Genomic DNA, 55,959 nt, shown 5'->3' on the forward strand with positions numbered 1-55,959 from the left:
CTGCATGTGGTCGAACTCGACCGCGACCTGGTTGCGCGACTGAAGAAAGATTTTGATCCCCGGCGGCTGACGGTGCACGAGGGCGATGCGCTGCAGTTCGATTTCGGCGCCATTCCCGTGCCGCCGCAGCAGAAACTGCGCGTCGTGGGCAACCTGCCGTACAACATCTCCAGCCCGCTGCTGTTTCACCTCGCGGAGATGGCGCCGCACGTACAGGACCAGCATTTCATGCTGCAGAAGGAAGTGGTGGAGCGCATGGCCGCGGAGCCGGGCAGCAAGGCCTTTGGCCGCCTGTCGGTGATGCTGCAATGGCGCTATCACATCGAGTTGCTGTTCGTCGTGCCGCCTGCCGCCTTCGACCCGCCGCCCGCGGTCGATTCCGCCATCGTCCGCATGATCCCGCTGGCACAGCCGATGGAGTGTGATGCGGCGAAGCTGGAGGCGGTGGTGGCCAAGGCGTTTTCACAGCGCCGCAAGGTAATCCGCAACTGCCTGGCCGGTATGTTCAGCGAACAGGAGCTTATCGACGCGGGGGTGGATCCGCAGGCACGCCCAGAGGCGGTAGCCGTTGCCGACTTTGTCGCCTTGAGCCGGTTGCGCTGAACTGGGAAGTGGACGTCGTGCCGTTGCCGCTCCCTGGATAGGGATGGGGCGCATGCGCTTGACCGGACTTTCCTGACCGTCCGCCTGCTGAGTCGGATGAGGACGAGCTGGATGAGGACGAGCTGGATGACGATGAACCGGATCGGGTGCGTCCAGGGGGGTGGGGCGGCTGAGCTGCAGCAGAATCGTGTTTCAGCACGTGATACTTATTCTGTCGTTGGATGGATCGCGCTAACGCCGATGGCGAGAGCGGGTGTCCGTTCAGCGGTGGCACGAAGCGTGGCCCATCGCTTTGAGATGTTCCGTCGGACGACGATCCGGCTGACGATGAGCCGGCTGACGATGAGCCGGGGCGAGCGTGCCCGTGGTGTTGCGCCGGCGGGACTCCCGCATGTAGATGTTTCGACAGATGATGCGCATTCTGTCGTTGAAGGGCCGATGATCCCGGTGCCTTCGTAACCCCCGGCGCCGTCAAGTACATGCGGTCCTCCAGCGGTGGCACGAAAGACGGCCGGTCGCTGCCCGAATGGAATTCAATCTGTCCATCACCGGCCGCACCGGCTCGTCCTATCGCTCCTGGGTCCTGGTGCCCCACATGGATTCGTTCGTGCGCGGAGTTGGACCTATAGCCGCTGCTGCTTCCTGTATCCCGAGGCAACGGATGCAAGTGTCCCGGTTTCGCTGAACCGGCAACGTGCATTCCTGAAGTCGTCGTGGTGACATACGATGAACTGGAAGTACGGCTGCCAGGCGAGCGCGAGCGCCCCGACGTTCGCGACAGCGAACGCAATGAATCGGGATGCTTCGGTTCCACCTTCGACGGGGTATCGCTGCCCGGTGATGCCGGGGAGTGATTTCCGTAGCTACCTGTGGTCGAATGCCCTGACCGATCCTGCCGTGCAGCAGGGGAAGAAGCCGCCGTCTTCCTCGGATACGCCGACATCAGCAGCTGATGCTCCCGTAGCACATTGCCGATGCTGGTCTTTTCAGCGAGCGCAACGATTTTCAGAACGTCGTACACGGTGCTGACGCTGCTGCCATCGACGTCCGCAACCTTCTTCAACCTGCCGTCAAACGCGCAATGCAACGCCTTGCGCATGTGGTTGCCCGCATTGAAAAAGCGGGGCGAATGGCCGCGGGTAATCTCGGGATCCCGCGGCTTTTCCTTGTCCGGAGCGCTGCCCTTGGCCCCTTTGTGGTGCAGTTCGTGGGCGACATACGCACCCAGCAGGAAGGATATGACGCCCATTTTGCCCCCATCAATTTGACCGTAACAGCCGCTGTTGATGGGTGGCGGAGGCGCCGGGACGGTTCCGTTCGCGCCGGCATCTCAAAGGGGACGCGGAATTGCGGTGATCATTCCCGCTGGATCAGTTCTATCTTGTAACCGTCCGGATCCTGGACGAATGCGATCACGGTGGTGCCGCCCTTCACAGGGCCGGCTTCCCGCGTGACCAGCCCGCCCTGCGCCTTGACGGCCTCACACGTCTTGTACGCATCCTCCACGGCCAGCGCGATGTGGCCGTAGGCGGTGCCAAGCTCGTACTTGTCGACGCCATAGTTGTAGGTCAGCTCGATCTCCGCCTGGTCCGGGTTGCTGCCGTAGCCGACGAAGGCCAGCGTGTATTTCTGTTCCGGGCGGTCTGTGGTGCGCAGCAGCTTCATGCCGAGCACGCGGGTGTAGAAGTCGATTGAACGCTGCAGGTCGCCGACGCGCAGCATGGTATGGAGGAGTCGCATGGTCAGTTCCGTTTCTCAGAAAACAGGCAGGGTCTCGGGACCGCTGTCGCGCAGAGCGCGGCGGGCGGCCTCGAACTCGGGAAAGATCGATTGCACGGTGGCCCAGAAGCGCGGGCTATGGTTCATCTCGCGCAGGTGGGACAGCTCATGGGCGACCACGTAGTCGATCATCGGCATGCCGAAATGGATCAGGCGCCAGTTCAGGCGGATGCGGCCTTCGGCGGTGCAGGAGCCCCACTGCGTCGTTGCCGACGACAGCGCGAACGATTGATAGGTGACGCCCAGCTTCTCCGCGTAGACAGGCAGCCGCTCGCCAAAGATCCGCTTGGCTTCCAGTTGCAGCCAGCCCTGCACCCGGTCCTTCAACTGCTGTTCGCCGGCATCCGGGGGCAGGCTCACGCACAGGCTCCGCGTCGCGTCGTCGTAGGCGATGCCGCTGGCCTGCGCATGGATGACGCGCAGCGTGATGTCGGCGCCGAGATAGGGCAGAGTGGCGCCGTCGCGCCATTGCATCTGCGGCTGCAGGCGGCGCGCCGAGCGCTCCCGGCGCTCGGTCAGCTTGCTGAATATCCAGCGCTGCTTTTCCCGGATCGCGCTTTCGATCTCGGCCACCGGCACCCAGCGCGGCGCCGTGATGCGCAGGCCTTCGTCGTCGATCAGGAAGCCGATGGTGCGCCGCTTGGAGCGCAGGAGGCGGTATTCCAGCAGGTGCGCGCCGACCTGCACCCGCCGCCGGCGGGTGGTCGCTCCATCCCCGGCGGGAGAGAGCGGCGCGGGAAACAGGGGAGCGGGGTCGGTGGGAGGGGAAGGCGCCCGGGCCGCCGGCGCGGGCTGGTCGACTGCCGGCTGCTGCGCCGGCGCGGGCGAGAAAAAATCGAGTTGCAGCGCGAGCTGCTGCGGGTCAGGCGGAGTCTGGCGTAACAGCTTCAATGGCATTCGGGGCAGGTTCGTTGGTGTAGACGCCGGGACTGGAAATGACCCGCATCTCGGATTCTATCCAATTCTCAACTTCCTGGATCAGGTCGGCGGGCGTGCGACCGGTCGACGGAATCGGCTTGCCGATGGAGACCGTGATCAGGCCCGGCTTCTTGATGAAGGAATTCTTTGGCCAGCACTCGCCGGCATTCATCGCGATCGGGATCACCGGCGTCCCGGTTTCCACCGCCAGGCGTGTCCCGCCGCTCTTGTACTTGCCCTTCGAGCCGACGTAGGAGCGGGTACCCTCGGGGAACATGATCACCCATTGACCGCTGGCGAGGCGCTTGCGACCCTGCTCGACGACCTGCGCGAACGCGTCCTTGGTCTTGCTGCGGTCGATCGGGATCATCCGCAGCAGCGCGATGCCCCAGCCGAAGAACGGGATGTAGGTCAGCTCCTTCTTGAACACGTAGACCAGCGGACGCGGGAACGCATAGAAAAAGAAGATGGTTTCCCAGGCCGACTGGTGCTTGGACAGCAGGATCGCCGGCGCATCGGGCAGGTTCTCCCGCCCCTTGACCTGGTAACGGATGCCGCAGACGGTTTTCGCGGCCCAGATCACGAACTTGTTCCAGTACGCGGTCATGTGATAACGCTGGTTGTACGGCAGCGGGGCGAACAGGAAGCAGAGCGGGGCCCAGATCACGGTGGCCACCAGCATGAGCAGCGCGAACACCAGTGAGCGCAGGAAAAGGACGGGCTTGGACATGGGATCTCCGAAGTGGAATGGGGTGGCGCGGGCGGCGTTCAGGCGGCGGAGGCGCCACCGGCGGCGCCGGGCTCGCGCCGGAGCAGGTGCTCGACAAGCGCGGCAAGGTCCGCGTGCACCGTGGTACCCGGCGGCAGGCCGCCTTTCTCCAGCGTCCTCTCTCCCTTGCCGGTACGGACAAGGTAGGGCGTGCAGCCGCAGACATAGCCGGCCTGCAGGTCGCGCAGGGAATCGCCGACGGTCGGCACGCCCTTCAGGCTGATGTCGAATCGCCGTCCGATTTCCTGCAACATGCCAGGCTTGGGCTTGCGGCAGTCGCAGTTGTCGTCGGCCGCATGCGGGCAGAAGAAGATGGCGTCGATCTCCGCGCCGACCCGTTGCGCCGCATCATGCAGTTTCTGGTGGATGGCGTTGAGCGTGACGATGTTGAACAGCCCGCGCGCGATGCCGGACTGGTTGCTCGCCACCACCACCCGGTAGCCAGCCTGGTTCAGGCGCGCGATCGCTTCAAGCGAACCGGGTATCGGGATCCACTCGGCGGGCGACTTGATGAAGGCGTCCGAGTCGTGGTTGATGACGCCGTCGCGGTCGAGGATGATGAACTTGCTGCTCACGTCGGTCGGTCCTAGGCAGCCAGCTTGGAAATGTCCGCCACCCGGTTCATCATCCCGTGCAGACCGGACAGCAGCGCCAGCCGGTTGTTGCGCAGCTGCGCGTCCTCGGCCATCACCATGACGTCGTTGAAGAAGGCGTCGACGTCGTTGCGCAGGGCGGCCAGGGATTTCAGCGTGCCGCTGAAGTCGCCTCGCGCGAACGCCGCATCGACCTGCGGCTGCAGGCGGGTCATCGCGGAGTACAGGCCCTGTTCGGCCTGTTCCTTCAGCAGCGACTGCTGCACGCCGGTCGTCACGGCTTCGGTCTTCTTCAGGATGTTGGTGATGCGCTTGTTGGCGGCGGCCAGCGACTCGGCTTCCGGCAATGCCGCGAAGGACTTCACTGCGTCAAGGCGCTCGATGATGTTGTCGAGGCAGTCCGGTTGCTGCGCAATCACCGCCTCGACCGCATTCTGCGCATAGCCGCGCTCGCGCAGCAGGCCGCGCAGGCGGTCGTAAATGAATTCGGTCAGTTCCGCGCTGCTTTGCTTGAAGTTGGGATTGTCGGCAAACAGCTGCGCGGCGTCGCCCAGCAGTGTGCGCAGCGACAGCGGCAGCCGCTTTTCGACAAGCATGCGCAGCACGCCCAGCGCATGGCGGCGCAGCGCGAACGGATCCTTGTCACCGGTCGGCTGCAGGCCGATGCCCCAGATGCCGACCAGCGTCTCGAGCTTGTCGGCCAGTGCGACGGCGGTGCCGGTCGCGGTTGACGGGAGGGCGTCGCCGGCAAAGCGCGGCTGATAATGCTCGGACGCCGCAAGCGCCACTTCTTCCGGTTCACCGTCATGGCGCGCGTAGTAGGTGCCCATGATGCCCTGCAGCTCGGGGAACTCGCCCACCATGTCGGTCAGCAGGTCGGCCTTGGCAAGCTGGGCGCCGCGGCGTGCAAGCGCGACGTCGCTGCCGAGCGCCGCGGCGATGCCGGCGGCCAGCGCCATCACGCGTTCGGTCCGCTGCGCCTGCGTGCCCAGCTTGTTGTGGTACACGACGCTGGCCAGCCCGGGCAGGCGGTCGGCAAGGCTGCGCTTCTTGTCCTGCTCGAAGAAGAACTTGGCGTCCGACAGCCGCGGACGCACGACGCGCTCGTTGCCGCCGATGATGTGCTGCGGGTCAGCGGTCTCGAGGTTGGACACGATGAGGAAGCGCGAGCGCAGGCGGCCGCCGGCATCGGTGAGCGCAAAATACTTCTGGTTGGTCTGCATCGTCAGGATCAGGCATTCCTGCGGCACGGCGAGGAAGGTCTCCTCGAAATTGCATGCGTACACGACCGGCCATTCGACCAGGGCCGCCACTTCGTCCAGCAGCGCCTCCGGCATCAGCACCTTGTCGTCGCCCGCCGTGTCGAGCAGGGCGGCGCGAATGCGCTCCTTGCGGTCCGACGCCGAGGCGACGACCTTGCCCTGCGCCTCCAGCGTGCGGGCATAGGCGGCGGGTTCGGCGATCGTGATCTCGCCCTGCGACAGGAAGCGGTGGCCGAGGGTGACGCGACCGGCCTGCAGGCCGAGAATCGCGACCGGCACGACATCGTCGCCATGCAATGCAATAAGCCGGTGCGCGGGACGCACGAACTGCACGGTGTCGCCGTCAGGGCGCTGGTAGCTCATCACCTTGGGGATCGGCAGCTTGCCGACCGTTTCCTCCAGCGCTGCCTGCAGGCCGTTCTGCAGGCCGGTGCCCGGTGCGGTGTAGGTGTAGAAGAAGCTTTCCGCCTTGCCGTCGACTGCCCGTTCGAGATCGGCCGGGGTCAGGTCGGGAAAGCCGAGTGCGGCGAGCTTCTTGGCCAGCGGGGCGGTCGGCCGGCCCTCCTTGTCGAGCGCAACCGACACCGGCAGCACTTTTTCACGGATCGACTTGTCGGGCGAAACGGCGCGTACGCCGGTAATGGTCACCGCGAGGCGGCGCGGCGTTGCATAGGCAGTGGCGGCGGCATCGCCCTCGAGGAAATCGCGCGCCTTCAGGCCATTGAAGATGCCGGCGGCAAATGCGTCGCCCAACCGTGCCAGCGCCTTCGGCGGCAGTTCTTCGGTAAGCAGTTCGACTAACAGTGTCTGGTTCATGTTTTTTTCATCCCGGCAGCGCCGGTTACGTGCATGGCTGTTGGATGGACGTTCAGGCGGCCTGACGGGGTGCCGCGTCACCGCACATCGGGAAGCCGAGCTTTTCGCGCGATTCGTAGTAGGCCTGGGCGACGGCGCGCGACAGGTTGCGGATGCGGCCGATATAGGCGGCGCGTTCGGTTACCGAGATGGCACCGCGGGCATCCAGCAGGTTGAAGGTATGCGCGGCCTTCAGGATCATTTCATAGGCGGGCAGCGCCAGCGGCACTTCCATCAGGCGCTTTGCTTCGGCTTCGTAATTGCCGAACAGGGAGAACAGGAATTCGGTGTTCGAGTGCTCGAAGTTGTAGGTCGATTGCTCTACCTCGTTCTGGTGGAACACGTCGCCGTAGGTCAGGCGGCGGCTCACGCCGTTTTCTTCCCATTCGGTCCAGACCAGGTCGTAGACGTTCTCGACGCCCTGCAGGTACATCGCCAGGCGCTCGATGCCGTAGGTGATCTCGCCCAGCACCGGCTTGCAATCGATGCCGCCGACCTGCTGGAAATACGTGAACTGGGTGACCTCCATGCCGTTCAGCCAGACTTCCCATCCAAGGCCCCAGGCGCCGAGCGTCGGGTTCTCCCAGTCGTCCTCGACGAAGCGCACGTCATTCTGCTTCAGGTCCAGGCCCAGCGCCTGCAGCGAGCCGAGGTAGAGGTCGAGGATGTTTTCCGGGGCCGGCTTCAGCACCACCTGATACTGGTAGTAGTGCTGCATGCGGTTCGGGTTCTCGCCGTAGCGGCCATCCTTGGGACGGCGCGAGGGCTGCACGTAGGCTGCGCGCCACGGCTCCGGTCCGATCGCGCGCAGGAAGGTGGCGGTATGCGAGGTGCCGGCGCCGACTTCCATGTCGTAGGGCTGGAGCAGTGCGCATCCTTGCGCGTCCCAATACTCCTGCAGCGTGAGTATGACTTGTTGAAATGTGAGCATCGTGTATGGACCGCCGGCGCGAACACGCCGCCGACTCTGGAGGGTTTGGCTGAAACAACAGATTTTAACGGCTTTTCGTTGCGCCCGGCGCGTTCCGGCGACCCGCAATCCAGGCCAGCGCAAGCAGCGCAAGCGCGGCGGCGACGGCCGCGGCGTTGCCGATGCGCGTGTAGGGCGTCAGGCCACCGTAGCCCTGGACGGTGGCGGCGAGCGTACCGCGGGTGAATGGCGCGAGCTGTGCCTGCACCCGGCCATCGGCCCCGACCACCGCGGTGGCGCCGGTGTTGGTCGCCCGCAGCATGGGGCGGCCGGTCTCCAGGGCGCGCATGCGCGAGATCTGCAGGTGCTGCGGCACGGCGATCGAGTCGCCGAACCAGGCGATGTTGGAGACGTTGAGCAGGATGGTTGCCTGCGGCATCCCACCCGCCGCCAGCTGCGCCGCGATCTCCTCCCCGAACAGGTCCTCGTAGCAGACGTTCGGCAGTATCCACTGGTCCCGCACCTGAAAAGGTGGCTGCAGCGCCGCGCCCCGGCGGAAGTCGCCGAGCGGTATGCGCATCATCTCGACGAACCAGCGCGCGCCCGGCGGAATGAACTCGCCGAAGGGTACCAGGTGATGCTTGTCGTAGCGGTAGGGGACGCCGCCCTGCGGGCCGAAGCCGAGCACGCTGTTGGCATACTGGCCGGGCCCGTCGCTGACCGGGATGCCGAGCGCAAGATGGCTGCCGGTGCGGCGCAACGCGTCCTGCAGCATCGGCAGATAGTCCGGAGGCAATTGCGTCGTCAGCAGGGGGATGGCGGTTTCCGGGGTGGCGATCAGGTCCGCCGGCTGCGCGGTCACCATCTCGAAATAGAGCGCCAGGCCTGCCTGGATCTGCTCGGGCGCGAATTTCATCTCCTGCGGCACGTTCCCCTGCAGCAGGCGCACCGATACCGGCGCGCCGTGCGGCTCGGTCCAGGCGACACCCTTGAGGGCGACGCCGCCGCCGAGCAGCAGCAGCGCCGCCAACGCCGGCATCCGTTGCCGCGGCAGCAGCGCGATGCTGCCTGCGACCAGCGCCGACAGGAGCGCCAGGCCATACACGCCGACCAGCGGCGCATAGCCGGCGAGCGGCCCATCGCTGTGTGCATAGCCGGAGCCGAGCCAGGGGAAGCCGGTGAGGAACCAGCCGCGCGACCATTCAGCGAGGGTCCAGCAGGCCGGCAGGATCAGCAGGGCGGCGACGGAGCGCGTCGCACCGAGCCGGCCCGCCAGGGCGCGCGCCGCGCCCAATCCGAGCGCGGCGAAGCTGCCGCCCATCAGGAGCGCGAGCAGGCCGACGGCAAGGACGGCCATCCAGGCGGGCAGTCCGCCGTGGAAATGCATGCTGATGTAGAGCCAGTGCACGCCGGCGGCGAGCCAGCCGAAGCCGTACGCCGCGCCGATCAGTGCCGCGCTGCGCCACCCGCTGCTGCCGAGGACCAGCAGGAAGACGAGTGCGAGCGTGGCGATCTGCAGCGGCCACCAGCCGAAGGGAGCGAAGGCAAACACGTTCAGCGCGCCCGCCGCCAGCCCCAGCAGCGGCGCGACGCGCGTCAGCGCCGCCGGCCCGGCAGCGGCAGCGGCCTGCGCGCTTGCGCCGGCGCGCGTGGGGCGTGATCCCGCGTCGCTTTCGCCCTGCATCAGGACACGGCGGCGAGCGGCTGACCGGGAAGCCGTTCCACGATCAGGACATGGATCTGGCGCGCGTCGGCGCGCAGGACTTCGAAGCGCATGCCGTCGATCTCGACCACGTCGCCCTTGCGCGGCACGCGGCCCATGCGATGCGCGACCAGGCCGCCAATGGTGTCGACGTCGTCGTCGGACAAGGCAGTGCCGAGCGTCTCGTTGAACTGGTCGATTTCGGTCAGCGCCTTGATGCGCCAGCGCATCGCCCCGGCGCCGTCCTGGATCGGCAGGATGTTGTTCGCTTCCTCGTCGTAATCGTATTCATCCTCGATCTCGCCGACGATCTGCTCCAGCACGTCCTCGATCGTGACCAGGCCGGACACCGCGCCATACTCGTCGACGACCAGGGCCATGTGGTTGCGGTTGGCGCGGAAGTCGCGCAGCAGCACGTTGAGGTGTTTCGACTCGGGGATGAAGACCGGCGGGCGCAGCATCTCGCGCACCGAGAAGCTTTCCTGCGCATAGTAGCGCAGGAGGTCCTTCGCGAGCAGGATGCCCACCACCTGGTCGCGGTCGCCGTCGACGGCCGGGAAGCGGGAGTGGGCGGTGGACAGCACCAGCGGCATCCACTCCTCGATGGGCTTGCTGATGTCGATCACATCCATTTGGGCGCGCGGCACCATGATGTCGCGCGCACTGAGGTCGGATACCTGGAACACGCCTTCGATCATCGACAGCGCATCCGCGTCCAGCAGCTTGCGCTCATGCGCGTCATGCAGGATATCGAGCAGTTGCGCGCGACTTTCTGGTTCAGGGGAGATGAGTGCGGTCAGGCGTTCAAGCAGGGACCGGTGGGGTTTGGTGTCAGGGAGTTTGGCACCACTAGGGTGATCTTGCATATGGCGGGGAGCCGTAATTGAACAGGAATATAGGATACAACAAATGCCGCGGCGGACTCAAAGCCGGCGGCCCGAATTGCAAAACGTCAAGTCGTGGCGTAGGGATTGGGCTCGCCGAGGCTCGCCAGGATGTCAATCTCCAGCTGTTCCATTTCGGCCGCCTCCTCGTCCGTCTCGTGGTCGTAGCCCTGCGCGTGCAGCACGCCATGCACCACCAGATGGGCCGCGTGCGCCTGCACCGGCTTGCCCTGCTCGGCGGCTTCGCGCTGCAGCACGTCGGTGCAGAGGATGATGTCGGCGCAGGTGACCTCGCTGTCCTCGTCCTCGGTATAGGCGAAGGTCAGCACGTTGGTCGCGTAATCCTTCTGCCGGTACTCGCGGTTGAGCATCCGGCCCTCCTCGGCGTCGACCAAGCGTATCGTCAGCTCCGCCGGTGCGAACAGCGCAGCTTGCACCCAGCGGCGCAGGCTGGCCCGGGACAGCACCTCCTTGAGGCGGGTATCCGGATACTGGATTGCCAGCGTCAGCTTATTTTTTTGCGACATTGCGGATGGCGGCGCTTTTCGGGGTGGCGGCGTCATAGGCGTCGACGATGCGGGCCACGAGCGGATGACGCACGACGTCGGCACTGGTGAAACGGGTGAACGCGATGCCGCGCACGTCCTTCAGGACGTTGACGGCATCGACGAGGCCGCTTTTCTGGGTGCGCTGGAGGTCGATCTGCGTCACGTCGCCGGTGACGACCGCCTTGCTGCCGAAGCCGATGCGCGTCAGGAACATCTTCATCTGTTCCGGCGTGGTGTTCTGCGCCTCGTCGAGAATGATGAACGCATGGTTGAGCGTCCGCCCGCGCATGTACGCCAGCGGCGCGATCTCGATCACCTGCTTCTCGAACATCTTCTGCGTACGGTCGAAACCGAGCAGGTCGTACAGCGCGTCGTAGAGCGGGCGCAGGTAGGGATCCACCTTCTGCGTGAGGTCGCCCGGCAGGAAGCCCAGCCGCTCGCCGGCCTCCACCGCCGGCCGGGTCAGCACGATGCGCTTGATCGCGTCGCGCTCCAGCGCATCCACCGCGCAGGCCACTGCAAGATAGGTCTTGCCGGTACCGGCCGGGCCGACGCCAAAGGTCACGTCATGTTCGAGGATGGCCTTGATGTAGTCGTTCTGGTGCGGCGTCCGTCCACGCAGGTCCGACCGCTTGGTCTTCAGTGCCGGCATCGTCGGCTGGGGCGGCGGCTCCTCGCCGGCGGCCGTGGTCGCCGGCTTGTCGCCTTCATCTGCCGCGCGCTGCTCGACGAGCGCCAGCTGCACGTCCTCGACCGAGATCGGGTTGTCCGCAGCCTGGTAGAAAGCCTCCAGCAATGCGATGGCACGCGAGGCGTTGCTGCCGCTGACGATGAATTTCTCGCCACGGCGGAAGATGGTGACGTCGAGGCCGGCCGAAATCTGGCGCAGGTTCTCGTCCATGGGACCGCACAGGTGCGCAAGGCGCTTGTTGTCGAGCGGCTCCGGAGTGAAATGTTGTGGCTGGGCGGGAATTTTATTTTTCAAGATGGCGTGGTCGATGTCGCTGAGATTCACCGGGTGATAACAAGTTCGCCACGCAGGGAGTTGGCATTGGCCTTGACAATACTTACGTCAATGAACTTGCCCACCAGGCTTGCGCCGTCCGGCCCGCCGTCGAAGTTGACCACCCGGTTGTTCTCGGTGCGGCCCTGCAGTTCGTCGGCATTCTTTTTCGAGGGGCCTTCCACCAGGATGCGCTGCACGCTGCCGACCATCGCCTCGCCGATCCGACGCGCGTTCGCCTCGATTGCCGCCTGAAAACGCTGCAGTCTTGCAAGCTTGACCTCGTGCGGCGTGTCGTCCTGCAGGCTGGCGGCAGGCGTGCCGGGCCTCGGGCTGAAGATGAAACTGAAACTGGCGTCGAAGCCGACGTCCTCGACCAGTTTCATCAGTGCCGCGAAGTCGGCGTCGGTCTCGCCGGGAAAGCCGATGATGAAGTCGCTCGACACGGAGATATCGGGGCGAACCTCGCGCAACCGGCGGATCACCGACTTGTATTCGAGCGCGGTGTAGCCGCGCTTCATCGCCATCAGGATGCGGTCCGAGCCGTGCTGCGCCGGCAGGTAGAGATGGTTGACCAGCTTCGGTACCTTGGCATAGGTATCGATCAGCCGCTGAGTGAATTCCTTGGGATGGCTGGTCACGAAACGGATGCGTTCGATGCCCGGGATTTCCGCGACATATTCGATCAGCAGCGCGAAGTCCGCGATCTCCCCGTCGGCCATCGCACCACGGTAGGCATTCACGTTCTGACCCAGCAGCGTGATTTCCTTCACGCCCTGATCGGCAAGGCCGGCGACTTCGGTCAGCACATCCTCGAAGCGGCGCGAGACTTCCTCGCCGCGCGTGTAAGGCACGACGCAGTAGCTGCAGTACTTGCTGCAACCTTCCATGATCGAGACGAAAGCGGTCGCACCCTCCACCCGCGCTGGCGGCAGGTGGTCGAACTTCTCGATCTCGGGAAAGGAGATGTCGACCTGGGCGCGCCCGGAGTTCCGGCGTTCGCGGATGAGTTCCGGCAGGCGGTGCAGCGTCTGCGGCCCGAACACCACGTCGACGTACGGTGCACGCTTGACGATCGCTTCGCCTTCCTGGGAGGCGACGCAGCCGCCGACCCCGATCACCAGGTCGGGACGGGCCTGCTTCAGCTCGCGCAGCCTGCCGAGGTCGGAAAACACCTTCTCCTGCGCCTTTTCGCGTACGGAGCAGGTGTTGAGCAGGATGACGTCCGCTTCTTCCGGCGTCTCTGCCTTTGTCAGTCCTTCGGCGGCATTGAGCACATCGGCCATCTTGTCCGAGTCGTACTCGTTCATCTGGCAGCCAAAGGTCTTGATGAAAACTTTCTTCTGCATGTTCAACGGAGGTTCGTGTTCGTCTGTTGCCGGAGCGGCTGCCGCGCTTCTTCGGGCGTCAACATCCAGACGCGGTCGATCGCGCCATCCGCATCCTCGGTGTAGTTCACCGGCACGCCGCGAACGTCGATCGACGCCGGCAGCTGGATCAGGTTGTCCTCGTTCCAGATCCGCGCGCCGGGGGCGAGTTGCCGCTGCCTTCCTTCGATCACGATCTGCGGGTGCGGCGCCGAACTCATGGTGCCGCGCTTTGCCACCGGTGGAAACGGGCGGTCCGCGGCGAGCGCGGGAAGCAGAAATTGTGCTGCGAGGAAAAGAAAAAGGAGGGGGCGGTGCCGCATCTGTAACCCCATTTCATCGTAAAAGTGCCGCATTTCCCATGAACGCGACTGGAAAAACCCACTACCGGGGTCCGGCCGAATTATAGCACCTGCCCCCTGGGCGCCCTTTCGTCAACGGCGTGGACAGCCGGTTCTTGAAGGGAATGGAACTGCCATTGTTCCTGAACCACACAAGCTGACTTCGCCGAAGCACGACAAAAAAGAAAATAAAAAGTTCAATTGGCTAATTGACAATTGTCATTTCAACCATCAAGATCGCCGTCATTGACTTATCAATTTTGTAACAAAAAGGACGACCGCATGACACCGAAGCGTCTGTCGGCAATGACATTTCTGATGACGATACTGGCCTGGCCAGCCATTCCGGCTATCGCCCAGGACGCCATTCCAGGCGTCGTCGTCAACCAGACGGTCACCGTCGCCGGCCAGGAATTCTTCCAGCACTTTGTCGCTGCCTGGCGCGAGCGCCCGCTTGCGGAGCGATTCGCGATTTCGGTGACCGAGCGACCGTCGGCCAGGTGGGGCAGCCAGGTCTGGGTTGAATTTGCCCAGCGCCGGGTGTTCCACACGCACTTGCCCGCCGGACGATCTGGCCTCCGGCCGCTGGGAGAACGCGCCGCGGAGATCGCTTTCCAGCGCGTCGCGGATACCGAAGTCGAGCGGTTGCTGTTCCGCGAGCCCGACCTCGGCGCGGACGAGCTCTGAAACCAGGGAGACAAGAAGACCATGTGCAAGACGATCCCGGCGGTTACGACCGCCTTCCTGTGCGGGCTGCTGGCGCAAGCCCTGGTTGCGGCTCCGGCGGCCTCCGCGACCGAACTGGTGTACGTCCCCGTCAATCCGTCCTTCGGCGGCAGTCCGTTGAACGGCGCCGTACTGCTGAACGCGGCGCAGGCCCAGAACAAGCACACCGAACCGAAATCCTCGCAGCCGGGTGGCCCCGGGCAGCAGACGCCGCTGCAGCAATTCAACGAGATCCTCGAGCGTGCGGTGCTCAACCGCCTGGTCTCGGCGGCGACCACCAGCGTGATGGGCGCGGATGGCAAGCTGAAGGAAGGCGTTGTCAATACGGGCAATTTCACGATCGAGATCACCGATCTCGGCGGCGGCATGCTGATGGTGAAGACGACCGACAAGGTCACCGGCGCCGCAACTTCTTTCCAGGTGGGGGCCCAGTGATGCGCGCACACCAGTTCATCCGACGTGGGATCCTGCTGCTGCTGCCCATGGTGCTCGGCGCCTGTGCCACGATGCAGGAGCCGGCCGGTCCGGCGGACAACGCGCAGCTCACGGCGCCAACCGGGATTACGCGCGACCTGCTGGCGATGCCGGCGCCGAAGGGGCGGGTAGTGGCCGCCGTCTACGGTTTCCGCGACCAGACGGGGCAGTACAAGCCCAGTCCGGACAGTTCGTTCTCCACGCTGGTCACCCAGGGCGCTGCGTCGATGCTGGTCAAGGCGCTGAAGGACTCGGGGTGGTTTATGCCGGTCGAGCGGGAAAACCTGCAGAACCTGCTCACCGAACGGAAGATCGTGCGCGCGCTGGAGACGCCACAGGACAAGGCGGTGGTGAACCTGCCCGCGCTGGTGCCTGCCACGATCCTGATCGAAGGCGGCATCGTCGCCTACGAGACCAATGTGAAGACCGGGGGCGCCGGCGCCCGATACCTGGGCATCGGCGTCAAGAACCAGTACCGGGTCGACCAGGTAACCGTCAGCCTGCGGACCGTGGACACCCGCAGCGGCCAGATCCTCAACAGCGTCTCCACCACCAAGACGATCTACTCCTACGAGCTGTCGACGGGCGTGTTCCGCTTCGTGAATTTCAAGGAACTGCTGGAACTGGAAGGCGGGTATACCCGCAACGAGCCGTCCCAGCTCTGCGTGCAAGAGGCCATCGAGGCCGCCGTGGCCCACCTGATCGTGCAGGGGCTGAAGGACAGGGTATGGGCGTTGCGGGACGAAGCCGACTGGCACTCGCCGGTCCTGCAGGCCTATCTTCGCCAGAGCGAGGCATACCTGGGCCAGGGCGGACAGGTCGCCGAGCCTGCCGCCCCTGCGCCCGCCCCGGGCAGCTGAATCCCCATCCATCCCAGAGGAACTCACCGTGAACCTTCCATCTCTGCCGCGCGCCGCAGTGCGCGTCGTCGCATCACTGCTGGCCGGCGCCTTCGTTCCGGCCGCCGCCGGAGACCTGGCACTGCAACCGGAGCTGGGCCCTTCCGAGCTGAGCGTGGCGACGCACGGCCACCGGGTGCGTGTCGGCCAGGCCGGCGACCTCAACACCGCATCCATCGGTCAGCACGGCGACCGCCACGCGCTGGCGCTCCGGCAGCAGGGCCATGCGAACCAGATCGACGCGGTCCAGCAGGGTACGCGCAATCTCGCCGCGATCCAGCAATCGGGGAGCGCCAACGAGATTTCGCTGAACCAGTCGGGCCGCGACAACCGCGCCGACATCGGCCAGGTCGGCACGGCGCTGCAGGCTTCGGTCGAGCAGGCCGGCAATTCCAATTCGGTCATCGTCAGGCAGGCGCCGCACAGCCCTGACCTGCAATTGCGCCAGCACGGCAATGGCCTTACCGCAAAGGTGATCCAGTACTAGGGGCGCTAGATCACGCCGGACTTTTTTGCCCCTGTCATCAAGGAGAATGAATTGAAAATCCGTTTGACCGCACTCGCGCTCGGCATCAGCCTTGCGTACTCCGCATCGCCCGTGTTCGCACAGGCGACCATCTCGTCCACCGGCACCGCCAATGACGCCTACATCGAGCAGGACGCGTCGTCCGGCGCCAGCGCCGGCATCACCCAGAACGGCAACGGCAATATCGCCGGCACACCGGCCGGCGGCCCCGGCGATCCCGCTGCCATCCCCGGCATCCTGCAGCGCGACAGCAGCGATGTGACCGCCACCATCAACCAGACCGGCAATGCCAACACAGCCGGACTGGCGCAGGTCGATGCGACCGACAGCGCCGCCGCCGTCGCGCAGACCGGCGCCGGCAACCAGGCCGGCGGTTTCCAGACCGGCGAAAACCAGAACGCCTCAGTGACGCAGACCGGTTCGGCCAACAAGGCGGTGTTCGCCCAGAGCGGCTCCAACCATACCGCGACCGTCAACACCCTCGGCTCCACCAATGGCAGCGTCAACATCCTGCAGGCCGGCGGCGGCGTCGCGGGCAACAGCGCCAACGTGCTGCAGAACACGGTCACCGACCAGCAGGCATCGGTGGTCCAGGTCGGCAATGCGCTGAACGCGTCGGTCACGCAGAATGACGGTGCCCGCAACGGCAACGCCGTGGTCGGTCAGGCCGGTACCGGCCATTCGGCCAACGTGACCCAGTCCAACACCTGGTTCAGCACCGCTATCGTCGGTCAGGCCGGCCTGTCCAACGCCGCCACGGTCACGCAAGGTCCGTTGGCCGACTCGAGCAGCGCCAACGTGCTCCAGACCGGTGAAAGCAATACCGCCACCGTCTCGCAAAGCGGCGCCAGCAACTACCCGGGCGGTAACGTTTCGCAGGGCAGCTTCGTCGCCAGCGTGAACCAGCTCTTCGGCAGCGGCAACACCGCCAGCGTGTCGCAGGCCAACGGCTACCAGAGCAGCGCCCTGGTCAACCAGAACGACACCCGCAACCAGCAGGCATCCGTGGTCCAGACCGGCGACCAGCACAGCGCCGTCGTCAATCAGGGCAACGGCAGCCGCGAAGGCAGCGCCAGCGTGCAGCAGGCGGGCAACGGCAGCACCGCCAATATCCTGCAGACCAATACCTGGTACACCACCGCCTCCGTGCAACAGGGCGGCTCGCTGCATCAGGCGAACATCACGCAGGGGCCGCTCGCCGATTACAGTGCGGCGAGCGTGAACCAGTCGGGCAGCAGCCAGCTGGCCAACATCCAGCAAAGCGGCGGCTCGGTGTCCAACGGCAGCCTGATCAAGGGGTTGTACCAGGCAAACGTGGTCCAGGCGGGCAACGACAACAACGCGGGCATCACCCAGGCCAACGGCTACGGCGACGCCGCGCTGATCAACCAGAACGGCAGCTTCCAGGTCGCGATGGTGAACCAGGAAACCGGCACCAGCAGCAGCGCCACCATCAACCAGGGCGGCAGCTGGAACCTGGCCACCATCGGTCAGACCAGCGCCGCCAATTCCGCCGCCACCATCAACCAGAACGGCGGCAACAACGAGGCGCTGATCACCCAGCATGACGGCAGCGCCCTGACGGCGACGATCGGCCAGTCCGGCAACTGGAACTACGCCGACGTGACCCAGACCGGCAGCGGCAGCCTGGCTACTGTCTCGCAGTTCGGCGACGGTGCGAGCCACGCGGCGCGCAACACCGCAGCCATTCTGCAGACGGGCAGCGATCATGTCGCTTCGATCACCCAGTCCGGGAACAGCAACCGTGCAGCGGTCTGGCAGCACTAAGCAGCAGGTGGTAGCGGCGTGACACGGGCGGACGCTGCGGCGTCCGCCCTGTTTACTTCAATGCGAAGGAATGGACATGGATGCGGTGCAAAGGCATGTGCATGTATGGCTGGAGACCGTGCGCGAAGCAGGGCACCTGGTGGTGGTGCCGTATGCGCAGAGCATGAGGGACAGCCTGCTTGGTTTCAGGCTCAATGCCGACTGCAAGGGCGCGGGCGGGGTCTCGCGCATCAGCCAGCAGGGCCAGCTTTCGCTCAGCGCCGGGCGTGCGGCGCGTCTGGCGCAGCTGTCGTTCGGCAGCGCGGAGCAGATGCAGTTCGGGATCGAGATCACGGTGCGCAGCGACGGACAGGATGCCGGCGTCTACCGCTTCGATTTCCCCGCCAGGTAGGCGTGGAGCAAAAGGTGCCACCGGGTCCCGGCGCGATGCTCAGGAGACAGCTGAATCCGGTCTGGCTGGCACGGCGGGATTGGTTGGATGCGAAGAATGCGCGGCTGACGCCAATGATGCAATGAAAAGGGCGGGCAGCAGGAATGCCATGCGGAAAAGGAAAAAGCCGCTGATTCATGCGAATCAGCGGCTTTCAAACCTTTGGTGGTGATAGGTGGACTTGAACCACCGACCCCAGCATTATGAGTGCTGTGCTCTAACCAGCTGAGCTATATCACCAGCGAAATAGCCCTAAATTATGCTGCCTCTCGTAAAGCCTGTCAAGTCTTCCGATCCAGTCTTTGTATCACCGCCTCGGCGACCCGCGCACTGCAGTCCGGCTCCAGGCAATCGATCACGACGCGCTCGGGCATGGCGCGCAGCCAGGTGAGTTGCCGTTTTGCCAGCTGGCGCGTTGCGGCGATGCCCTTTTCCCGGAGCGTCGCCCGGTCGTATTCCTGATCCAGGTATTCCCACGCCTGGCGATAGCCGACGCAGCGCATCGACGGCAGGCCGGGATGCAGATCGCCGCGCGCCCGCAAGCGCATGACTTCATCGAGCAGGGCGCCGCCGGCCAGCATGGCGTCGAAGCGCGCAGCGATGCGGTCGTGCAGCGCGCCGCGGTCGGACGGCTCGAGCGACAGGGCCAGGAGATCGAACGGCAGCGTCGTCCTCGGCGCCTGCGCCAGCAGCGCGGACATGGGCCGGCCGCACAGTTCATGCACTTCGAGCGCCCGCTGTATGCGCTGGCTGTCGTTCGGATTGAGGCGGGCTGCGCTATCGGGGTCGACCAGGGCGAGGCGCGCATGGAGCGCAGGAACGCCGAGCTGCCCGGCCTCGCGCTCGAGCCTGGCGCGCAAGCCGGGGTCCGCCTGGGGCAGGGCATCGAGCCCGTCGCGCAGGCCTTTGAAGTAGAGCATGGTGCCGCCGACGAGCAGCGGCAGGCGGCCGCGCCCTGCGATCTCCTCGACCAGGCGCAGTGCATCCTGGCGGAACTGCATCACCGAGTAGGCGTCGAGCGGGTCAAGGATGTCGATCAGATGATGGGGAACCGCGGCCCGTTCGGCCGCACTCGGTTTCGCGGTGCCGACATCCATCCCGCGGTACACCAGGGCGGAGTCGACGGAAATGACTTCGGAGGGGATGCGGCGCGCTAGCGCGAGCGCTGCGGCTGTCTTGCCGGAGGCAGTCGGGCCCATGATGGCGACCGCGAATGGAGGATGCGTAGCCACGCCTTACTGTCCGCGCAGGAACAGCCTGTCGAGGTCGGCCAGCGCCAGCTGGGCCCAGGTCGGCCTGCCATGGTTGCACTGGTCGGCGCGCTCGGTCGCTTCCATCTGGCGCAGCAAGGCATTCATTTCCGGCAGCGTCAGGGCGCGGTTGGCGCGCACCGCGGTGTGGCAGGCAAGCGTGGCGAGCATTTCATTGCGGCGCTCGACCAGCACCCGCGAACCGCCGAACTCGCGGACGTCGCGCAGCACATCGCGCGCCAGCGACTGCGCGTCGGCGTTCTTCAGCAGCGCGGGTATGGCCCGTACCGCCAGCGTGGTGGGCGACAGTGCCGTGATGTCGAAGCCAAGCGCCTGCAGCGCGCCGGCATTCTCCTCGACGGTGCCGACTTCGACCGGATCGGCGTAGAAGGTGACCGGGATCAGCAGCGGCTGCACCTGCATGGCGTCGGCGTCGAGTGCGTTCTTCAGCTGCTCGTAGAGGATGCGCTCGTGGGCGGCGTGCATGTCGACCAGCACCAGGCCGGCCCGGTTCTGCGCGAGCACGTAGATCCCGTGCAGTTGCGCGAGCGCGAAGCCGAGGGGGAACTCGTCATCCGGAAGCGATTGCGCAGCGGGCGGCAAGGGTGCCGCGGCAATCGCCGGCGTCGCGTCGCCCGCGGCGGGCAGGGGAACGCTCCCGAACAGCGCGCCGTAACTGGCCAGGTCCTGGGCGACGCCGGCGGGCGCTGAGCGGGCGGCGAACTGCGGCGCGAACGATGCCTGCTGCGGTTCCCGCATCCAGGGCAGCCGGCCGGGCGCCGGGAGGGCGGGCGCCGGTCCTTCTCCCTGCGCAGCCGCGGAAGTCTGGGCCAGGGCGCGGTTGACCGCGTGGAAGACAAACTGGTGCACCGCGCGGCTGTCACGGAAGCGGACTTCGATCTTCGAGGGATGAACGTTCACGTCGACCAGCGCGGGATCGAGGTCCAGGCAAAGCATGTAGCAGGGGTAGCGGTCGCCGTGCAGCACATCCTGGTAGGCGGCACGCACCGCATGCGTGAGCAGCTTGTCGCGGACGAAGCGGCCGTTCACATAGAAGTACTGGCCGTCGGCCCGCGACTTGGATGCCGTGGGCAGGCCGACGAATCCATGCAGGCGCAGCGGCCCGGCGGATTCGTCCAGCGGCAGGCGCGCTGCGGCGAATTCCTGGCCGAGGATATGCGCGCTGCGCTTGTCGACCTCGCTTGCATTCCAGTGATCGACGGTCTTGCCGTTGTGCGACAGCGAGAAGGTCACGTCGGGACGCGACAGCGCAATCCTGCGCACCACTTCCGCGCAGTGGCCGAATTCGGTTTGCTCCGACTTGAGGAACTTGCGCCGTGCCGGGGTGTTGAAATACAGGTCGCGCACATCAACGGTGGTGCCGATCGTGCCGGATGCAGGCGCTGCCTGCGCACCCGATACCCCCGCCAGTTCCCATGCGTGCGGCGCGCCGTCGGTGCGGGAAGTCAGGGTCAGCTGGGCGACCGACGCGATCGACGCCAGCGCCTCGCCGCGGAAGCCGAGCGTGCCGACGTTTTCCAGGTCGGCCAGGCTGGCGATCTTCGAGGTCGCGTGACGCGCCAGCGCCAGCGGCATCTGGTCGGGCGGAATGCCCCTGCCGTTGTCGATGATCGCAATACGCTTGACGCCGCCTTCCTCCAGCTTCACGGTGACCTGGGTTGCCCCCGCGTCCAGTGCGTTTTCGAGCAGCTCCTTCACCACCGCCGACGGACGATCGACCACTTCGCCGGCGGCGATCTGCGAAATCAGCTGGTCGGGCAGGGCCTGGATCGGCCGGAAGGGCGAGTGCGGAGCGTTCATGTCGGGATTATAGCGCCGGGGCGCGGCGCGTCTCGCCCGCCTGCCCGGGATTTGCCGTGCGCGTCAGGGCTTGCAACGCGGTATGGAATTCCGCCAGATCAATCGGCGCAGGCATGCAAGTTGTGCAATGCCTCGACGCGGTCCCGGTTGTCGTCGTGGCGATCGGCATGGGTGCGCCAGTCGTTCCGGCCGCACCGTCCGCCTGCGCAAGTTGACGCGCAGGATGCTCAGGAACCGAGCGTGTCGATCAGTCCCAGTTCACTGCCTGACATCAGCTTGTCGATATCGACCAGGATGACCATGCGCTGATCCAGCGTGCCGAGGCCGATCAGGTAATCAGTCTTTAGCGCCGTGCCCATTTCCGGCGCCGGCTTTACCTGTTCGGGCGACAGCATAATGACGTCGGATACGCTGTCGACCACCATTCCTATCGTTCGCCCCGCGACGTTGAGGATGATGACGACGGTGAACTGGTCGTAGGTCGGTGCGCCGAGATTGAGGCGGATCCGCATGTCGATGATCGGGACGATGATGCCGCGCAGGTTCACCACGCCCTTGATGTACTCGGGCGCGTTGGCGATGCGCGTCGGCGTCTCGTAGCCGCGCAGCTCCTGGACCTTCAGGATATGGATGCCGTATTCCTCCTGGCCGAGCGTGAAGGCGAGGAACTCGCTGGCGAGGGCAGCGGCAGTGGCGTCCGGTGCGACGAGGGCAGTGCTGGCTTGCATGGGCTGGTCCTTTCAGCGGCGAGATCGGATGCGGCATCCGGATGGTCCGGCCGCAGCATCCGGTGACGGGCCGGCCAGGACATCATTGCGGAGCCTAGAATTCTTCCCAGTCCCCATCGCCCGCAGTGGGGGCCGCCGCAGGCAGTTGCCTGGGCGCGCGCGCTGCCTTCACGACCGGCGGAGCGCTTGCCGCCCGTGCGGGAACGCGCGCCGGCGGCGGCGCTGCCACCCTTGCCGCCGCGCGGGCCGGCGATGCGCCGGACGACAGGGAGGAGGCGCTGTTCCCCGGCACCTTGAACACGCTCACCACTGCCGACAACTGGCGCGCCTGGTCCTGCATGGAAGCGGCCGCTGCTGCCGCTTCTTCCACCAGCGCCGCGTTCTGCTGCGTCACATTGTCCATCTGGCTGATCGCCTGGTTCACCTGCTCGATGCCGGCGGTCTGTTCCTGGCTGGCCGCGGTGATCTCGCTGATGATGTCGGTGACGCGCCGGACACTGGACACGACTTCCTCCATCGTGCTGCCCGCCTGGTCGACCAGGCGTGAACCGGTGCCGACCTTTTCCACCGAATCGCTGATCAGCGACTTGATCTCCTTTGCGGCGCCGGCCGAGCGCTGGGCCAGGCTGCGGACTTCCGCTGCAACGACGGCAAAGCCGCGGCCCTGCTCACCCGCGCGGGCGGCTTCGACGGCCGCGTTCAGTGCGAGGATGTTGGTCTGGAAGGCAATGCCATCGATGACGCCGATGATGTCGACGATCTTCTTTGCCGAATCATTGATCGAGCCCATCGTCTCCACGACCTGCGACACCACGGCGCCGCCCTTGAGCGCAACTTCGGACGCCGTCGCAGCGAGACGGTTGGCCTGGGAAGCGTTGTCGGCGTTGTGTTTCACGGTGGCAGTCAGCTCCTCCATCGAGGAAGCCGTGACCTGCAGCGACCCGGCCTGCTCCTCGGTGCGGGTCGACAGGTCGGCGTTGCCGGAAGCGATCTCCGCCGAGGCGATGGTGATGGTGTCGGTACCCGCGCGCACCTGGCTCACGATGCGCCCGAGGCTGTCGTTCATGTCGCGCAGGGCGGCGAGCAACTGCCCGGTCTCGTCGTTCGACTCGACTTTCACCGCCGCGGTCAGGTCGCCGTCGGCGACGCGACGCGCGACTTCCACCGCCCCGCGCAAGGGCGCAGTGATGCTGCGGGTGACGAACCACGCCGTAAACACGCCGATCAGCAACGCGAGGGCGGCTAGCGCGACCGTAAGCAGGCGCGCATTGTCGTAATCCGTGCCGGTCTCCGCGACGGTGCGCCTGGCCTCCTGCTCCTGGTGGCTGATCATCTCGTCCATCGCCGCCAGCCATTGCTTCTGCTGCGGCACCACGCTGGAAAGCAGGACCGGGATCACGTCGCCTTGCTTCTTCGCCAGCGCGGTCGCCTTTTCGACGCCTGGCGCGGTTGCCGCGCGGCCCTGGTCGACCTTCGCCAGCAGCGACTTGCCGGCATCGTCGCGGATCATCGCGCCAAGCGCGCCCGCGCTCTGCTGGTACTGCGCGTTGGCGGTCTCGATCTGCTTGACCTCGGCCAGCACGTCATCCTCGTTCGTCATCACCGACACGTTACGCACCGACACGGCGACCTGCATCACCGAACGCCGCATGTCGTTCAGGTGCTTGATGATCACGTCGTTTTCATTGATGACCTTGTCGAGGCTGCCGTGGATCATTGCCATGCCTGACAGGCTGGCCAGCGCGAGGCCGACGAGCAGAACCAGGACGAGCCCGAAGCCGAGCCCGAGGCGGGCGCCGATGTGAAGGTGACGGAATTTCATGACTCTCCCTTGATACTTGTATCAGTACATCCGGCCGGATGACGCGTGCGCCCGCCGGCGCGTTCCCCGGCAGGTCCTTGATGTCGGTATTAGAACGCACTTCCGCGGTGCGCTCACCTTGGTATTTCTACTTAGACACTTCCGTTCCAGCTGTCAAAGAGGCAAGCCGTGCAGGGGTGCTAGGTCATGCGGTTCTTGGCCAGCGGGGGATTTTTTGCGAAGTATTTGCGAATGCCCTTCAGCACCGCGTCCGCCATCCGGTCCTGGTAGGCGTCATCGGTCAGCTTGGCTTCTTCCTCGGGATTCGAGATGAAGGCCGTTTCGATCAGGATGCTGGGAATATCGGGCGCCTTGAGCACGGCGAAGCCGGCCTGTTCGACTGCCTGCTTGTGCAGGCGATTGATGCCGCTGATCTCCGCCAGCACCGCCTTGCCGACCTTCAGGCTGTCGTTGATCTGGGCCGTCGTGGACAGGTCCAGCAGGACGCTTGCCAACTGGCGGTCATGCGACTTGATGTTGACGCCGCCGATCAGGTCGGCGGCGTTCTCCTTGTTCGCCAGCCAGCGGGCGGCGGTGGAGGACGCGCCTTTCTCGGACAGGACGAATACCGAGGAACCGCGCGCCGTCGGCTCGATCCAGGCATCCGCATGGATGGACACGAAGAGGTCGGCCTGCACCTTGCGCGCCTTCTGCACGCGGACATGCAGCGGGACGAAATAGTCGCCGTCGCGCGTCAGCATTACGCGCATGTTGGGTAGCTGCTCGATGCGGTTCTTCAGCCGCTTGGCGATCGCCAGCACCACGTCCTTCTCGCGGCTGCCGCCGCGCCCGACGGCGCCGGGGTCCTCGCCGCCATGGCCGGGGTCGAGCGCAATCGTCACCATCCGCGTCAGCGACTGGGCCTTTTCCTCGGGCGGCTCGGTCTTTGCCGACGGGGTTTCCGCCGCCGGGCCGGCGGCCTGCTTCGGTTCGCGTTCGTTGTCGGCAGCGGCGTCGGGCGCCCGCTCGCGCGACCACTCGCCCTTCTCGATCAGCGCCGCGATCGGGTCGGGCGGCGCGACCGGGTAGAGGTCGAAGATCAGCCGGTGGCGGTATTCGCCGACCGGGGGCAGGGTGAAGACCTGCGGATTGATCTCTTCCTTCAGGTCGAACACGAGGCGCACCACGTTCGGCCGGTTCTGGCCCACGCGCACCTGCCGGATGTAAGGGTCATTGGACTGGATCTTGGCGACCAGCTGCTTGAGCGTCGTGCTGAGCTCCAGGCCTTCGATATCGACCACCAGGCGCTCCGGATCCTTGACGATGAAATGCGTCGCCTTCAGGTTGCTGTCGTTTTCCAGCGTGACGCGGGTATAGTCGTCGGCCGGCCAGACGCGCACCGCAAGGATTTGCGCGGCACGGGCCGGAAGGGATGCAAAAACGGAAAGGAGCAGGGTGCCGCCGGCTTTGATGATGGTGCGGCGCGATCTCGAGGTCGCCTTGGACTTTACAGGCTGGACGCGAATTTCAGACGATCGAGGCATTGAGAACCCTGGGCAGACAATGCCCGTAATTCTATATCACGACCCTCACCTTTGATGCCGAGGTGCATTTCAATGTCAGGCGGGGGCAACACCCCCTCGGCCTTTTCCGGCCACTCGACGACGCAGATGCTGCGCTTGCCAAAATACTCACGAAACCCGGCATCAAGGAATTCCTCGCCGCTTGCCAGGCGGTAGAGGTCGAAATGGACCAGTTCCACGGTCTCGCTGCCGATCCGCACGGAATAGGGTTCCGCCAGGGTGTAGGTCGGGCTCTTGACGTGGCCGTTGTGGCCGGCGGCGTGCAGCATGGCACGGGTCAGCGCGGTCTTGCCGGCGCCGAGGTCGCCGTGCAGGTAGATCGCAAGGCCGGGCGCCAGCGCGCGCGCCAGCGCGGCGCCAAGGGCGGCCGTGGCCGCTTCGTCGTGCAAATGGGTCTGATATCGCTGCATCTCGTAAAATGACTGTTTTGCGGCGCCGCTCCGGCGCCGGTTTGCCGCGGCGACTGCCGCGCGCGCTGCCCGCGATGAACCTCCCAGATGACAAACTGAACACGCTTGCACTGACCATCAAGGCATGGGGTCGGGAGCTGGGCTTCGCCGAGGTCGGCATCGCCGATGCCGACCTGTCGAATGCGGAACCGGGACTGCAGGCCTGGCTGGACGCGGGATTCCACGGCGAGATGGATTATATGGCAGCCCATGGAATGAAGCGCGCGCGCCCGGCGGAACTGGTGGCGGGCACGGTGCGCATCATCACTGCCCGCATGGACTACCTGCCGTCGTCGTCGGCGGCGGACTGGCGCGGCGCGGAAGAGCGGCACGCCGCCCGGCCCGCCAATGCCGTGGTTTCCGTGTATGCGCGCGGCCGCGACTATCACAAGGTGCTGCGCGCCCGCCTGCAGCAGCTGGCGGACCGGATCCGGCAGGAGATCGGCGATTTCGGCCACCGGGTGTTCACCGACTCCGCCCCGGTCATGGAGGTGGCGCTGGCGGAGAAGGCCGGCATCGGCTGGCGCGGCAAGCATACGCTGCTGCTGAACCGCAGCGCCGGCTCGATGTTCTTCCTTGGCGAGATCTATACCGACCTGCCGCTGCCCGTCGACGCCCCCGGTGGCAACCACTGCGGCCAGTGCACAGCCTGCATCGACGTCTGTCCGACGCAGGCGATCCTCGGGCCATACCGGCTGGATGCCCGGCGCTGCATCTCGTACCTGACGATCGAGCTGAAAGGCAGTATCCCGACCGAGCTGCGGCCGCTGATCGGCAACCGCGTGTACGGCTGCGACGAATGCCAGCTGGTCTGCCCCTGGAACAAGTTCGCCCGGCATGCCGATGTGCCGGATTTCGCGGTGCGCAACGGCCTGGACCGGCCGACGCTGGTTGCGCTGTTCGGCTGGAGCGGGGAGGAATTCAACCGTCGCCTGGAGGGCAGCCCGATCCGGCGCATCGGGCATGAGCGCTGGCTGCGCAATCTCGCTGTCGGGCTGGGCAATGCCTTGCGCGCCGGCGGCGATGCGGCGGAAATCGTCGATGCCCTGCGCGCCCGCGCGGATCATCCGTCAGCGCTGGTGCGCGAGCATGTGGCGTGGGGGCTCGCTCAGCTGGCGAGCGCCAGCCACAGCGGAAGCGTGAACAGCGAGGCGACCGTTCCGGCCGAGATCACGAAGGCAACATAGGGGCCGTTGCCGCCCATGCGCGCGGCCAGCACGTATGCGCTGGACGCGGTCGGCATCGCGCAGAAGAGAACCAGGATCTGCAGCTGCAGCGGCGGCAGGCCGGCATGGCGGCCGGCGAGGTAGCCGATCGCGGGCAGCGCCAGCAGCTTGACGGCGATGAAGTAGGCCGCCATGCCCTTTGCCTCCTTCAGGCCGGACAGCCGCAGGCCGGCGCCGACCGCGATCAGGCCAAGTGCAATGGAGGCATTCGCCATGCGCTGCAGCGTCGCGCCGATGATGTCCGGCAGATGGAGGCCGGCCAGGTTGAACAACAGCCCGCCGGCGGTGGCGACCAGCAGCGGATTCTTCGCCAGTTCCACCAGCAGACCGCCGCCCTTGTGCACCAAGGCATGCACCGCGGCCATGTTGCACAGGGGGACCGCGAAGCCGATGATGAGCGCCATCAGGGTGGTGCCCTTGTCGCCGGCCAGGCGGGAAGCAATCGCCAGGGCAATGTAGGAATTGAAGCGGAACGCCGTCTGTACGCCGGATTCGAACATCATCGGCCCCGCCCTGAATATCGGCTTTGCCAGCCAGCCGAGCGCGACCGCGGCGAGGGTCGCCGCCAGCGCCAGCTGGAGCATGCCGCCGCTGGCGGCGAAATCAAACGGCGTGCGGGCCGTGGAGTAGAACAGCAGCGCGGGGAACAGGTAGTAGTAGACCAGCTTCTCCAGGCCGCTCCAGAAGCTCGTTCCCCAGTCGGTGAAACGCATCAGCAGGAAGCCGAGCAGGATCAGCGAGAAATCCGGGAACAGCAGGGCGGCGATGGGCATGTTGACGAGCGATGCGGAGGGGTGAGGGCCAAGCCACGATGGTAGCGGTGTTTCAAGCGTCCCGCTGCCGGTGCAGGCGAATCTACTTCAGCAGGCGTGCCAGCTCCACCGCGGTCTTCACGTTCATCTTGTCGAAGATGTGCGCGCGGTGCACTTCCACTGTCCGCATGCTGATGCCGAGCTCGTCGGCGATCACCTTGTTCATCTTCCCGGCGAGGATCAGGTCGAGGACTTCGCGCTCACGGATGGACAGGGTCTGCAGGCGCGAGGTGATTTCGGCAACCGCGCCGGCTTCCTGCGACGACAGCAGGGCCTCCTGCACCCGATCCATCAGCTTGTTGTCGTTGAACGGCTTCTCGAAGAAATCGAAGGCGCCGCGCTTGAGGGTGTCGACCGCCATCGGGACGTCGCCATGGCCCGTGAGGAAAATCACCGGCAGACGTTTTGTCAGTCCGCGCGAGGCGAGGGTGTCGAACAGCGCGGCGCCGCTGATGTCCGGCATGCGCACGTCGAGCAGGATGCACTCGCCTTGTGGATCGAAGCTCCCGTCCGTATCCAGCCGCTGCAGGAAGGCGGCGCCGCTCTCGTAGGCGGCACTGGCGATGGCACGCGATTGCGCCAGCCAGGTCAGGGAATCCCGGATGGCTTCTTCATCGTCGACTATATGCAGCATTCCGTCTCCTCGGTGCACGCGATGTTGTCTGGTAGGCCCGTAGGCGGCCGGTTTTACACCCGGCCCGCGTCGCGGCTGTCGATTATCCTTGAATCCCGCCCGGGCGGCATCATGCTTTCGCCGTGCGCCGGCAACGTGAACCGGAAGATCGTGCCGCCGCCCGGATTGTCCTCGTGGACGAGGGTCCCGCCGTGGAATTCCACCGCGGTCCGGCAAATCTTCAGGCCCATGCCCATGCCTTCCGCCTTGGTCGAGAAGAATGGCGAGAACAGCCGCTCGGCCACGTCGGCGGGTATGCCGTGGCCGCGGTCGACGATGTCGATCACGACGTTTGCCCCGCCGCGGTCCGTGCGCGCCCCGATGCGCAGCACGCGCCGCTCCGGCGCGACGCGCTGCATCGCCTCGATGCCGTTGCGCGTCAGGTTGAGCAGGACCTGCTCCAGCATCACGCGGTCGGCCAGGATCATCGGCAGTCCGGGGGCGATGTCGGTATGGATCACGACAAAGAACTGGTTGGCCTGCAGCTCGACCAGGGGGGCGACGCTCTCGACGAGCGCATTGACGGTGACCGGCTCCCGGGTCGGCTCGCGGCGTTTCACGAAGGTGTGCACGCTGCGGATGATCTGTCCGGCCCGCTGGGCCTGCGTGCTGGCCTTTTCCAGTGCGGGTCGCAGCAGGTCCAGCTCGGGCACGGACGCCGAATCCGGCCGCCTCGCAAGCATGTTCAGCGCGCCGGTGGTGTAGCTGGATATCGCGGCCAGCGGCTGGTTCAGCTCGTGCGCAAGGGTCGAGGCGATCTCGCCCATGGTCGCCAGCCTCGCGCTGGCTTCCAGTTTCTCCTGTTGCCGGCGGTTCAGGTCTTCCACATGCTTGCGGTCCGAGATGTCGAGGATCGAACCCATCCAGCCGGTCTGCCGGCCGCTCTCGTCGACCAGCGCCGATTCGAAGATCAGCACCGGGAAGCGTTCGCCGTTCGTACGCACGAAGATGGTCTCGAACTGCGGCGTCACGGTGCCGGCGAGGACCTGGGTGAAGCGCTGCTGGTATTCGTCCATCGCTTCCGGTGCCCAGTAGGGCATCGGCGGCGACTTGCCGACCAGTTCCTCGGCCGGAATTCCGACCATTTCGCAGAACGCCGGATTGACGTAGGTGATGCGGCCATTCAGGTCGCGTGCGCGCAGGCCGGTCACCAGCGAGTTTTCCATGGCGCTGCGGAATGCCACCTGCTCCCGCAGTGCGCCTTCGGCTGCCAGCCGCCGGTTGATGTCGCGCCACAGGGCCCACAGGCTCCACAGCAGGCCGATCGACAGCGCGATCACCGAGCCGACCAGCAGGCTGGGCAGCAGCTTGGGCTCGCCCTTGACGCTGTCGGTGCGCAGCGCGAGGTTGGCGCCTGGCAGGTCGAGCGCGCGTCGGTGGGTATACACGCCGCGCCCGGGTCCGCCCGCCGCGCGACGCTCGATCACGGCGTCGTCCTGGTCCACGACCGTGATCTGGTTTTCCTGGGCAAACCACCAGGGAACCATCTCGGCAAGGATGCTGGCAACCGAATAGCTGGCAATCAGGGTGCCGAGGTATTGTTCGCCGGCGAACACCGGTACGTGATAGTCGATCATCATCGGGCCGGCGAGGCCGGGGGGCGGCGCGGGATGGCTGTATCGGGGGGTACGGGTTTCCCGTGCGAGCTGCCAGGCCGAGCGCGACTGGAAGGAATAGTCGGCGACGGTCAGCGCGCTGTCGTCGGTCGACAGCACGGCTTCGCCGCCGGCGTTGAAGTGGGCGATGCGGGTCAGTTCGCGGTTGTTCCGGGTGAGCGCCAGCAGGCGGTCCCGCAGGCGCCGCTCGGTGAGATAGTTGGAGGCGATCTCGCTCGCCAGCAGGCGCAGGTTCTCCTCGTTGCGGCCCAGCTGGAAACGGATCGTCTGCTCCACCCAGAGCGTGTCGGCGATCAGCTGCTCCTGGCGCTCGTTGGACTCCATGCGCTGCGTCTGCCAGGGCAGCCAGAGCAGGGTGGAAAGAAAGAGAAAGACCAGCAGGATGGGCAGCAGCCATCGCCAGGCCTGGCGGCGGCTGGGGACGGCGGACGCAAGCCTGCGCAGCACGGCGGTGCCGGTTTCAAGGGGCTTCATGGCGCGCAGCCGCGGCTGCCGGCGGGTCTTGTGGTTATCCACACTTGATCGGGGTCCGTGCGATTGTGACAATGGGGCACATAAGCATACGCTGGCGACATCGCCTGATTCACCGCCGACGCCGAGACAAGCATGAAATCAAGAATACCGCTGTTCCTGCTCGCAGCGGCCCTCGCGGCCACGAACGTGTATGCGCAGGGGCCGATCGTCATCAAATTCAGCCACGTGGTTGCGGACGACACGCCGAAAGGCAAGGCGGCCAACCGGTTCAAGGAGCTTGCCGAAAAGGCAACCGCCGGGCGGGTGAAGGTCGAAGTCTATCCCAACAGCGTGCTGTACAAGGATAAGGAAGAACTTGAGGCCCTGCAACTTGGCGCGGTGCAGATGCTGGCGCCTTCCCTCGCCAAGTTCGGACCGTTCGGCATCAAGGAGTTCGAGCTGTTCGACCTGCCCTACATCTTCCCGAACCGGGAAGCCCTGTACCGCGTGACGCAAGGACCGGTCGGCCGCGAGCTGTTCAAGAAGCTGGAAGCCAAGGGCATCACCGGTCTTGCGTACTGGGACAATGGATTCAAGGTGATGTCGGCCAACCGCCCCCTGCGCATGCCGGCGGACTTCCAGGGAGCCCGGATGCGCATCCAGCCATCGAAGGTGCTGGACGCCCAGATGCGCACCCTCGGCGCCATACCGCAGGCCATGGCTTTCTCGGAGGTCTACCAGGCGCTCCAGGCCGGCGTCGTCGACGGCACCGAGAACCCGCCCTCCAACCTCTACACCCAGAAGATGTACGAGGTGCAGAAGCATGTGACGGTATCGAACCACGGCTATCTCGGCTATGCGGTCATCGTCAACAGGAAGTTCTGGGACGGCCTGCCCGGTGACATCCGCGCCGCGCTCGACGCGGCGATGAAGGAGGCCACCCGCTACGCCAATACCATCGCCCAGCAGGAGAACGACGCCGCGCTCGACGCGGTGCGCAGGTCCGGCAAGAGCGTCGTCTATGTCCTCAGCGAGCGGGAGGCGGCGGCGTGGCGCGAGGCGCTGCTGCCGGTGCAGCGTGATCTCGAAACCCGGATCGGCAAGGAACTGATATCCTCGGTCAACAAGGAAGTGGCCCACGGCCAGCGTTGAGCTGTCCGCTTTTCCGGAAAAACGGCCGGCAAGCGTGCGGAATTCCGCTCGCATGCGGCGCCGGACACGACGCAGGCGCCTTGCCGCTGCCGCTGAAAACGTTTTCCCCCGGGTGGCGCAAAGCTTGCTAAAGCCTCCGCTGGCTGCGCAGTGCGCTTCCCGATGCCTTTCATAATCAACAACAGGAGACCCTGATGAAATTGACCCGACTTGCGGCTTCACTGATCGCATCCCTGGTGGTGGCCGCTTCGGCCAGCGCCCAGTCCTATCCCAACAAGCCGATCCGCATCATCGTGCCGTTTGCACCCGGCGGCACTACCGATATCGTCGCCCGCATCGTGGGCGACCGGCTCGGCAAGGAGCTCGGACAGCCGGTCGTGATCGAGAACCGCGGCGGTGGCGGCGGCAGCATTGGCGCCGCAGCAATCGCGAAGGCGGAGCCGGACGGCTACACGTTCGGCATCTCCACGATCTCGACCCATGCGGTCAACGCCGCCTGCAACCCGAAGCTGGGATACGACCCGATCGCCGACTTCGCGCCGGTCACCAACCTCGCGCGCACCCCGAACGTACTGACCGTGAACCCGGCGTTCCCGGCCCAGGATTTCAAGGGCTACCTCGACCATGTGAAGAAGAACCCCGGCAAGCTGAACTACGCCACCTCGGGTACCTGCAGCATCCAGCACATGGTGGGCGAACAGTTCAAGCTCGCGACCGGCACCTACATCCTGCATATCCCCTACCGCGGCGCGGGACCCGCGCTGAACGACCTGCTCGGCGGACAGGTGGACATGATGTTCGACAATCTGCCCTCGTCGATGTCGCACATACAGTCGGGCAAGCTGCGTGCCCTCGCCATCGCCTGGAACAAGCGCCTGGACGCGCTGCCGAACGTGCCGACCTTCGCCGAGATCGGCCTGAAGCAGGTGAACGACCCGGCCTGGTACGGCCTCGTCGCGCCCGCGAAAACGCCGGAAGACATCATCCGCAAGGTGCACGCCGCGGCAGTCAAGGTACTGGCCATGCCGGAGGTGAAGGAGCGGTTGAAGACCAGCGGCGCGGAACCGGTCGGCAATCTGCCAGCCGAGCACGGTGCCGAAATCCGCACCGAACTTGAGAAGATGCGCAACCTGGTGAAGAAGCAGGGGATCAAGCTCGAGATCAACTGATCCGCTTCCCTCCCAAGGGCTGCACCCGCCGCCGGCGGAGGCAGCCCTTGTTGTTTCCGGGGCGCGGCGCACCATTTTTTTGATCTTCTGCGTATTTTCCGCAGGGATGGTTCGGTCTAATCGATGTGGTGATTTTGTATACTCGTGCGCTGGCCGCGTCCCCGCGGCTCCCGCAGTCGGCGTATCCTCACCCGAATCATCCCATCCACGCTTCAAATAAAAAGGTAATCATGGATTTCAACACTCCGCAGTTCTGGGTGGCCCTCCTGCAGATCGTTGCCATCGACATCGTCCTTGGCGGCGACAATGCCGTCGTCATCGGCCTGGCCTGCCGCCGCCTCCCTGAACATCAGCGGCGCCTCGGCATCCTCTGGGGCATGGCAGGGGCCATTGGGCTGCGCGTCATCCTCATCATGTTCGCCGTCACGTTGCTCGCCGTACCCTACCTCAAGCTGATCGGCGCCGCGCTGCTGCTGTGGATCGGCGTCAAGCTCCTGCTTCCCGAGCCGGACGAGGGCGGCCATAACATCGAGGCCGGCGCCACCCTGTTCGCGGCGATCAAGACCATCATCGTCGCCGACGCCGTCATGAGCCTGGACAATGTGATCGCGATTGCCGGCGCGGCGGGCGACAGCAAGTTCCTGGTCGTGTTCGGCCTGCTGCTGTCGATCCCGATCATCATGCTGGGCAGCCAGCTCGTCATCAAGCTGATGGACCGTTTCCCGATCGTCGTCGTGCTCGGCGGCGCGCTGCTGGGCTGGATCGCCGGCGGCATGGCGGTGACGGACGTCGCCGTCAAGGATTGGTTCGACGCCAACGTGCCGTACGCCTTGTGGATCGCGCACGCCATCGGCGCCATCCTGGTGATCGTCGTGGGCAAGCTGATCGCCAGCCGGGCCGAGCCTGCCGCCGAACCGCTCGAGGATCTCGCGCGGGAGAAACAGCCCGGCGAAGGTCCGGGACGCTGATCCGGTTTCAACTTCCTCAATCTTTCTCGCGGAGAAGAAAAATATGCAAAAGATCCTGTTGGCGGTTGACGGTTCCGACAGCGCGCTGCGCGCCGTCGATCATGTTGTCAAGCGCGTGTCCTCGGCAAAGCATGACTACCAGGTCCTGCTGGTCAATGTGCAATATCCGTTGCACGGCAGCGTCAGCGGTTTTGTCGATGCGGGACAGGTCAAGCAGTATCACCACGACGAGGGCATGAAGACCCTGGCCGTCGCGCGCGAGAAGCTCGACGCCGCCGGCATTCCCTACACCCATCACCTGTTCGTCGGCGAGCCGGCCGAAGTGATTGCTCGCTACGGCCGCGAGCAGGGCTGCGACGAGATCGTGATCGGCACGCGCGGATTGTCGGGCATCGGCAGCCTGCTGATGGGTTCGGTGGCGACGAAGGTGATCCATCTCGCGGAGATGCCGGTGCTGCTGGTGAAGTAGCGAAGCAGGAGCGGGGCCCGGCGCGTCCCCGCGCAGGCGCATGTTGCGGGTTTCCACAGTTGTTAAACATGTAGCCCTTGGTGATAATCGCAAGGCGAACGCAGCATGGTCGCGTGGACGAATTCCGGAGCAGTCCGGCTTGTAGCACCGGGCCTGTTGAATTCCCCCGCGGCATTCGCCTAACTATTATTACAGAGGAGCAAACATGCCTATCAAGTCCTTGCGCCTGGCTGTCGGCCTGGCGCTGATCGCCAGCACCGCCGCCTACGCGCAGAGCTATCCGACCAAGTCGATCACCGTGATCGTGCCGTTCGCAGCCGGCGGGCCGACCGACACCGTCGCCCGCCTCGTCGCACAGTCAATGAGCAAGACGCTGAACCAGCAGGTCATCGTCGAGAACGTCGGCGGCGCAGGCGGCACCATCGGTGCTGCGCGCGTGGCCAAGGCGGACCCTGACGGCTACACCCTGCTCCTTCATCATATCGGCCACTCGACTGCGCCGTCCCTGTATCGCAAGCTGAGCTTCAATGCCATCGACGGTTTCGAACCCATCGGCCTGATTACCGACGTCCCGATGACCTTTGTCGCCCGCAAGGATTTCCCTGCCAAGGACTTCAAGGAACTGGTGTCGTACGTGAAGGCGAACAAGGCCAAGGTGACCTATGCGAACGCCGGCGTCGGCTCGGCCTCGCACCTGTGCGGCATGCTGTTCATGAGCGCGATCGACACCGAGCTGACCACGGTGCCGTACAAGGGCACCGGCCCCGCAATGAACGACCTGCTCGGCGGCCAGGTGGATTTCATGTGCGACCAGACCACCAATACCACCAGCCAGATCAAGAGCGGCAAGATCAAGGCCTACGCAGTGACCACCAAGAATCGCGTGCCGTCGCTGCCGGACATCCCGACCACCGCGGAAGCGGGCCTCGGCACGTTCGAAGTCGCCGTCTGGCATGGCATGTACGCGCCGAAGGGCACCCCGAAGCCGGTCGTCGACACGGTGGCGAAGGCGCTGCAGGCCGCGCTCAAGGACAGCAACGTGAAGCAGCGATTCGGTGAACTCGGCACCGAGCCGGTGGCGGAGAATCGCGCGACGCCGGAGGCGCATCGCGCGTTCCTGAAGGCCGAGATCGAGAAGTGGAGCCCGATCATCAAGAAAGCGGGCGTGTATGCGGATTAAGCCCCGCATGACACAATACGGGTCTTAAAAAAAGGCGGGGCAACCGGGCTCCGCCTTTTTGTGTGTGGTACGAACACGGTCGCGATGTCGGCGCCGCACAGAACATTTCCCAACCAACGATTGCAATTTCAGGAGGAGAGCACTGTGGCATCGTTCATCCGAAACCCCAAGGAATTCTGGGCCGGGGTTATTTTCATCTTTTTCGGCCTGGCCGCGGTCTACATCGGCCAGGACTACTCGATGGGCACGGCCGGTCGTATGGGCCCGGCGTATTTTCCGACCATACTCGGCGGTTTGCTCGCCGTGATCGGCGTCATCTCGCTGCTGCGATCGTTGATCAAGGGCGGCGAGGCGCCGCGTAACTTCGCGGTCAAGGGCGCCATCCTCGTCCTCGTGGGCAGCGCATTGTTCGGCGTGCTGGTGCGCCAGGCCGGACTGGTCGCAGCAATCATCGTTCTGGTCATGCTCGGCGGCCTGGCCAATGCCAAATTTCGCGTCGGTCCGTATCTGCTGCTCGCGGTAGGCATGGCCATCTTCTGCGTGCTGGTGTTCGTCAAGGGACTCGGACTGCCGATGCCCATGGTCGGCCCCTGGCTCGGTGCCTGATCGGAGAACAGAATGGAAATCTTCAGCAACCTGGCAATCGGTTTCGATACCGCCCTTACCCTTACCAACCTGATGTACTGCCTGCTCGGCGTGTTTTTCGGCACTGCCGTGGGCGTTCTCCCGGGCCTCGGCCCGACGGCAACCATTGCAATGCTGCTGCCGGCGACGTTTTCGCTGCCGCCCGTGTCGGCACTGATCATGTTGGCCGGTATTTATTACGGCGCGCAGTACGGCGGCTCCACCACGGCAATCCTGGTCAACCTTCCAGGCGAGTCCTCATCGGTCGTGACCGCCATCGACGGATACCAGATGGCGCGGCAGGGCCACGCCGGCAAGGCGCTGGCGACGTCGGCCATCGGCTCGTTCTTCGCCGGTACGGTGGCGACCTTCCTGCTGGCGCTGTTTGCACCGCCGCTGGCGGAAGTTGCGCTGAGTTTCGGCCCCGCCGAATACTTCTCGCTGATGGTGCTCGGCCTGGTCGCCTCCGTCGTGCTGGCGCACGGCTCGCTGCTGCGTGCCATCGGCATGATCATCCTCGGCCTGCTGCTCGGCCTGATCGGCACCGACGTCAACTCCGGTACGCCGCGCTACACCTTCGACCTGCCGCAGCTTGCCGACGGCATCAACTTCGTCGTGGTGGCAATGGGCATGTTCGGCCTGGGCGAGATCATTCGCAACCTCGAGCATGAGGAGAACCGGACCTTGCTGGTCAAGAAGGTGGAGGGCCTGATGCCCACCAAGGACGACCTCAAGCGCATCGTCGCGCCGATCCTGCGCGGCACCGTGCTGGGTTCGGCGCTCGGCATCCTGCCGGGCGGCGGCGCAATGCTGTCTTCGTTCGCGTCCTACTCGATCGAGAAGAAGGTGTCGAAGAATTCCGCCCAGTTCGGAAAAGGCGCGATCGAAGGCGTTGCGGCGCCAGAAGCGGCCAACAACGCCGGCGCGCAGACCTCGTTCATCCCGATGCTGACGCTCGGTATCCCGTCGAACCCAGTGATGGCACTGATGATCGGCGCCATGATCATCCAGGGTATCCAGCCCGGCCCGGCAGTGATGACGGAACAGCCCCAGCTGTTCTGGGGCATCATCGCCTCGATGTGGATCGGCAATTTCTTCCTGATCGTCCTGAACCTGCCGATGATCGGCCTGTGGGTCCGCATGATCATGGTGCCGTACCATTTCCTGTATCCCTGCATCCTGGTGTTCTGCGCGATCGGCGTGTTCAGCCTCAACAACAGCGAATTCGATGTCTGGCTGATGGCGCTGTTCGGTCTGTTCGGTTACATCTGCGCCAAGCTGGAGATGGAGGCGGCGCCGATGCTGCTGGGATTCATCATCGGCCCAATGATGGAAGAGTACCTGCGCCGTGCGCTGCTGTTGTCGCGCTCGGATCCGATGGTCTTCCTGCAGCGTCCGATCAGCGCCACGATGCTGATCCTGTCGGCGCTGGCACTGATCGTCGTGCTCACTCCGGCGCTCCGCAAGAAGCGCGAGGAAGCGTTCGTGGAGTAAGAACCGGCGGACGGCCCCGGCTGACAGCACCGTCGACAACCGGTCGGCAAACAATCGGCGCGCTCCGTGCAGACGGGCGCGCCGATTGGCATTTCTGCAGCGTCGTGTCGGAGCAGCGCGCAACCGCGCCGCACCGGATTTGATTTATCCTACGCGGATGAATCCCGCCACCGCTTCCCTTTTTTCTGCCATTGTCGAGGCGCCGTTCGGCGCGGTCGGCATCCGTACCTCGGCCGACCGGGTGCGCGAACTGGTGTACCTGCCCCGGAGTTTCTCCGCGCAGGCGCCGGTCGACGCGGTCGCCGAGCAGGCGGCACTGCAGGTAAGCCGCTACCTGCGCGAACCGGATTTCCGCTTTTCGCTGCCGCTGGCGCCGGCCGGCACGGCATTCCAGCAGCGCGTTTGGCAGGCGATTGCCGCGATACCGCGCGGCCAGGTGCTGACCTACGGCGACGTAGCAAAGCAGATCCGCTCCGCGCCGCGCGCAGTCGGCCAGGCCTGCGGCGCCAACTGGTTCCCGCTCATCATTCCCTGCCATCGCGTCACTGCCGCCGGCGGCCTCGGCGGCTTTTCAAACCATGACGACGAAACCGGCTTTCATCTCGGCGTGAAACGCTGGCTGCTTTCCCACGAAGGCGTGAAGGTCTACGGATGAGCGACACGCAAGCGGCAAACCTTGCCGCCATCGACGAGTTCTGCGATACCTTGTGGCTGGAAGACGGACTGGCGAAGAACACCCTCGACGCGTACCGGCGCGACATGTCGCTGTTCGCGCAGTGGCTGCACGCCGACCGCGACAAGCTGCTGTACGCGGTGCAGGCGGACGACATCAACGCCTATTTCTCTGCGCGTCATGCGGAGTCCAAGGCGACCTCCGCCAACCGCCGCCTCGCCGTGCTCAAGCGTTTCTACCAGATGGCCCTGAGGCAGAACCGGGTGAGTGCGGATCCCTGCCTCAAGCTGCGCTCGGCCAAGCAGCCGCCGCGTTTCCCGAAGACGCTGTCGGAGGCACAGGTGGAAGCCCTGCTGGCCGCACCCGACGTTGCCGTGCCCCTCGGGCTGCGCGACCGCACGATGCTGGAGCTGATGTATGCGAGCGGCCTGCGGGTGTCGGAACTGGTGCTGCTCAAGACAGTCGAGCTTGGCATGAACGAGGGCGTCCTGCGCATTCACGGCAAGGGCGGCAAGACCAGGCTGGTGCCGTTCGGGGAGGAGGCGCGCGGCTGGATCGAGCGCTACATGAAGGATGGAAGGCCGGCAATTCTCAATGGACAAGTGGATGACGCCCTGTTCGTCACCGGTCGCGGCGCGGCGATGACGCGCCAGATGTTCTGGACCCTCATCAAGAAGTATGCGGGCAAGGCCGGGATCAACGCGCCCATGTCGCCGCATACCTTGCGCCACGCATTTGCGACCCATCTGCTCAACCACGGCGCCGACCTGCGCGTGGTCCAGCTGCTGCTTGGCCACGCCGACATCTCGACCACCCAGATCTACACCCACGTTGCGCGGGAGCGGCTCAAGACGCTGCATGCGCAGCACCATCCGCGTGGATGAAGTGAACGGGAGCCGGCGATGAAGTTCCTGCTGAACCTGGTTGGATGCGTCGCCGTTGTGCTCGCGGTGATCGGGATTTTCCTGCCGCTGGTGCCGACCACGCCGTTCCTGCTGCTGGCATCCGCCTGCTTCCTGCGGGGCTCGGAGCGGATGCACCGCTGGTTGCTGCAGAACCGCCTGTTCGGCGAATACCTGCACAACATCGAAAGCCGCAGGGGCATGCCGATGCGTGCAAAACTGATTACGTTGGGATTGATGTGGCCGTCGCTCGCCTGGTCCATGTACCTGGTCGGCGAGATGGCAGTGGTCGTGGCGCTGGCCGCGGTCGGCGCCGGCGTAAGCATCTACATCCTGCGCATGAAGACGTTACGGGACGAAGGGACAAACGATGCAGAATGAGGCGCTGACGGCATTTGCGATTGCGCGAACAGACGGGTAAAAACCCTTGGTTTAAGTCAGTTTGAAACGGGTCCAGCCTTGCTACATTGCATCTTCCTTCTGCAATTTCCGGTGCCTGACATGGATCGCTACCCAACCCTGTCCTACCTCGCGCTGGTGGCGGCGACCTTCGCTGCAACCTATGTCGTGACCACCATCTGAGGCGGGACGTGCTGAAACAGAAAGGGCCGCGCAAGCGGCCCTTTCTGTTTTTAGCGTGCGCGATTACTTGCGGGCGGTCTTCATGGCCTTTTCCGCCGTCTGCGAGAACTGGCTGACCGCGGTGTTCATGTTGGCTTCCATGACTTCTGCCGCCTGCTTGCCCGTCTTGCTGAACTGCTCATAGCCGGCGTTGGCGTTGCCGATCGCCGAACGGAACATGGCGATTACGTTCTCGGTCCCTGCGGGCGCGTTGCGGGCCACGTCATCGACCAGGGCGGACAGCTTGCGGCCGGTCTCGGCGAACTGTTCTTCGGCGGTCCGGGTCCACTCCGCCTGCGCGCTGGAGGCGATGCCGGCGAGGCTGCGGCCATAAGCGATGGCCTTCGCTGCGGACGGCTGTGCCTGTGCCGCGCTGAGCGAGAAGAATTCCTGGGGATCCTTTGCGGCCAGCAGCTGCTTCATGGTGATGGCAGAGTCTTCAACGGACGCCTTGGCGACGTTGAGGTTGAGGTCGACGACCTTTTCGACGCTGTCGAAGGCCTTGCCGAAGAGCGCGGTCAGCATGGCGGTCTGGGCTTCGACATTGGCTTTGGCGGCGTTGGAAAACTGTTCGGGCAGAGTAAACATGGTGGGCTCCTGTGGGTGTAAGCGAAGGGATCGGCGTTTATTGTGCGCCGCAACAAAACCTATTTTAGGGGCGGATCCCGACAAGTCAAGGTCTTTTTGTGCGGTGCACAAAAAGTGTTTCCCAGGCAATGCCGGGCGGTAGGGGCAACACGCATGATGCCTGCAGGCGCCTCGGGTAGGGGCGTCATGAAATTGATCCGTCTCAAGGGCACGGCGGTTTGACGGACGCTGTCGCCGCTCCAATCAGGCGGTCGCAAAAAGCCGCTCTTGCTGCATAATGTGCGCCTCTTCCGGAATACAACATGGCAAAGAAAGAGCACATCTCGGAGACGCCGGCGACGCAGTTCCTGCGCAAGCAGGGCGTCGGCTTCTCCGAACATCCCTACACGTACGAGGAGCATGGCGGGACTGCGGTGTCGGCGCGCGAACTCGGGGTCGACGAGCACCACGTCGTGAAAACCCTGGTGATGCAGGACGATGGCGCGCGTCCCCTGATCGTCCTGATGCACGGCGACCGCAAGGTATCGACCAAGAACCTGGCGCGGCAGATCGGCTGCAAGTCGGTCGAGCCATGCAAGCCGGAGGTCGCCAACCGGCACTCCGGCTTCCTGGTGGGAGGCACGTCCCCGTTTGGCACCCGCAAGGCGATGCCGGTGTATGTCGAGGAGAGCATCCTCGCGCTCGAAAAAATATATATCAACGGCGGCCGCCGCGGCTACCTGGTCGGGATCGACCCAAAGGTCCTGACCACCGTACTGCCGGGCAGGCCTGTCCATTGCGCGCTTGAAGAGTGAGCGCGTGCATCCGGAATATCTGAAAGGGGAAAAATGAATACTGTCCTGTTTGCGGTCGCCGCCTATCTATTGGGCTCCGTTTCCTTTGCGGTCGTGGTCAGCAAGCTGTTCGGACTGGCCGATCCGCGTACCTACGGCTCCAAAAATCCCGGCGCCACGAATGTGCTGCGCAGCGGGAACAAGGCGGCCGCGGCGCTCACCTTGCTTGGCGACGCGGTGAAGGGGTGGCTGGCGGTATGGCTGGCGTTGCTCTTTGCCGACCGTTTCGGCATCGGCGACGCGGGCATCGCAGCGGTGGCGATCGCCGTCTTCGTCGGGCACTTGTGGCCGGTATTCTTCCGCTTCGTCGGCGGCAAGGGCGTGGCCACCGCGCTCGGCGTGCTGATCGGCCTGAATGGCTGGCTCGGGCTGGCGACCGCGATCACCTGGCTGGTGATCGCCTATGCATTCCGGTATTCGTCGCTGGCCGCACTCGTGGCCAGCGTATTTGCGCCGTTCTACTATGGCCTGCTGTTCGGCGTCGAGCCGCAGCTGTTCGCCGTGCTCGCCATGAGCGCGCTGCTCATCTACCGCCACCGGCAGAACATCGCCAACCTGCTGGCGGGGAAGGAAAGCCGCATCGGCAGCAAAAAGAAGGCCTGAAGCATGCCGGAGGTGTGCCGGCCACTGGCGGCGCCCCGGCGCGAAGTTGCTTTTCATCTATACATTCGGGCACCATCGGCTTACCCTGTGCATAAGTGACCTACACGGGGAATGCATGGAAAGCGACTACGCGGCAATTGCCGTCCACCTGCTCGGGGCCCTGGCGGCTGGTGCAGCCATCGGGCTGGAACGCAGCTATCATGCGCGGCCGGCCGGTTTCCGCACCCACACCCTGGTCTGCCTCTCGTCCAGCCTGCTGATGCTGGTGACGCTGTATCAGTCGACATGGCTGCCGGGAATGCCGGCCGAGACCATCCGCACGGATCCGACCCGCATGGCGCAGGGCATCATGACGGGCATCGGCTTTCTCGGCGCCGGGGTGATCTTCAAGGAAGGGCTGAGCGTGCGCGGGCTGACCACCGCGGCGTCGATCTGGATGACGGCGGCGATCGGTGTCCTCATGGGGATCGGCTTCTACCTGCCCGCCGTGCTGGCCACCGCACTGACGCTCGGCATCCTGTCGCTGTTTCGCTGGATCGAGCGCCGCATGCCGTCGCAGATCTTTGTCCATCATCATCTGCGTTTCGACCGGGATGATGCGGTGCCGGAGGCCGAGGTGCGCAGCATGCTGGAAGGGCACGGTTTCAGGATCGCCAATATCAGCTATCGGGTGCTGGACGACGGCTGCTCCTTCGAGTACCGGATGGTGTTGCGCGGAACCCAGACCGACAGCCTGCCGCGGCTGGTGGACGAGTTGCGGGCCTGGAAGCGGGTCAAGTCGTTCCAGCTGTCGCCGACCGGGGACTGACGCGCGTCAGGCGGCGGGCAACTCGTCGAGCGGCCACCGCGGGCGCACGTTGAATCCGTAGTCGCGGGTTGCGGCATCCGGATTGCGCTGCAGGCGCAACGCTCCCGCCAGCGCGATCATCGCGCCGTTGTCCGTGCAGAACTGCAGCTCCGGATAGTGGACGCGAAATCGCCTGCGCTGGGCTGCATCGTTGAGTGCCGCGCGCAGCTGCGCGTTTGCGCCGACACCGCCGGCGATCACCAGGCGCCGCAACCCCGTCTGCTTGAGTGCGGCGAGGCTTTTCGCCACCAGCACATCGACGATGGCGTCGACGAAGGCGCGCGCGATGTTGGCCTTGTCCTGCTCGCACAGGTTGGTCGTCTGGTTCTTCACCAGCGTCAGCACTGCCGTCTTCAGTCCAGAGAAACTGAAATTCAGGTCTTTCGAATGCAGCATCGGACGCGGCAACTTGTAGGCGCCGCTGTCGCCGAACTCCGCGAGGCGCGACAGCGCCGGTCCCCCGGGATAGCCCAGCCCGAGCAGCTTGGCCGACTTGTCGAACGCCTCGCCCGCGGCGTCGTCCACGGTCTCCCCGAGCAGCGCGTAACGGCCGACGCCGTCGACCCGCATCAGCTGCGTATGTCCGCCCGAGATCAGCAGTGCGACAAACGGAAATTCCGGCGGATCGCCGGCCAGAAGCGGCGACAGCAGGTGCCCCTCCAGATGATGGACGCCGAGTACCGGCCGATCCAGCGCCAGCCCCAGGCCGCAGGCAACCGAGGCGCCGACCAGCAGCGCGCCGGCAAGTCCCGGTCCCTGGGTGTACGCAATGGCATCGATCGCCGACCGTTCCACATGCGCCTGCGCCAGCACCTGTTCCAGCAGCGGCAGCGCACGTCGGATGTGGTCGCGCGAGGCCAGTTCCGGAACGACGCCGCCGTACTCTTCGTGCATCGCGACCTGCGAATGCAGGGCATGCGACAGCAGCCCGCGTTGTGTGTCGTACAACGCCATGCCGGTTTCGTCACAGGAGGATTCAACGCCGAGGACTATCATGGGGAGGGGAGATGGCAAGCTTCTTGCAAAGCGCTATTTTAAAGGAGATAGGCTTTGTATGAATGATTCGAGACAGCTGAAGATCGTGGTCGTCAATTCCCTGGTCGCCCCTGCGGGCGCAGGGCCCGCGTTGCAGGCACAGGCGGAGCGGGCCCGCGCCCTGCGCATCGGCCTGCTGGAAAACGGCTACAACATCCTGGCCGCGCTGCCGCCGGACGCCGACCTGGCCGAGCAGATCGCCCAGCTGCAGCCCGATGTGATCATCGTCGACGAGCAGTCGGACGCAGCGCTGAAGAAGGTGGTCGACGCCACGGTAAACGCACCCCGTCCCATCGTCTGCTTCACGCAGGACAAGGACCGCCAGAAGATGCATGCGGCGATCGAGGCGGGTGTGTCGGCCTACGTGGTCGAGGGCCTGTCGGCGGAACGGGTGATGGCCGTGATGGACGTGGCCCTGGCGCGCTTCGAGGTCGACCAGAAGCTGCGGCACGAGCTGTCGGAAACCAAGCTGAAGCTGGCCGAGCGCAAGGTCATCGAGCGCGCGAAGGGACTGCTGATGGAGCGCCATCATTGCACCGAGGATGAGGCCTACCGGCGCCTGCGACGGCTGGCGATGGACAAGAACCTGAAGCTTTCCGAAGTCGCGCAGCGCATGCTCGACGTCGCCGACCTCCTTCTGTAGGACGCGCCGCGGCGCACCTCTCTCTCCCGCCTTCCTATTCGCTTTCCCTCTTCATTTCCGGCTCTGCCTCCCCCGCCTTCCGGGCGCTGGCAGTGCACGGAACCGACGCCCGCCGCACGGCGGGGCGCACCGTCGCGATGCGTTGCACGAATCGGGTGCGATCCGCCGTCTCATCCAGGGCAAAACACGCAAAACGCAGGCCGCGCGGCTGGCACAACGCTTGCAGGTTCGAGCCGGCGCGCCAACGCTGGCGACGCGATCAGACGATGCCCCGGCTACAGGCGGCCGGGCATCCGGACAAAGGCGTCCGAGGCAGGCGGGCTGTTGCCCGCACTGTCCGGCCGCCTTTTCTTTTGCTGGTTTGGTAACCACACATGGGGTAGTGATGACAACAGTAGAGAAGACCAACTTGACCCGCCGTTCCCTCATCAAGGCGGGCGTTGCAGTCACGGCGGGCGCATTCGGTGGATTGGCCACCCAGGGCGTCTGGGCCGCCGGCAGCGACAAGCCGGAGAAGGAAGAAGTAAGGATCGGATTCATCCCGCTGACCGACTGCGCTTCGGTTGTCATGGCGTCCGTGCTGGGATTCGACAAGAAGTATGGCGTCAGGATCGTGCCGACCAAGGAGGCGTCCTGGGCCGGCGTGCGGGACAAGCTCGTCAACGGCGAGCTCGACATGGCGCACGTGCTGTACGGCCTGATCTACGGCGTCCACCTCGGTCTCAGCGGACCGAAAAAGGACATGGCGGTGCTGATGAACCTGAACCACAACGGCCAGGCCATCACGCTGTCGAAGAAGCTGGCCGACAAGGGCGCCGTCGACGGTCCGTCGCTTGCGCGGCTGATGGCGACGGAAAAGCGCGAATACACATTCGCGCAGACCTTCCCCACGGGCACGCATGCGATGTGGCTCTACTACTGGCTCGCCGCGGCCGGCATCAATCCCTTCAAGGACGCGAAAGCGATCACCGTCCCGCCGCCGCAGATGGTGGCCAACATGCGGGTCGGGAACATGGACGGCTTCTGCGTCGGCGAGCCATGGGGACACCGCGCGATCATGGACGGCATCGGCGTGACGGCAATCACCACCCAGGACATCTGGCGCGACCACCCGGAAAAGACGCTCGGCACCACCGCCGATTTCGTCAGGAAGTACCCGAACACGACGCGCGCGGTAATGATGGCCATCATCGAGGCGGGACGGTGGATCGACACCGGCTTGCAGAACAAGCTGAAGATGGCCGAGACGGTGGCCGACAAGTCGTACGTCAACACCAGCGTCGACGCGATCAACCAGCGCATCCTCGGCAGATACCAGAACGGCATGGGCAAGACCTGGGACGACCCGAACCACATGAAGTTCTTCAACGACGGCGCGGTGAACTTCCCCTATCTGTCCGATGGCATGTGGTTCCTGACGCAGCATAAGCGCTGGGGCCTGCTGAAGGAGCATCCCGACTACCTGAACGTGGCCAAACAGGTGAACCAGGTCGAGCTTTACCGGCAGGTCGCATCCGCGATGAAGGTCAACCTGCCCAGGGAGCTCACGCGGTCGAGCAGGTTCTTCGACGGCGTCGTCTGGGACGGCAAGGACCCGGCGAAGTATGCCGACGGCTTCAAGACCCGCGCTTCGGCCGCGTAACCGGGAGCCGACATGAGTGCAGTCATAGACAACACGCTGAAACAACCGGCGCCGGCCGCCGGCAAGGCGGCTGCGAGGACGCTTTCCCCGGCAACGCCGCCGGCGGCAACCACACGACGACAGTTGAAGCCCTATGCCCTCGCGGCGCTGCCGCCGCTGATCGGCCTGGCGCTGCTGGTGATCGTCTGGCAGATCGTCGCCACCAGCACCAGCAACTTCCCGTCGCCGGCGGTGACGCTGGAACACGCGGTCAAGCTGTTCTCGGACCCGTTCTACAGCAACGGTCCCAACGACCAGGGAATAGGCTGGAACATCTGGTCCTCCCTGAAGCGGGTAGGGACCGGGTTCGGGCTGGCGGCGCTGGTGGGCATCCCGCTCGGCTTCCTGATCGGGCGCTTCCGCTTCCTCTCGTCGATGTTCAATCCCATCATCAGCCTGCTCAAGCCCGTGTCGCCGCTGGCGTGGCTCCCGATCGGACTACTCGTGTTCAAGGCCGCGAATCCGGCCGCGATCTGGGCCATCTTCATCTGCTCGATCTGGCCGATGATCATCAACACCGCCGTCGGCGTGCAACGCGTGCCGCAGGACTACATGAACGTCGCCAGGGTGCTCAACCTGTCGGAATGGAAAATCCTCACCCGCATCCTGTTCCCCTCGGTGCTGCCGTACATGCTGACCGGCGTGCGCCTCGCCATCGGCACCGCATGGCTGGTCATCGTCGCCGCCGAGATGCTGACCGGCGGCGTGGGCATCGGCTTCTGGGTCTGGGATGAATGGAACAACCTGAATGTCCCGCACATCATCATCGCGATCGTGGTGATCGGCGTCGTCGGCCTGGTGCTGGAACAGGCGCTGGTGGCGCTGGCCCGGGCCTTCACCTATGAAGAAGTGAAAAGCTAGGAGGATGGCATGGAGAAATTCATCGAGATCCAGGATGCGGAGATGGTCTTCCAGACGAGGAAGGGACGCTTCCACGCGCTGCGGGACATCAACCTCAATGTGCGCAAGGGCGACTTCATCACACTGATCGGGCACTCCGGCTGCGGCAAGTCGACGCTGCTGAACCTGATCGCCGGATTGCTGCAGGCGAGCAGTGGCACGCTGCTGTGCGCAAACCGCGAGATCGCCGGTCCCTCGCCGGAGCGCGCGGTGGTGTTCCAGAACCACTCGCTGCTGCCGTGGCTGACCTGCTACGAGAACGTCCACCTCGCCGTGGAACGCGTGTTCGGCGGCACCGAGACCAGGACGAGGCTGAAGGAGCGCACGAAGGCGGCGCTGGAACTGGTCGGCCTCGACCATGCGGAGCAGAAGCGGCCGCACGAGATTTCGGGAGGCATGAAGCAGCGTGTCGGCATTGCGCGCGCGCTGTCGATGGAGCCGAAGGTGCTGCTGATGGACGAGCCCTTCGGCGCGCTCGATGCACTGACGCGCGCCCATTTGCAGGACGAACTGCTGAAGATCGTCGCCAAGACCGGCTCGACGGTGGTGATGGTGACCCATGACGTGGACGAGGCGGTGCTGCTGTCGGATCGCATCGTGATGATGACCAACGGCCCGGCGGCGACCATCGGGGATATCGTCGACGTGAAGCTGGGACGTCCGCGCGACCGTGTGGCGCTGGCCCACGACGCGCAGTATTCCGCCTACCGCACCGCGGTGCTGGAGTTCCTGTATCACCGGCAGGCGCATCCGGCAGCCAGGGAAGCCGCCTGAAATACGGCGACAGAAGCGACGGGAGGCAACAGGGGCAACAGGGGGCACGGGCCGGGGGAACCGGCTTGGGCGCCGGTCGAGGCCGGCGCCGCTTTTTCTCAGCGCAGCATCAGCAGGTAGAGCATCAGCAGGTTGAGCACGATCGACACCGCCGCCACCGCCCGCCAGGTCGCGACCGGGTCGCGCTGGGCAAGCGGCATCGCTTGCCGGGCGGCCGGCGGGTTGCTGGCGCCGCGTTCGAGCGCCAGCAAAAGCTCTTCCGCGGTCTCGAAGCGGTCCACCGGATCGCGGGCGACCGCCTTCAGGACGACATCCTCCAGCCATTGCGGAATTTCCGGCCGATAGCGCGTCGGCGCCACCGGGTCGCCAAAGCGCGGGCGCTGGAACGCCTCGATCTCGCCGTAAGGATAGTGGCGTGTGAGCACCTGGTACAAGGTCACGCCGGCCGCATAAACATCGGTCTGGCGCGACGGCGGCGCATTGTCGAACTGTTCCGGCGCGAGGAACGAGGGCGTGCCGGCCTGCGGCGCAGCCAGCGCACTCTCGTGCTCGAGGCCGGAGAGCGCGACGCCGAGGTCGAGCAGCCGGAGCTCGCCGTCCGCGCCGAGGTGCACATTGTCCGGCTTCACGTCGCGGTGCAGGATGCTGCGCCGGTGGAGGGCGCCGATGGCGCGCGCCAGCCTTTCGCCGATCTTGACAGCCTCCGGCACGGTGAAATGCCCGCCGCTGTCGAGCTGCTGCTGCACGCTGCGGCCCTCGTGCCAGGTACTCAGGTAGTACAGGTAGTTCTTCTGCTCCGGCACGATCACCTGCGGGAAGAAGCGCGCAACCACCCGCTTGGCCAGCCACTCCTCGTGGGCGAACGCCGAGCGCTCATGCGGATCGGCGCCCCGGTCCGGCTGCAGCGTCTTGAGCACGAGCGTACGTTGTGTCCGGAGATCGTTGACGCGGTAAAGCAGGGTGGTCGGCGACGCGTGCAGCACCGATTCGATCCGGTAGCCATCCAGTTCCTGTCCCGGCTTCATGAGGGGCGGCACCGGAAGATGCTGCGCGCCCGACACGGCGTCGCGCAGGTTCTCTTCCGGCAATGCATCCACCCGCAGCACCAGCGCGCTGCAGTTGTCGCGGGAGCCGGCATCGAGCGCCGTCGCGACCAGCGTTTGGGCTGCTGCTTCCGCGGCCTGGCTGCCGAGCGCGCAGGCCGACAGGATGTGGCTGAGATCGTAGTCGGAGATGCTGCCCCAGACGCCGTCCGAGGCGAGCAGCAGTACGTCGCGGGCGCGCAGTTCGCCCATGCCGTGGTCGATCGCCAGCCGTGCATCCAGGCCGACCGCGCGCGTCAGCACGTGGCGCATCTCGGGCCGGTCCCAGACATGGTCGGTCGTCAGGCGGGTGAGGACGCCAGCCCGCAACAGGTAGAGACGGGTGTCGCCGACATGGGCGAAGTAGTACCAGGTGCCGCGCAACACCACCGCAGTCAGCGTCGTCGCCATGCCAGCCAGTTCCCGCCGTACCGCGCCCTGTCGCTGCACCCAGTTGTTGATGGCCTGGATCACCCTGTCCAGCGCCTGCGTGACCGGCCAGGTGTCCGGCGTCGCGTAGTAGTCGGCGAGGAGACCGCGCACCGCGTACTCGGCCGCCTGGCGCCCGCCCTCGTTGCCCGACACGCCGTCGGCGACGGCCGCGAGCAGCCCTTTCGACGCCAGCGCCGGCCCGGCCGGCGTGACCATGCCGACGAAGTCTTCGTTGCGCTCGCGCTGGCCGGCGCCTGTCGCGTGCCCGGTGCAGATCAGAAGTGGCATGGGATTCCGGTTGCAATGGATGGACGCCGTGGGAGGCGGCGGTCCGCGCCATTCGCTTACCCGTCGCCTCGCCGCCCAAGCATATACGTTTCGGTCAGATCCTGGCGGTCGTCATCGCGGCGCTGCCCCAGGTGGTGCGCCACCGGGCGCGGACCGAGAGCAGGCCGACCAGCGCGGCGACCGCGAGTGCGGCGAAGATGGTCAGCCCGAGCTGATAGCTGCCGGTGACCTGCTTGGAATAGCCGAGGCTCGAGGCCAGGTAGAAGCCGCCGACGCCGCCGGCCATGCCGACCAGCCCGGTCATCACGCCGATCTCCTTGCGGAAGCGTTGCGGCACCAGCTGGAACACGGCGCCGTTGCCGGTGCCCAGCGCAAGCATGGCGAGCACGAACACCGCCAGCGCGCCCACGTAGGACTGCATGCCCAGGCTGGCGATGAACAGGAACAGGCCGGCCAGCAGGTACATCAGCGACAGTGTGCGAATGCCGCCCATGCGGTCGGCAAGGATGCCGCCGAGCGGGCGCACCAGCGAGCCGGCGAAGACGCAGGCCGCGGTGAAGTAGCCCGCATTGACCGGGGACAGCCCGTACTGGCCGTTGAAGTAGATGGCCAGGGAGGACGCGAGCCCGGAGAAGCCGCCGAAGGTGACGCTGTAGAAGAACATGAACCACCATGCGTCCTTGTCCTTCAGTACGTGCAGGTATTCGACCAGTGATTTCGGGGGCGGCGCGGACGGCGCATCCTTCGCGAACACGACATAGACCAGCAGTGCGACGCCGAGCGGAATCAAGCACAGGCCGAAAACCTGCTGCCACCCGAACATCAGCGCCAGCGAAGGCGCGAACAGCGCGGCGAAGGCGGTGCCGGAGTTACCGGCCCCGGCAATCCCGAGCGCCGTGCCCTGGTGTTCCGGCGGATACCAGCGCGACGCCAGCGGCAATGCAACGGCGAAGGCCGCGCCGGCGAAGCCGAGCAGGATGCCGAGGATGAGCATGTTTTCATAGTGCCGGAGCTGCCCCAGCCATGCCCAGGCGAGCGTAGCGATCACCATCACCTGGCCGATGAAACCGGCCTTCTTCGGCTTCAGGTGATCCACCAGGACGCCCATCACGATCCGCAGCAGCGCGCCCGCAAGCAGCGGCGTGGCGACCATCAGGCCCTTCTGTGCGGCGGTGAGGCCGAGGTCGTTCGAGATCTGCACGGCGAGCGGGCCGAGCAGCACCCACACCATGAAGCTGAGATCGAAATAGAAGAAGGCGGCGAACAGGGTCGGCGTGTGGCCGGCCCGCCAAAACGACGTTGTTTTCACGATGCTCCTTTGCACCTGGAAGAGGAATCCGATGCGCATGGTGCAAGCGCCATGCCATCCGCTGGCGTGCACGATGCGGACGAATCTGCGGCATGCCGCACCTGAAAGCGGCAGCGCAGGCACCGACGCGGTGCGCCGCCGCTGTTCGCCGGTGCAGGCGGGCGCACTTTGGCGTGATTTGGCACTGGCACCGGTCTTGCTAAACCCGTGGCGGATTCCACTCATGCGGCTTCAATGGCGAGGCCGCGCACGAAGGAGCTTTGATGAAGAAGCTGAAGTTAGTCATGGTCGGGAACGGCATGGCCGGTGTACGCACGCTTGAAGAACTGCTCAAGGTGGCGCCCGACATCTACGACATCACCGTGTTCGGCGCCGAGCCGCACGCCAACTACAACCGCATCCTGCTTTCGCCGGTGCTCGCCGGCGAACAGACCCTGCAGGACATCATGCTCAATGATGTGGACTGGTATGCGGAGAACCACATCACGCTCCACCTCGGCAAGAAGGTCGCGAAGATCGACCGCGCCAGGCGCCTGGTCATCGCCGAGGACGGCACCACGGCGCAATACGACCGGCTGCTGCTGGCGACCGGCTCCAATCCCTTCATCCTGCCGGTGCCGGGCAACGACCTGCAGGGCGTGGTCGCCTACCGGGATATCCAGGACACCAACGCGATGATCGCCGCAGCCGGCGTGCATCGGCATGCGGTCGTGATCGGCGGCGGATTGCTCGGGCTGGAAGCGGCGAACGGGCTCAAGCTGCGCGGGATGGATGTGACGGTGGTGCACCTGCCGAACTGGCTGATGGAGCGGCAGCTCGATCCGGTCGCCGGAAAAATGCTGCAGAAATCGCTGGAAGACCGCGGCCTGAAGTTCCTGCTCGAGAAGAACACGAAGGCCTTGCTCGGCGACGAGGACGGCAGGGTAAGGGCGATCAGCTTCACCGACGGCGTGGAGGTGCCGGCGGAGCTGGTCGTGATGGCGGTCGGCATCCGGCCCAATACCGCGCTGGCCGAATCGGCCGGCATCCACTGCAATCGCGGCATCGTCGTGAACGACACCATGCAGACCTACGATCCGCGCATCTACGCGGTCGGGGAATGCGTCAACCATCGCGGCACGGCCTACGGGCTTGTGGCGCCGCTGTTCGACATGGCGCGGGTATGCGCCAATCATCTCGCGAGCTTCGGCATCGGTCGCTACCAGGGATCGGTTACCTCGACCAAGCTGAAGGTGACCGGCATCGACCTGTTCTCGGCCGGCGAATTCATGGGCGGCGAGGGCACGGAGGAAATCGTGCTGTCCGATCCCATCGGCGGCGTCTACAAGAAGCTGGTGCTCAGGCAGGACAAGCTGGTCGGCGCCTGCCTGTACGGCGACACCGTCGACGGCGCCTGGTATTTCAGCATGATCCGGGAAGGCAAGGACATTGCCGGCATCCGCGACACGCTGATGTTCGGCGAGGCCAACACCGGCCGCCCCGGCGATGTCGGCCACGAAGGCTTCACCAAGGCGGCGGCGATGCCCGATGCCGCAGAGGTCTGCGGCTGCAACGGCGTCTGCAAGGGCACCATCGTCAAGGCCATCAAGGAGAAGGGTCTGTTCACGCTGGAGGACGTGCGCAAGCACACCAAGGCCTCGGCATCCTGCGGTTCCTGCACCGGGCTGGTGGAGCAGATCATCATGTTCACCGCCGGGGGCGACTACTCCACCTCAAAGACCGCTAAGCCGATGTGCGGCTGCACCGACCGCAGCCACCAGGAGGCGCGCGACGCGATACGCAAGCACCGCCTGCTGAGCATCGGGGCCGCGATGCAATTCATGGAGTGGCGCACGCCGAACGGTTGCGCCAGCTGCCGGCCGGCGCTCAACTACTACCTGATTTCCACCTGGCCGCATGAAGCGAAGGATGACCCGCAGTCGCGCTATATCAACGAGCGCGCCCATGCGAACATCCAGAAGGACGGCACCTATTCGGTCATCCCCCGCATGTGGGGCGGCGAGACCACGGCCGGCGAGCTGCGCAGGATTGCCGACGTGGTCGACAAGTTCAGGATCCCGACGGTGAAGGTCACCGGCGGCCAGCGCATCGACCTGCTCGGCGTAAAGAAGGAAGACCTGCCGGCCGTATGGAAGGAACTCGACATGCCGTGCGGCCATGCCTACGCGAAGGCGCTGCGCACGGTGAAGACCTGCGTCGGTTCCGAATGGTGCCGTTTCGGCACCCAGGATTCGACCCTGATGGGCAAGCAGCTGGAGCGTGCGCTGTGGAAGATGTATGCGCCGCACAAGGTCAAGATCGCGGTCTCCGGCTGTCCTCGCAACTGCGCGGAATCCGGCATCAAGGACGTCGGCGTCATCGGCGTCGACTCGGGATGGGAGATCTACGTCGGCGGCAATGGCGGCATCAAGACCGAGGTGGCCCATTTCTTCGTCAAGCTGAAGACGCACGAGGAAGTGCTGGAGTACGCGGGCGCCTTCCTGCAGCTGTACCGCGAGGAAGGCTGGTACCTGGAGCGCACCGTGCACTACATCGGCCGGGTCGGACTCGAGCATGTGAAGCGGCAGGTGCTGGAGGATGCCGACAACCGCAAGGCGCTGTATGACCGCCTGCTGTTTTCTCTCGACGGCGAGCCCGATCCCTGGCACGAGCAGGAAAAGGCGCAGGTGGACGCGCGCCAGTTCCAGCCGATCGTCCTGTAGGCGCCGCACACACGCCGCGTGCGCGCCGCATAAGTGCGTGCGCCAGGCATGCCGAAACTGAACCAGCCTTGAGGAGTCATCATGTCGCAACAATGGAAGGCGATCTGCAAGCTCGCAGACATCCCCGTGCTCGGCGCCCGCGTGGTCGAGCGGCGCGCGCAGCCACCCGTGGCCATTTTCCGCAGCAGTGAAGACAAGGTCTTCGCGCTGCTCGACCGCTGCCCGCACAAGGGCGGTCCCCTGTCGCAGGGCATCGTGTTCGGCGACCGCGTCGCCTGTCCGCTGCATAACTGGAACATCGGCCTCGATTCCGGCTGCGCGGTGGAGCCGGACGTCGGCTGCACCCAGATCTTCAGCGTGAAAGTGGAGCAGGGCACGGTCCATCTCGACCTGTCGGAACTCAATCGCGGCGAGGCCGAGGCGGCATGAGCGGACTGCGGGAGACGAGAACGACCTGCTGCTATTGCGGTGTCGGCTGCGGCGTGATCGTGCAGAGCGATGGCGGGAAGGTCGTCGGCGTGCGCGGCGATCCGGACCATCCCGCCAATTTCGGCCGGTTGTGCACCAAGGGCAGCACCCTGCACCTGACTGCCGATCCGCTGCTGCAGCGCCAGGCCCGGGTGCTCCACCCGGAACTGCGGCTGTCGCGGTCGATGCCGCGCGAACGCGCAAGCTGGGATGTGACGATGGATCTCATCGCAAGGCGATGCGCCGACGTCGCGCGGCGCCATGGCCCGGACAGCATCGGCTTCTACATCTCGGGACAGTTGCTGACCGAAGACTATTACGTGTTCAACAAGCTGGCCAAGGGCCTGCTCGGCACCAACAACATCGACACCAATTCGCGCCTGTGCATGTCCAGCGCGGTGGCGGGCTACAAGCAGACCCTGGGCGCGGATGCGCCGCCGGCCTGCTATGAGGATGTCGACGAGGCCGACGCGATCTTCATCGTCGGCGCCAATCCGGCCTATGCCCATCCGGTGCTCTACCGGCGCATCGAGGAAGCCCGTCGGCGACGGCCCGCGGTCAGGATGATCGTCGCCGATCCGCGCCGCACGGATACTGCGCGCGACGCCGACCTGTTCCTGCCCATCCTGCCAGGCACCGACGTCGCACTGTTCAACGGCATGCTCCATATCTGCCTGCGGGAAGGACTCGTCGACACCCGGTTCATCGCGCAGCACACCGACGGCTTCGATCGTATCCTGCCGACCATCCACGGCCATACGCCGGAGCATGTCGCCCGCGTCTGCGGCATCCGCGAGGAGGACCTGCTCCAGGCAGCGCGCTGGTTCGGCGCGTCCCGGGCGTCGCTGTCGCTTTACTGCCAGGGCCTCAACCAGTCGTCCTCCGGGACCGCCAAGAACGCGGCACTGATCAACCTGCATCTCGCGACCGGACAGATCGGCAAAGCCGGGGCCGGGCCATTTTCGCTGACCGGACAACCGAATGCCATGGGCGGGCGCGAGGTCGGCGGCATGGCCAACCTGCTGTCCGGTCACCGCGACCTGGCCAATCCGGAGCACCGGGCCGAAGTCGCGCGGCTCTGGGGCATCGACGAGGTGCCGGCGCGTCCCGGCAAGACCGCCATCGAGATGTTCGAGGCCGTGCGCGCCGGCGAGATCCGCGTGCTATGGATCGCCTGCACCAATCCCGCCCAGTCGCTGCCCGACCAGAAGCTGGTGCGCGAAGCGTTCGCGAGGGCGGAGCTGGTGATTGTCCAGGAAGCCTACGGCACCACCGCGACCGTGCCCTATGCGGACGTGCTGCTCCCGGCCACCACTTGGGGCGAGAAGGAGGGCACGGTCACCAATTCCGAACGCCGCATCAGCCGTTGCAAGCCGGCGCTGGCGAAGCCGGGCGAAGCCCGGCACGACTGGGAGATCGTAACGGACTTCGCGCGCCGCACGGAACAACTGCTCGGCCGCGCACGCAGCATGTTTCCCTACCAGGACGTCGAGCAGATCTGGAACGAGCATCGCGAGACCACCCGCGGCCGTGATCTGGACATCACCGGTCTCTCCTACGCCATCCTCGAACAGCAGGGGCCGCAGCAATGGCCGTTCCCCGAGGGCGCGTCCAGCGGCAGGAAACGGCTCTACGAGGACGGCGTCTTCACCACGCCGAGCGGGCGCGCCAGGTTTGTGGATCCCGTTTTCCGGCCCGTGGCGGAACCGGTCGACGCCCGGTTTCCGTTCCGG

At 65.4% G+C, this 55,959-nt stretch carries 54 protein-coding genes and 1 tRNA gene (2 of these 55 only partly in view); 29 read left to right on the top strand and 26 right to left on the bottom strand.

Going from position 1 to position 55,959, the window contains the following annotated elements; genetic code table 11:
• Positions 1–603 carry the 3' portion of a 16S rRNA (adenine(1518)-N(6)/adenine(1519)-N(6))-dimethyltransferase RsmA gene (rsmA, locus tag VIM12_RS16930; RefSeq protein WP_331942843.1) on the top strand. Its footprint begins 165 nt before the window's first position, so 603 of the gene's 768 nt are visible here — the last part of the coding sequence; the start codon falls outside the window, past its left edge; it ends in the stop codon at positions 601–603.
• A gap of 713 nt (positions 604–1,316) precedes the next feature.
• Positions 1,317–1,457, top strand: a complete 141-nt coding sequence (locus VIM12_RS16935; RefSeq protein WP_331942844.1) for a hypothetical protein — start codon at positions 1,317–1,319, stop codon at positions 1,455–1,457.
• A gap of 502 nt (positions 1,458–1,959) precedes the next feature.
• Here VIM12_RS16935 and gloA read toward each other — a convergent pair.
• The 12 genes from gloA to VIM12_RS16995 all read right to left on the bottom strand — a co-directional run bounded on the left by gloA (position 1,960) and on the right by VIM12_RS16995 (position 13,549).
• Positions 1,960–2,343, bottom strand: a complete 384-nt coding sequence (gene gloA, locus VIM12_RS16940; RefSeq protein WP_331942845.1) for a lactoylglutathione lyase — start codon at positions 2,341–2,343, stop codon at positions 1,960–1,962.
• 15 nt (positions 2,344–2,358) lie between these two features.
• Positions 2,359–3,273, bottom strand: coding sequence for a SprT family zinc-dependent metalloprotease (locus VIM12_RS16945; RefSeq protein ID WP_331942846.1), 915 nt, complete (start codon positions 3,271–3,273; stop codon positions 2,359–2,361).
• Positions 3,245–4,030, bottom strand: a complete 786-nt coding sequence (locus VIM12_RS16950) for a lysophospholipid acyltransferase family protein (RefSeq protein WP_331942847.1) — start codon at positions 4,028–4,030, stop codon at positions 3,245–3,247. Before VIM12_RS16950 ends, VIM12_RS16945 begins: the two co-directional genes overlap by 29 nt.
• Positions 4,031–4,068: 38 nt before the next feature.
• Positions 4,069–4,644: a D-glycero-beta-D-manno-heptose 1,7-bisphosphate 7-phosphatase gene (gmhB, locus tag VIM12_RS16955; RefSeq protein WP_331942848.1), complete on the bottom strand. Its 576-nt coding sequence runs from the start codon at positions 4,642–4,644 to the stop codon at positions 4,069–4,071.
• Positions 4,645–4,655: 11 nt separating this feature from the next.
• Positions 4,656–6,740, bottom strand: a complete 2,085-nt coding sequence (glyS, locus tag VIM12_RS16960) for a glycine--tRNA ligase subunit beta (RefSeq protein WP_331942849.1) — start codon at positions 6,738–6,740, stop codon at positions 4,656–4,658.
• A gap of 52 nt (positions 6,741–6,792) precedes the next feature.
• Complete coding sequence (glyQ, locus tag VIM12_RS16965) at positions 6,793–7,710, bottom strand: glycine--tRNA ligase subunit alpha (RefSeq protein ID WP_331942850.1); 918 nt, start codon at positions 7,708–7,710, stop codon at positions 6,793–6,795.
• A gap of 64 nt (positions 7,711–7,774) precedes the next feature.
• Complete coding sequence (gene lnt / locus VIM12_RS16970) at positions 7,775–9,373, bottom strand: apolipoprotein N-acyltransferase (protein WP_331942851.1); 1,599 nt, start codon at positions 9,371–9,373, stop codon at positions 7,775–7,777.
• Positions 9,373–10,257 (bottom strand): HlyC/CorC family transporter, encoded by an 885-nt coding sequence (locus tag VIM12_RS16975; protein ID WP_331942852.1) that lies wholly within the window; start codon positions 10,255–10,257, stop codon positions 9,373–9,375. The genes lnt and VIM12_RS16975 overlap by 1 nt, the downstream gene beginning before the upstream one ends.
• A gap of 86 nt (positions 10,258–10,343) precedes the next feature.
• Entirely contained in the window at positions 10,344–10,802 is a 459-nt protein-coding gene (gene ybeY / locus VIM12_RS16980) for an rRNA maturation RNase YbeY (RefSeq protein ID WP_331942853.1), read from the bottom strand.
• A complete protein-coding gene (locus VIM12_RS16985; RefSeq protein WP_331942854.1) occupies positions 10,786–11,808 on the bottom strand; it encodes a PhoH family protein in 1,023 nt (340 codons plus the stop codon). Before VIM12_RS16985 ends, ybeY begins: the two co-directional genes overlap by 17 nt.
• Positions 11,809–11,834: 26 nt before the next feature.
• Positions 11,835–13,175, bottom strand: coding sequence for a tRNA (N6-isopentenyl adenosine(37)-C2)-methylthiotransferase MiaB (miaB, locus tag VIM12_RS16990; RefSeq protein WP_331942855.1), 1,341 nt, complete (start codon positions 13,173–13,175; stop codon positions 11,835–11,837).
• Between the two features lie 2 nt (positions 13,176–13,177).
• Complete coding sequence (locus tag VIM12_RS16995) at positions 13,178–13,549, bottom strand: hypothetical protein (RefSeq protein ID WP_331942856.1); 372 nt, start codon at positions 13,547–13,549, stop codon at positions 13,178–13,180.
• Between the two features lie 267 nt (positions 13,550–13,816).
• Between VIM12_RS16995 and VIM12_RS17000 the strand changes: the two genes are divergently transcribed.
• From VIM12_RS17000 to csgH, 6 genes are all read left to right on the top strand, one after another.
• Complete coding sequence (locus VIM12_RS17000; protein WP_331942857.1) at positions 13,817–14,221, top strand: CsgE family curli-type amyloid fiber assembly protein; 405 nt, start codon at positions 13,817–13,819, stop codon at positions 14,219–14,221.
• A 21-nt stretch (positions 14,222–14,242) separates the two neighbouring features.
• Positions 14,243–14,695: a curli assembly protein CsgF gene (locus tag VIM12_RS17005; protein ID WP_331942858.1), complete on the top strand. Its 453-nt coding sequence runs from the start codon at positions 14,243–14,245 to the stop codon at positions 14,693–14,695.
• Complete coding sequence (locus VIM12_RS17010; RefSeq protein ID WP_331942859.1) at positions 14,695–15,594, top strand: CsgG/HfaB family protein; 900 nt, start codon at positions 14,695–14,697, stop codon at positions 15,592–15,594. The genes VIM12_RS17005 and VIM12_RS17010 overlap by 1 nt, the downstream gene beginning before the upstream one ends.
• Positions 15,595–15,622: 28 nt before the next feature.
• Positions 15,623–16,120, top strand: a complete 498-nt coding sequence (locus VIM12_RS17015) for a hypothetical protein (RefSeq protein WP_331942860.1) — start codon at positions 15,623–15,625, stop codon at positions 16,118–16,120.
• Positions 16,121–16,171: 51 nt separating this feature from the next.
• A complete protein-coding gene (locus VIM12_RS17020) occupies positions 16,172–17,947 on the top strand; it encodes a hypothetical protein (RefSeq protein WP_331942861.1) in 1,776 nt (591 codons plus the stop codon).
• A gap of 76 nt (positions 17,948–18,023) precedes the next feature.
• Positions 18,024–18,338 carry a curli-like amyloid fiber formation chaperone CsgH gene (gene csgH / locus VIM12_RS17025; protein WP_331942862.1) on the top strand — a complete coding sequence of 105 codons (315 nt, stop codon included), beginning with the start codon at positions 18,024–18,026 and terminating at the stop codon, positions 18,336–18,338.
• Positions 18,339–18,540: 202 nt separating this feature from the next.
• On the opposite strand, the gene VIM12_RS17030 is transcribed toward csgH, so the two are convergent.
• The 7 genes from VIM12_RS17030 to tsaE all read right to left on the bottom strand — a co-directional run bounded on the left by VIM12_RS17030 (position 18,541) and on the right by tsaE (position 25,970).
• Positions 18,541–18,617, bottom strand: a tRNA-Met gene (locus VIM12_RS17030).
• Between the two features lie 41 nt (positions 18,618–18,658).
• Positions 18,659–19,576 carry a tRNA (adenosine(37)-N6)-dimethylallyltransferase MiaA gene (gene miaA, locus VIM12_RS17035; RefSeq protein WP_331943862.1) on the bottom strand — a complete coding sequence of 306 codons (918 nt, stop codon included), beginning with the start codon at positions 19,574–19,576 and terminating at the stop codon, positions 18,659–18,661.
• A 36-nt stretch (positions 19,577–19,612) separates the two neighbouring features.
• Positions 19,613–21,448, bottom strand: a complete 1,836-nt coding sequence (gene mutL / locus VIM12_RS17040; RefSeq protein ID WP_331942863.1) for a DNA mismatch repair endonuclease MutL — start codon at positions 21,446–21,448, stop codon at positions 19,613–19,615.
• A 227-nt stretch (positions 21,449–21,675) separates the two neighbouring features.
• Entirely contained in the window at positions 21,676–22,176 is a 501-nt protein-coding gene (locus VIM12_RS17045) for a chemotaxis protein CheW (RefSeq protein ID WP_331942864.1), read from the bottom strand.
• Between the two features lie 94 nt (positions 22,177–22,270).
• On the bottom strand, positions 22,271–23,998 hold the full coding sequence (locus VIM12_RS17050) for a methyl-accepting chemotaxis protein (RefSeq protein ID WP_331942865.1): 1,728 nt from the start codon (positions 23,996–23,998) through the stop codon (positions 22,271–22,273).
• A 179-nt stretch (positions 23,999–24,177) separates the two neighbouring features.
• Positions 24,178–25,521, bottom strand: coding sequence for an N-acetylmuramoyl-L-alanine amidase (locus tag VIM12_RS17055; protein ID WP_331942866.1), 1,344 nt, complete (start codon positions 25,519–25,521; stop codon positions 24,178–24,180).
• Positions 25,485–25,970, bottom strand: a complete 486-nt coding sequence (tsaE, locus tag VIM12_RS17060; protein ID WP_331942867.1) for a tRNA (adenosine(37)-N6)-threonylcarbamoyltransferase complex ATPase subunit type 1 TsaE — start codon at positions 25,968–25,970, stop codon at positions 25,485–25,487. Before tsaE ends, VIM12_RS17055 begins: the two co-directional genes overlap by 37 nt.
• 8 nt (positions 25,971–25,978) lie before the next feature.
• On the opposite strand from tsaE, the gene queG reads away from it, so the two are divergent.
• A complete protein-coding gene (gene queG / locus VIM12_RS17065) occupies positions 25,979–27,196 on the top strand; it encodes a tRNA epoxyqueuosine(34) reductase QueG (protein WP_414691800.1) in 1,218 nt (405 codons plus the stop codon).
• Here the strand turns inward: queG and VIM12_RS17070 are convergent.
• From VIM12_RS17070 to VIM12_RS17080, 3 genes are all read right to left on the bottom strand, one after another.
• Positions 27,118–28,008, bottom strand: a complete 891-nt coding sequence (locus VIM12_RS17070) for an AEC family transporter (protein ID WP_331942869.1) — start codon at positions 28,006–28,008, stop codon at positions 27,118–27,120. The genes queG and VIM12_RS17070 overlap by 79 nt on opposite strands.
• Before the next feature lie 82 nt (positions 28,009–28,090).
• Entirely contained in the window at positions 28,091–28,681 is a 591-nt protein-coding gene (locus tag VIM12_RS17075; protein ID WP_331942870.1) for a response regulator transcription factor, read from the bottom strand.
• A gap of 53 nt (positions 28,682–28,734) precedes the next feature.
• A complete protein-coding gene (locus VIM12_RS17080) occupies positions 28,735–30,810 on the bottom strand; it encodes a PAS domain S-box protein (RefSeq protein ID WP_331942871.1) in 2,076 nt (691 codons plus the stop codon).
• 132 nt (positions 30,811–30,942) lie between these two features.
• On the opposite strand from VIM12_RS17080, the gene VIM12_RS17085 reads away from it, so the two are divergent.
• The 10 genes from VIM12_RS17085 to VIM12_RS17130 all read left to right on the top strand — a co-directional run bounded on the left by VIM12_RS17085 (position 30,943) and on the right by VIM12_RS17130 (position 39,801).
• Positions 30,943–31,941 carry a TRAP transporter substrate-binding protein gene (locus VIM12_RS17085; protein ID WP_331942872.1) on the top strand — a complete coding sequence of 333 codons (999 nt, stop codon included), beginning with the start codon at positions 30,943–30,945 and terminating at the stop codon, positions 31,939–31,941.
• 194 nt (positions 31,942–32,135) lie between these two features.
• Complete coding sequence (locus VIM12_RS17090; RefSeq protein ID WP_331942873.1) at positions 32,136–33,110, top strand: tripartite tricarboxylate transporter substrate binding protein BugE; 975 nt, start codon at positions 32,136–32,138, stop codon at positions 33,108–33,110.
• 230 nt (positions 33,111–33,340) lie between these two features.
• Positions 33,341–34,078, top strand: a complete 738-nt coding sequence (locus VIM12_RS17095) for a TerC family protein (protein WP_414691801.1) — start codon at positions 33,341–33,343, stop codon at positions 34,076–34,078.
• 43 nt (positions 34,079–34,121) lie between these two features.
• Complete coding sequence (locus tag VIM12_RS17100) at positions 34,122–34,547, top strand: universal stress protein (RefSeq protein ID WP_331942874.1); 426 nt, start codon at positions 34,122–34,124, stop codon at positions 34,545–34,547.
• Between the two features lie 205 nt (positions 34,548–34,752).
• Positions 34,753–35,727 (top strand): tripartite tricarboxylate transporter substrate binding protein BugD, encoded by a 975-nt coding sequence (locus VIM12_RS17105; RefSeq protein WP_331942875.1) that lies wholly within the window; start codon positions 34,753–34,755, stop codon positions 35,725–35,727.
• A 144-nt stretch (positions 35,728–35,871) separates the two neighbouring features.
• Positions 35,872–36,333 (top strand): tripartite tricarboxylate transporter TctB family protein, encoded by a 462-nt coding sequence (locus VIM12_RS17110; RefSeq protein ID WP_331942876.1) that lies wholly within the window; start codon positions 35,872–35,874, stop codon positions 36,331–36,333.
• A gap of 12 nt (positions 36,334–36,345) precedes the next feature.
• Positions 36,346–37,845 carry a tripartite tricarboxylate transporter permease gene (locus VIM12_RS17115; protein WP_331942877.1) on the top strand — a complete coding sequence of 500 codons (1,500 nt, stop codon included), beginning with the start codon at positions 36,346–36,348 and terminating at the stop codon, positions 37,843–37,845.
• Between the two features lie 157 nt (positions 37,846–38,002).
• Positions 38,003–38,500 (top strand): methylated-DNA--[protein]-cysteine S-methyltransferase, encoded by a 498-nt coding sequence (locus tag VIM12_RS17120; RefSeq protein ID WP_331942878.1) that lies wholly within the window; start codon positions 38,003–38,005, stop codon positions 38,498–38,500.
• Entirely contained in the window at positions 38,497–39,402 is a 906-nt protein-coding gene (gene xerD, locus VIM12_RS17125; protein ID WP_331942879.1) for a site-specific tyrosine recombinase XerD, read from the top strand. The genes VIM12_RS17120 and xerD overlap by 4 nt, the downstream gene beginning before the upstream one ends.
• Positions 39,403–39,420: 18 nt before the next feature.
• A complete protein-coding gene (locus tag VIM12_RS17130; protein ID WP_331942880.1) occupies positions 39,421–39,801 on the top strand; it encodes a YbaN family protein in 381 nt (126 codons plus the stop codon).
• A 264-nt stretch (positions 39,802–40,065) separates the two neighbouring features.
• Here the strand turns inward: VIM12_RS17130 and phaP are convergent, their stop codons facing one another.
• On the bottom strand, positions 40,066–40,629 hold the full coding sequence (phaP, locus tag VIM12_RS17135) for a TIGR01841 family phasin (RefSeq protein ID WP_331942881.1): 564 nt from the start codon (positions 40,627–40,629) through the stop codon (positions 40,066–40,068).
• 302 nt (positions 40,630–40,931) lie between these two features.
• Here phaP and ybaK point away from each other — a divergent pair, with 302 nt between their 5' ends.
• The 3 genes from ybaK (at position 40,932) to VIM12_RS17150 (ending at position 42,873) form a co-directional block, all read left to right on the top strand.
• Positions 40,932–41,423 (top strand): Cys-tRNA(Pro) deacylase, encoded by a 492-nt coding sequence (ybaK, locus tag VIM12_RS17140; RefSeq protein WP_331942882.1) that lies wholly within the window; start codon positions 40,932–40,934, stop codon positions 41,421–41,423.
• A 33-nt stretch (positions 41,424–41,456) separates the two neighbouring features.
• Positions 41,457–42,065 carry a glycerol-3-phosphate 1-O-acyltransferase PlsY gene (plsY, locus tag VIM12_RS17145; RefSeq protein ID WP_331942883.1) on the top strand — a complete coding sequence of 203 codons (609 nt, stop codon included), beginning with the start codon at positions 41,457–41,459 and terminating at the stop codon, positions 42,063–42,065.
• Positions 42,066–42,180: 115 nt separating this feature from the next.
• Positions 42,181–42,873, top strand: a complete 693-nt coding sequence (locus tag VIM12_RS17150; protein ID WP_331942884.1) for an MgtC/SapB family protein — start codon at positions 42,181–42,183, stop codon at positions 42,871–42,873.
• 6 nt (positions 42,874–42,879) lie between these two features.
• Here VIM12_RS17150 and tsaD read toward each other — a convergent pair whose 3' ends face one another.
• The gene (gene tsaD / locus VIM12_RS17155; RefSeq protein ID WP_331943866.1) at positions 42,880–43,908 is read right to left on the bottom strand and encodes a tRNA (adenosine(37)-N6)-threonylcarbamoyltransferase complex transferase subunit TsaD; all 1,029 of its coding nucleotides are present in this window, start codon (positions 43,906–43,908) and stop codon (positions 42,880–42,882) included.
• A gap of 58 nt (positions 43,909–43,966) precedes the next feature.
• On the opposite strand from tsaD, the gene VIM12_RS17160 reads away from it, so the two are divergent.
• From VIM12_RS17160 to VIM12_RS17175, 4 genes are all read left to right on the top strand, one after another.
• The gene (locus VIM12_RS17160; protein ID WP_331942885.1) at positions 43,967–44,590 is read left to right on the top strand and encodes an ANTAR domain-containing response regulator; all 624 of its coding nucleotides are present in this window, start codon (positions 43,967–43,969) and stop codon (positions 44,588–44,590) included.
• Positions 44,591–44,975: 385 nt separating this feature from the next.
• A complete protein-coding gene (locus VIM12_RS17165) occupies positions 44,976–46,232 on the top strand; it encodes a CmpA/NrtA family ABC transporter substrate-binding protein (RefSeq protein ID WP_331942886.1) in 1,257 nt (418 codons plus the stop codon).
• 12 nt (positions 46,233–46,244) lie between these two features.
• The gene (gene ntrB, locus VIM12_RS17170; protein WP_331942887.1) at positions 46,245–47,132 is read left to right on the top strand and encodes a nitrate ABC transporter permease; all 888 of its coding nucleotides are present in this window, start codon (positions 46,245–46,247) and stop codon (positions 47,130–47,132) included.
• A gap of 9 nt (positions 47,133–47,141) precedes the next feature.
• The gene (locus tag VIM12_RS17175; RefSeq protein WP_331942888.1) at positions 47,142–47,945 is read left to right on the top strand and encodes an ABC transporter ATP-binding protein; all 804 of its coding nucleotides are present in this window, start codon (positions 47,142–47,144) and stop codon (positions 47,943–47,945) included.
• A gap of 98 nt (positions 47,946–48,043) precedes the next feature.
• Here the strand turns inward: VIM12_RS17175 and VIM12_RS17180 are convergent, their stop codons facing one another.
• Positions 48,044–49,747 carry a bifunctional protein-serine/threonine kinase/phosphatase gene (locus VIM12_RS17180; protein ID WP_331942889.1) on the bottom strand — a complete coding sequence of 568 codons (1,704 nt, stop codon included), beginning with the start codon at positions 49,745–49,747 and terminating at the stop codon, positions 48,044–48,046.
• 94 nt (positions 49,748–49,841) lie between these two features.
• Positions 49,842–51,056 (bottom strand): nitrate/nitrite transporter, encoded by a 1,215-nt coding sequence (locus tag VIM12_RS17185; RefSeq protein ID WP_331942890.1) that lies wholly within the window; start codon positions 51,054–51,056, stop codon positions 49,842–49,844.
• A gap of 263 nt (positions 51,057–51,319) precedes the next feature.
• Between VIM12_RS17185 and nirB the strand changes: the two genes are divergently transcribed.
• The 3 genes from nirB to VIM12_RS17200 form a co-directional block, all read left to right on the top strand.
• Complete coding sequence (gene nirB, locus VIM12_RS17190) at positions 51,320–53,758, top strand: nitrite reductase large subunit NirB (RefSeq protein ID WP_331942891.1); 2,439 nt, start codon at positions 51,320–51,322, stop codon at positions 53,756–53,758.
• An 81-nt stretch (positions 53,759–53,839) separates the two neighbouring features.
• The gene (nirD, locus tag VIM12_RS17195; RefSeq protein ID WP_331942892.1) at positions 53,840–54,187 is read left to right on the top strand and encodes a nitrite reductase small subunit NirD; all 348 of its coding nucleotides are present in this window, start codon (positions 53,840–53,842) and stop codon (positions 54,185–54,187) included.
• Positions 54,184–55,959 carry the 5' portion of a molybdopterin-dependent oxidoreductase gene (locus VIM12_RS17200; protein ID WP_331942893.1) on the top strand. 1,005 nt of this gene lie beyond the right edge of the window, so 1,776 of the gene's 2,781 nt are visible here — the first part of the coding sequence; the start codon lies at positions 54,184–54,186; the stop codon falls past the right edge of the window. Before nirD ends, VIM12_RS17200 begins: the two co-directional genes overlap by 4 nt.

It is taken from the genome of Noviherbaspirillum sp., assembly GCF_036563305.1.
Lineage (GTDB): Bacteria > Pseudomonadota > Gammaproteobacteria > Burkholderiales > Burkholderiaceae_D > Noviherbaspirillum.

Excerpts from the sequence above, each read along its gene's own strand:
- gloA (WP_331942845.1), bottom strand. The coding sequence starts at position 2,343 with ATGCGACTCCTCCATACCATGCTGCGCGTCGGCGACCTGCAGCGTTCA.
- VIM12_RS16950 (WP_331942847.1), bottom strand. The coding sequence starts at position 4,030 with ATGTCCAAGCCCGTCCTTTTCCTGCGCTCACTGGTGTTCGCGCTGCTC.
- glyS (WP_331942849.1), bottom strand. The coding sequence starts at position 6,740 with ATGAACCAGACACTGTTAGTCGAACTGCTTACCGAAGAACTGCCGCCG.
- glyQ (WP_331942850.1), bottom strand. The coding sequence starts at position 7,710 with ATGCTCACATTTCAACAAGTCATACTCACGCTGCAGGAGTATTGGGAC.
- lnt (WP_331942851.1), bottom strand. The coding sequence starts at position 9,373 with ATGCAGGGCGAAAGCGACGCGGGATCACGCCCCACGCGCGCCGGCGCA.
- VIM12_RS16975 (WP_331942852.1), bottom strand. The coding sequence starts at position 10,257 with ATGCAAGATCACCCTAGTGGTGCCAAACTCCCTGACACCAAACCCCAC.
- ybeY (WP_331942853.1), bottom strand. The coding sequence starts at position 10,802 with ATGTCGCAAAAAAATAAGCTGACGCTGGCAATCCAGTATCCGGATACC.
- miaB (WP_331942855.1), bottom strand. The coding sequence starts at position 13,175 with ATGCAGAAGAAAGTTTTCATCAAGACCTTTGGCTGCCAGATGAACGAG.
- VIM12_RS16995 (WP_331942856.1), bottom strand. The coding sequence starts at position 13,549 with ATGCGGCACTTTTACGATGAAATGGGGTTACAGATGCGGCACCGCCCC.
- VIM12_RS17000 (WP_331942857.1), top strand. The coding sequence starts at position 13,817 with ATGACACCGAAGCGTCTGTCGGCAATGACATTTCTGATGACGATACTG.
- VIM12_RS17005 (WP_331942858.1), top strand. The coding sequence starts at position 14,243 with ATGTGCAAGACGATCCCGGCGGTTACGACCGCCTTCCTGTGCGGGCTG.
- VIM12_RS17010 (WP_331942859.1), top strand. The coding sequence starts at position 14,695 with ATGCGCGCACACCAGTTCATCCGACGTGGGATCCTGCTGCTGCTGCCC.
- csgH (WP_331942862.1), top strand. The coding sequence starts at position 18,024 with ATGGATGCGGTGCAAAGGCATGTGCATGTATGGCTGGAGACCGTGCGC.
- miaA (WP_331943862.1), bottom strand. The coding sequence starts at position 19,576 with ATGGGCCCGACTGCCTCCGGCAAGACAGCCGCAGCGCTCGCGCTAGCG.
- mutL (WP_331942863.1), bottom strand. The coding sequence starts at position 21,448 with ATGAACGCTCCGCACTCGCCCTTCCGGCCGATCCAGGCCCTGCCCGAC.
- VIM12_RS17045 (WP_331942864.1), bottom strand. The coding sequence starts at position 22,176 with ATGCAAGCCAGCACTGCCCTCGTCGCACCGGACGCCACTGCCGCTGCC.
- VIM12_RS17050 (WP_331942865.1), bottom strand. The coding sequence starts at position 23,998 with ATGAAATTCCGTCACCTTCACATCGGCGCCCGCCTCGGGCTCGGCTTC.
- VIM12_RS17055 (WP_331942866.1), bottom strand. The coding sequence starts at position 25,521 with ATGCCTCGATCGTCTGAAATTCGCGTCCAGCCTGTAAAGTCCAAGGCG.
- tsaE (WP_331942867.1), bottom strand. The coding sequence starts at position 25,970 with ATGCAGCGATATCAGACCCATTTGCACGACGAAGCGGCCACGGCCGCC.
- queG (WP_414691800.1), top strand. The coding sequence starts at position 25,979 with ATGACTGTTTTGCGGCGCCGCTCCGGCGCCGGTTTGCCGCGGCGACTG.
- VIM12_RS17070 (WP_331942869.1), bottom strand. The coding sequence starts at position 28,008 with ATGCCCATCGCCGCCCTGCTGTTCCCGGATTTCTCGCTGATCCTGCTC.
- VIM12_RS17075 (WP_331942870.1), bottom strand. The coding sequence starts at position 28,681 with ATGCTGCATATAGTCGACGATGAAGAAGCCATCCGGGATTCCCTGACC.
- VIM12_RS17080 (WP_331942871.1), bottom strand. The coding sequence starts at position 30,810 with ATGAAGCCCCTTGAAACCGGCACCGCCGTGCTGCGCAGGCTTGCGTCC.
- VIM12_RS17085 (WP_331942872.1), top strand. The coding sequence starts at position 30,943 with ATGAAATCAAGAATACCGCTGTTCCTGCTCGCAGCGGCCCTCGCGGCC.
- VIM12_RS17090 (WP_331942873.1), top strand. The coding sequence starts at position 32,136 with ATGAAATTGACCCGACTTGCGGCTTCACTGATCGCATCCCTGGTGGTG.
- VIM12_RS17095 (WP_414691801.1), top strand. The coding sequence starts at position 33,341 with ATGGATTTCAACACTCCGCAGTTCTGGGTGGCCCTCCTGCAGATCGTT.
- VIM12_RS17100 (WP_331942874.1), top strand. The coding sequence starts at position 34,122 with ATGCAAAAGATCCTGTTGGCGGTTGACGGTTCCGACAGCGCGCTGCGC.
- VIM12_RS17105 (WP_331942875.1), top strand. The coding sequence starts at position 34,753 with ATGCCTATCAAGTCCTTGCGCCTGGCTGTCGGCCTGGCGCTGATCGCC.
- VIM12_RS17115 (WP_331942877.1), top strand. The coding sequence starts at position 36,346 with ATGGAAATCTTCAGCAACCTGGCAATCGGTTTCGATACCGCCCTTACC.
- VIM12_RS17120 (WP_331942878.1), top strand. The coding sequence starts at position 38,003 with ATGAATCCCGCCACCGCTTCCCTTTTTTCTGCCATTGTCGAGGCGCCG.
- xerD (WP_331942879.1), top strand. The coding sequence starts at position 38,497 with ATGAGCGACACGCAAGCGGCAAACCTTGCCGCCATCGACGAGTTCTGC.
- VIM12_RS17130 (WP_331942880.1), top strand. The coding sequence starts at position 39,421 with ATGAAGTTCCTGCTGAACCTGGTTGGATGCGTCGCCGTTGTGCTCGCG.
- phaP (WP_331942881.1), bottom strand. The coding sequence starts at position 40,629 with ATGTTTACTCTGCCCGAACAGTTTTCCAACGCCGCCAAAGCCAATGTC.
- ybaK (WP_331942882.1), top strand. The coding sequence starts at position 40,932 with ATGGCAAAGAAAGAGCACATCTCGGAGACGCCGGCGACGCAGTTCCTG.
- plsY (WP_331942883.1), top strand. The coding sequence starts at position 41,457 with ATGAATACTGTCCTGTTTGCGGTCGCCGCCTATCTATTGGGCTCCGTT.
- VIM12_RS17150 (WP_331942884.1), top strand. The coding sequence starts at position 42,181 with ATGGAAAGCGACTACGCGGCAATTGCCGTCCACCTGCTCGGGGCCCTG.
- tsaD (WP_331943866.1), bottom strand. The coding sequence starts at position 43,908 with ATGATAGTCCTCGGCGTTGAATCCTCCTGTGACGAAACCGGCATGGCG.
- VIM12_RS17160 (WP_331942885.1), top strand. The coding sequence starts at position 43,967 with ATGAATGATTCGAGACAGCTGAAGATCGTGGTCGTCAATTCCCTGGTC.
- VIM12_RS17165 (WP_331942886.1), top strand. The coding sequence starts at position 44,976 with ATGACAACAGTAGAGAAGACCAACTTGACCCGCCGTTCCCTCATCAAG.
- ntrB (WP_331942887.1), top strand. The coding sequence starts at position 46,245 with ATGAGTGCAGTCATAGACAACACGCTGAAACAACCGGCGCCGGCCGCC.
- VIM12_RS17175 (WP_331942888.1), top strand. The coding sequence starts at position 47,142 with ATGGAGAAATTCATCGAGATCCAGGATGCGGAGATGGTCTTCCAGACG.
- VIM12_RS17180 (WP_331942889.1), bottom strand. The coding sequence starts at position 49,747 with ATGCCACTTCTGATCTGCACCGGGCACGCGACAGGCGCCGGCCAGCGC.
- nirB (WP_331942891.1), top strand. The coding sequence starts at position 51,320 with ATGAAGAAGCTGAAGTTAGTCATGGTCGGGAACGGCATGGCCGGTGTA.
- nirD (WP_331942892.1), top strand. The coding sequence starts at position 53,840 with ATGTCGCAACAATGGAAGGCGATCTGCAAGCTCGCAGACATCCCCGTG.